Source organism: Blautia sp. MSJ-19 (assembly GCF_018918125.1).
Classification (GTDB): Bacteria; Bacillota; Clostridia; order Lachnospirales; family Lachnospiraceae; genus Blautia_A.
On record NZ_JAHLQA010000008.1, the window covers coordinates 1 to 40,956 of the forward strand.

Annotated in this window: 38 protein-coding genes and 1 rRNA gene; 36 read left to right on the top strand and 3 right to left on the bottom strand. The window is 40.9% G+C overall.

Annotated features, from left to right (window positions below):
* The 6 genes from KQI91_RS05160 to KQI91_RS05185 form a co-directional block, all read left to right on the top strand.
* Positions 1–165: ribosomal RNA gene (locus KQI91_RS05160) — 23S ribosomal RNA — on the top strand; the annotation flags it as partial.
* A 320-nt stretch (positions 166–485) separates the two neighbouring features.
* Positions 486–2,156: an IS1096 element passenger TnpR family protein gene (locus KQI91_RS05165; RefSeq protein WP_253288368.1), complete on the top strand. Its 1,671-nt coding sequence runs from the start codon at positions 486–488 to the stop codon at positions 2,154–2,156.
* 64 nt (positions 2,157–2,220) lie between these two features.
* Entirely contained in the window at positions 2,221–2,949 is a 729-nt protein-coding gene (locus KQI91_RS05170) for a histidine phosphatase family protein (RefSeq protein WP_216391801.1), read from the top strand.
* Between the two features lie 217 nt (positions 2,950–3,166).
* The gene (locus tag KQI91_RS05175; RefSeq protein ID WP_216391802.1) at positions 3,167–3,691 is read left to right on the top strand and encodes a C-GCAxxG-C-C family protein; all 525 of its coding nucleotides are present in this window, start codon (positions 3,167–3,169) and stop codon (positions 3,689–3,691) included.
* 46 nt (positions 3,692–3,737) lie between these two features.
* Positions 3,738–4,658 (top strand): TDT family transporter, encoded by a 921-nt coding sequence (locus KQI91_RS05180; RefSeq protein WP_216391803.1) that lies wholly within the window; start codon positions 3,738–3,740, stop codon positions 4,656–4,658.
* A gap of 308 nt (positions 4,659–4,966) precedes the next feature.
* Positions 4,967–6,319 (top strand): ATP-binding protein, encoded by a 1,353-nt coding sequence (locus KQI91_RS05185; RefSeq protein ID WP_216391804.1) that lies wholly within the window; start codon positions 4,967–4,969, stop codon positions 6,317–6,319.
* 72 nt (positions 6,320–6,391) lie between these two features.
* Here KQI91_RS05185 and KQI91_RS05190 read toward each other — a convergent pair whose 3' ends face one another.
* Complete coding sequence (locus tag KQI91_RS05190; protein WP_216391805.1) at positions 6,392–7,426, bottom strand: AraC family transcriptional regulator; 1,035 nt, start codon at positions 7,424–7,426, stop codon at positions 6,392–6,394.
* Between the two features lie 142 nt (positions 7,427–7,568).
* On the opposite strand from KQI91_RS05190, the gene KQI91_RS05195 reads away from it, so the two are divergent.
* The 21 genes from KQI91_RS05195 to KQI91_RS05295 all read left to right on the top strand — a co-directional run bounded on the left by KQI91_RS05195 (position 7,569) and on the right by KQI91_RS05295 (position 28,465).
* Positions 7,569–9,452: a beta-glucoside-specific PTS transporter subunit IIABC gene (locus tag KQI91_RS05195; RefSeq protein WP_216391806.1), complete on the top strand. Its 1,884-nt coding sequence runs from the start codon at positions 7,569–7,571 to the stop codon at positions 9,450–9,452.
* A gap of 18 nt (positions 9,453–9,470) precedes the next feature.
* A complete protein-coding gene (locus KQI91_RS05200) occupies positions 9,471–12,059 on the top strand; it encodes a glycosyl hydrolase (protein WP_216391807.1) in 2,589 nt (862 codons plus the stop codon).
* Positions 12,056–13,480 (top strand): 6-phospho-beta-glucosidase, encoded by a 1,425-nt coding sequence (locus tag KQI91_RS05205; protein ID WP_216391808.1) that lies wholly within the window; start codon positions 12,056–12,058, stop codon positions 13,478–13,480. Before KQI91_RS05200 ends, KQI91_RS05205 begins: the two co-directional genes overlap by 4 nt.
* Before the next feature lie 156 nt (positions 13,481–13,636).
* Positions 13,637–13,930, top strand: coding sequence for a nucleotidyltransferase family protein (locus tag KQI91_RS05210; RefSeq protein WP_216391809.1), 294 nt, complete (start codon positions 13,637–13,639; stop codon positions 13,928–13,930).
* Positions 13,931–14,014: 84 nt separating this feature from the next.
* Positions 14,015–14,977, top strand: a complete 963-nt coding sequence (locus KQI91_RS05215) for an alpha/beta hydrolase (protein ID WP_216391835.1) — start codon at positions 14,015–14,017, stop codon at positions 14,975–14,977.
* Positions 14,944–16,755 carry a DUF6320 domain-containing protein gene (locus KQI91_RS05220; protein WP_216391810.1) on the top strand — a complete coding sequence of 604 codons (1,812 nt, stop codon included), beginning with the start codon at positions 14,944–14,946 and terminating at the stop codon, positions 16,753–16,755. Before KQI91_RS05215 ends, KQI91_RS05220 begins: the two co-directional genes overlap by 34 nt.
* A 41-nt stretch (positions 16,756–16,796) precedes the next feature.
* Positions 16,797–16,967 carry a hypothetical protein gene (locus KQI91_RS05225; protein ID WP_015540605.1) on the top strand — a complete coding sequence of 57 codons (171 nt, stop codon included), beginning with the start codon at positions 16,797–16,799 and terminating at the stop codon, positions 16,965–16,967.
* Between the two features lie 16 nt (positions 16,968–16,983).
* Positions 16,984–18,009 (top strand): transglutaminase domain-containing protein, encoded by a 1,026-nt coding sequence (locus KQI91_RS05230; RefSeq protein WP_216391811.1) that lies wholly within the window; start codon positions 16,984–16,986, stop codon positions 18,007–18,009.
* A 51-nt stretch (positions 18,010–18,060) separates the two neighbouring features.
* Complete coding sequence (locus tag KQI91_RS05235; protein WP_216391812.1) at positions 18,061–18,279, top strand: hypothetical protein; 219 nt, start codon at positions 18,061–18,063, stop codon at positions 18,277–18,279.
* A 167-nt stretch (positions 18,280–18,446) separates the two neighbouring features.
* Positions 18,447–19,667 carry a sensor histidine kinase gene (locus tag KQI91_RS05240; RefSeq protein ID WP_216391813.1) on the top strand — a complete coding sequence of 407 codons (1,221 nt, stop codon included), beginning with the start codon at positions 18,447–18,449 and terminating at the stop codon, positions 19,665–19,667.
* Between the two features lie 31 nt (positions 19,668–19,698).
* Entirely contained in the window at positions 19,699–20,412 is a 714-nt protein-coding gene (locus KQI91_RS05245) for a response regulator transcription factor (RefSeq protein WP_216391814.1), read from the top strand.
* Positions 20,413–20,535: 123 nt separating this feature from the next.
* A complete protein-coding gene (locus KQI91_RS05250) occupies positions 20,536–21,417 on the top strand; it encodes a DUF368 domain-containing protein (protein ID WP_216391815.1) in 882 nt (293 codons plus the stop codon).
* The gene (locus KQI91_RS05255; RefSeq protein ID WP_216391816.1) at positions 21,407–22,021 is read left to right on the top strand and encodes a phosphatase PAP2 family protein; all 615 of its coding nucleotides are present in this window, start codon (positions 21,407–21,409) and stop codon (positions 22,019–22,021) included. The genes KQI91_RS05250 and KQI91_RS05255 overlap by 11 nt, the downstream gene beginning before the upstream one ends.
* 51 nt (positions 22,022–22,072) lie before the next feature.
* On the top strand, positions 22,073–23,137 hold the full coding sequence (locus KQI91_RS05260) for a bifunctional glycosyltransferase family 2/GtrA family protein (protein ID WP_216391817.1): 1,065 nt from the start codon (positions 22,073–22,075) through the stop codon (positions 23,135–23,137).
* Positions 23,134–24,165, top strand: a complete 1,032-nt coding sequence (locus tag KQI91_RS05265) for a phosphodiester glycosidase family protein (protein ID WP_216391818.1) — start codon at positions 23,134–23,136, stop codon at positions 24,163–24,165. Before KQI91_RS05260 ends, KQI91_RS05265 begins: the two co-directional genes overlap by 4 nt.
* On the top strand, positions 24,162–24,434 hold the full coding sequence (locus KQI91_RS05270; RefSeq protein ID WP_216391819.1) for a hypothetical protein: 273 nt from the start codon (positions 24,162–24,164) through the stop codon (positions 24,432–24,434). Before KQI91_RS05265 ends, KQI91_RS05270 begins: the two co-directional genes overlap by 4 nt.
* A gap of 55 nt (positions 24,435–24,489) precedes the next feature.
* Positions 24,490–24,765: an acylphosphatase gene (locus KQI91_RS05275; RefSeq protein ID WP_216391820.1), complete on the top strand. Its 276-nt coding sequence runs from the start codon at positions 24,490–24,492 to the stop codon at positions 24,763–24,765.
* A gap of 14 nt (positions 24,766–24,779) precedes the next feature.
* Positions 24,780–25,040 (top strand): hypothetical protein, encoded by a 261-nt coding sequence (locus KQI91_RS05280; protein WP_072522640.1) that lies wholly within the window; start codon positions 24,780–24,782, stop codon positions 25,038–25,040.
* 132 nt (positions 25,041–25,172) lie between these two features.
* The gene (locus KQI91_RS05285) at positions 25,173–26,039 is read left to right on the top strand and encodes an EamA family transporter (RefSeq protein WP_216391821.1); all 867 of its coding nucleotides are present in this window, start codon (positions 25,173–25,175) and stop codon (positions 26,037–26,039) included.
* A 113-nt stretch (positions 26,040–26,152) separates the two neighbouring features.
* Entirely contained in the window at positions 26,153–27,826 is a 1,674-nt protein-coding gene (locus KQI91_RS05290) for an AAA family ATPase (protein WP_216391822.1), read from the top strand.
* 96 nt (positions 27,827–27,922) lie between these two features.
* The gene (locus tag KQI91_RS05295; protein WP_216391823.1) at positions 27,923–28,465 is read left to right on the top strand and encodes a histidine phosphatase family protein; all 543 of its coding nucleotides are present in this window, start codon (positions 27,923–27,925) and stop codon (positions 28,463–28,465) included.
* Between the two features lie 52 nt (positions 28,466–28,517).
* Here KQI91_RS05295 and KQI91_RS05300 read toward each other — a convergent pair whose 3' ends face one another.
* Positions 28,518–29,225, bottom strand: coding sequence for a FadR/GntR family transcriptional regulator (locus KQI91_RS05300; RefSeq protein WP_216391824.1), 708 nt, complete (start codon positions 29,223–29,225; stop codon positions 28,518–28,520).
* A 320-nt stretch (positions 29,226–29,545) separates the two neighbouring features.
* Here KQI91_RS05300 and KQI91_RS05305 point away from each other — a divergent pair, with 320 nt between their 5' ends.
* From KQI91_RS05305 to KQI91_RS05345, 9 genes are all read left to right on the top strand, one after another.
* The gene (locus KQI91_RS05305) at positions 29,546–30,427 is read left to right on the top strand and encodes a dihydrodipicolinate synthase family protein (RefSeq protein ID WP_216391825.1); all 882 of its coding nucleotides are present in this window, start codon (positions 29,546–29,548) and stop codon (positions 30,425–30,427) included.
* A gap of 47 nt (positions 30,428–30,474) precedes the next feature.
* Complete coding sequence (dapA, locus tag KQI91_RS05310) at positions 30,475–31,395, top strand: 4-hydroxy-tetrahydrodipicolinate synthase (RefSeq protein WP_216391826.1); 921 nt, start codon at positions 30,475–30,477, stop codon at positions 31,393–31,395.
* A gap of 54 nt (positions 31,396–31,449) precedes the next feature.
* Positions 31,450–32,439, top strand: a complete 990-nt coding sequence (locus KQI91_RS05315; RefSeq protein WP_216391827.1) for a TRAP transporter substrate-binding protein — start codon at positions 31,450–31,452, stop codon at positions 32,437–32,439.
* Positions 32,440–32,533: 94 nt separating this feature from the next.
* The gene (locus KQI91_RS05320; protein WP_216391828.1) at positions 32,534–33,034 is read left to right on the top strand and encodes a TRAP transporter small permease; all 501 of its coding nucleotides are present in this window, start codon (positions 32,534–32,536) and stop codon (positions 33,032–33,034) included.
* A complete protein-coding gene (locus tag KQI91_RS05325) occupies positions 33,016–34,311 on the top strand; it encodes a TRAP transporter large permease (protein WP_216391829.1) in 1,296 nt (431 codons plus the stop codon). The genes KQI91_RS05320 and KQI91_RS05325 overlap by 19 nt, the downstream gene beginning before the upstream one ends.
* 12 nt (positions 34,312–34,323) lie before the next feature.
* The gene (locus KQI91_RS05330; RefSeq protein ID WP_216391830.1) at positions 34,324–35,676 is read left to right on the top strand and encodes an FAD-dependent oxidoreductase; all 1,353 of its coding nucleotides are present in this window, start codon (positions 34,324–34,326) and stop codon (positions 35,674–35,676) included.
* 162 nt (positions 35,677–35,838) lie between these two features.
* Positions 35,839–36,675: an ATP-dependent sacrificial sulfur transferase LarE gene (gene larE / locus KQI91_RS05335; RefSeq protein WP_216391831.1), complete on the top strand. Its 837-nt coding sequence runs from the start codon at positions 35,839–35,841 to the stop codon at positions 36,673–36,675.
* Positions 36,675–37,430, top strand: a complete 756-nt coding sequence (locus KQI91_RS05340; RefSeq protein WP_216391832.1) for a tRNA threonylcarbamoyladenosine dehydratase — start codon at positions 36,675–36,677, stop codon at positions 37,428–37,430. The genes larE and KQI91_RS05340 overlap by 1 nt, the downstream gene beginning before the upstream one ends.
* A gap of 180 nt (positions 37,431–37,610) precedes the next feature.
* Positions 37,611–38,948, top strand: coding sequence for a hypothetical protein (locus tag KQI91_RS05345; RefSeq protein WP_216391833.1), 1,338 nt, complete (start codon positions 37,611–37,613; stop codon positions 38,946–38,948).
* A gap of 177 nt (positions 38,949–39,125) precedes the next feature.
* Here KQI91_RS05345 and pyk read toward each other — a convergent pair whose 3' ends face one another.
* Complete coding sequence (gene pyk / locus KQI91_RS05350; RefSeq protein WP_216391834.1) at positions 39,126–40,550, bottom strand: pyruvate kinase; 1,425 nt, start codon at positions 40,548–40,550, stop codon at positions 39,126–39,128.
* Between the last annotated feature and the right edge of the window lie 406 nt (positions 40,551–40,956).

Consider the following 40,956-nt stretch of genomic DNA (forward strand, 5'->3'; position numbering starts at 1 on the left):
AAGGGATAAACGCTGAAGGCATCTAAGCGTGAAGCCCCCCTCAAGATGAGATATCCCATCCGAAAGGAGTAAACCCCCTTGAAGACGACGAGGTCGATAGGGCAGGGGTGGAAGTGTGGCAACACATGGAGCTGACTGCTACTAATAGGGTGAGGGCTTGACCAAAAAGCGAGAAAGCGGTCAAGACAGGATGGAAACAGACTGAAATGAGTTCACTCATGTAGGGATGTTTACAGACTGGATTGGACATTTGAGAGCAAATGACACTGAATGACGAAGTCATGAGGTGACCGCGATCGAGCGAACGCGTGGTTAAAGATTCAGTTGATTGTCAACATGTATGTGGTTTTGAAGATACGATAATGAAGCCGGAGCGGACAAAATCTGTTCCGGCTTTTATGTTTTACAGAAATTTGAAGTATTTGAAGTGGACTTGTCCGCTTTGTTATAGATACTATATACACAAGCATATAAAGGGTGAACACATGGAATTTTATCAGTTAAAAATTACAAGAAAAGGAACAAAACCTCCGGTATGGAGACGCTGCCTGGTACCGGCAGATACAGATTTTGCAAAACTTGCTGCAATGTTGGAAGACATTCTGGAATATACAGGTACAGAGAAATATGAGTTTGAATTTTTCCAGAAAAAACTCAGACTTCAGAATCTGGATGCACAGACTACAGAACCTGCAAAAGGCAGCTATGAATATCTGGAAGCAAGAGGAAGAGAAACTTCCGAACTTCTGGATACAGAGGCATGGTTTACTTTCAGAGTAAAGGGAGAGGATCTTCCGGAATATCGTACAGATATCGAAAAGAAAGTAACAGATGATGAAAAAACAGACAGCCCGGTAATTCTCAAGGAAACAAAAGGAGCAGAAGATTCTTTTTGGACTGTAGAGATGCAGACAAAGAATGCAGAACTGGAAAAAAAATACAGTGATATAGGAATTGCCGATGTAGTTGCAAAGAAAATTGCAGAACTGGAAAAAACGATTGCATCAGGTGAGCAGGAAGTTTCCTTCAGCAGGGATCCAAAAGTAAAAGATTATCTGAACTCATATAATAAGGAAGATCTTATTGAAAGTGCGAAGGAACTGGGAATTGATTATGAAGGTCTTGATAAGGAAGCGTTGGCTGCTGGCATTGCTGCCAGAGTTTTGGATCCGGAAGTTATGAAGGCGATTTTCCTTCAGGCAGATGAGTGGGAAATTGAAGCGTTTGATCGTGCAACTGAGAGAAAATGTTTTCCGGCTACCCATAAAGACTGGAAAGAGCTGGAATGGTTCAGTAATAAGGGGTACATTGTAGCGTACAGCGATAATCATGCAGAAGTTCCACGGGAAGTGATTTCTGTTTACGAGCAGATCAATACTCCTGAGTTGCAGGAAAAATGCCGCAAGCTCAGCTGGATGCGTTCCTGCCAGAGCATGATGGGACTGATTTATGCGATTGCACCGCTTAAGATTGTATATCGTATGTATCGCAGACGTGATGGTTTCAGAATAAGCTATGAAGAATTTCTGGATATTCTGCATGAACTTGCTGAAAAAGATGACATGTGCATTATAAAAGAAGATAAACTGATCTGGAAAGCTGTATTGCAGGATAACCTTTATGAAAGAATTGAAGAATTTCAGGGAGACAGAGATTTCTATATTCCAACGGTAGATGAAGTTCTGGATTATGCCAAACATGGATATCCTTCCCAGAATGTTTCCTACAGAAAACTGTCTTCTTTCCTGAGAGATGAGCTTCATCTTGAAGAAGAAAAAATTGAAGAACTTCTTTATATTGTGTACAAAGAGTTTTCTATGGATGGAATGCTTTCTGATATCATGGAGGAATTCAATAAACGAGACATCGTGTTTGATTCCGATCGTCAGATGGAACGTTTTGCACCAATCATGATGGAAGTGAACAACAACACAAGAATGCTTGATTTCCGCGGATATACACCAAATGAAGTCAGTCGTGCAAATGAGCAGGAAGTGGTTCCGGTAGCACCGGCAATGCAGTCTTTTGTTCCGATGGGAAATGTTCCATCTAATAATATAGTAGATATGCAGCCGAAGAAAAAAGTTTACCCGAATGATCCGTGCCCGTGTGGAAGTGGTAAAAAATACAAAAAGTGCTGTGGAAGAAATAAGTAACTTTCAGAGTTTGTAAGTAATTAAGATATAGGTTTTAGATGTATAGAAAGGGCTGGGACAGAAGATGAAATTATTGATCGTGCGACATGGGGATCCGGATTATTCAATAGATTCACTGACTGAAAAAGGCTGGAAAGAAGCGGAATTTCTTTCTGAAAAACTTTCAAAACTTGAAATTAAAGATTTTTATGTTTCGACAATGGGACGCGCAAAAGACACCGCATCCTGTACACTTAAGAAAATGAACCGGACAGCGACGGAATGTGACTGGCTGAGAGAATTTGATATACTGATCAATCGACCGGATGTGACAGACCGTAAGATCTGCGCCTGGGACTGGCTGCCGCAGGACTGGACTATGGACGAGCGTTTTTACCAGTATGATCACTGGTTTGAAAACGAACGGATGCAGGAAGCAGATATGAAATATCATTATGACAGAGTGACCGGAGAATTTGACAAAGTTCTCGCAGAACATGGTTATGTTCGTGAGGGGCATTATTACAGGGCAGAGAAAGCAAATAACGATACTCTCGTTTTCTTCTGTCATTTCGGACTTGGCTGTGTACTTCTCAGCCACCTGCTGAGTATTTCACCGATGGTACTCTGGCATAATATGTGTGCTGCACCAAGTTCTGTAACCACACTGACATCGGAAGAACGCCGTGAAGGAATCGCAAGCTTCCGAATGAATTCTTACGGGGATATTTCCCATTTATATGCTCATAATGAGCCACCTGCTTTTGCAGCAAGGTTCTGTGAATGTTATAACAACGATGAACGTCATGACTAAATAATAAAATTATTCAGAAATGCTGATGGACAAACAAAATCCATCAGCATTTTTTATGAGAGTATACCAATATTTATAAAACTTTTTGCAAGTGATTTATAGAAAAACTAAATAAATTCTGCTTATTTATAGAGCATATGAATTTCAAATAAAACCTCAGAACAAGTATAATAAAATTATTAAGCGGTTCAAAAAAATATTAAGGAGGTTTTATTTTATGAACATTGGAGTAACGGAAGCAAGTCCAAGAGCAATCCAGAGAGCTGCCGAGAAAAAGTTTAAAGGTGGTTATTATTGTTGTGAAGCACTTATGAGTGCGATTCGCGAGGAATTTAAGCTTGATGTTCCGGTAGAAGTAATTGCAATGGCATCTGGTATGGCAGTAGGAGCAGGGAAATCCGGCTGTGCCTGTGGTGCATTTAATGGGGGAATCCTTGCACTGGGAATGTTCTTTGGGAGAACAGAGCAGAATGGTCCGACAGATCCGAAGAGTATTAAATGTATGGAACTGACACATGAACTTCATGACTGGTTCAAAAAAGCCAATGGAAAAAATGCAATCTGCTGTCGTGTTCTGACGAAAGAGTTTAATATGGGACAGGGCGAGCACAAAGAACAGTGTATTTATTTTACTGGTTTGTGTGCATGGAAAGTTGCACAGATCGTCTGTCGTGAGCTGGGAATCAAAAATCTTGATGAAATTGATGAACCAGCTGAAAGACGTAAAATTGCAGACATCTAAGAGAACGACAGCGTTTTCTGGTTGAAGACGGAAAGGACAAAGAGTTATGAAAGATACGATAAAAAAAGTACCTGTACCACTGTGTGGAGTCATGCTTGGACTGGCAGCACTGGGGAATCTGCTTCAGAGTTATTCAGAAGGAATTCGCTACGTATGCGGAATTTTTGCTGCGTTTCTTCTGGTGCTTGTGCTGTTGAAACTGATCATGTTTCCTCAGATGATAAAAGAAGACATGAAAAATCCGATCATGGCAAGCGTTGCAGGCACATTTCCAATGGCACTGATGCTGCTGAGCACTTATGTAAAGCCATTTATCGGAAAAGGAGCATATTACATCTGGCTTTTTGCGATTGCCCTGCATGTGGTATTGATTGTGTATTTTACGGTGAAATTTATCACAAAATTGCAGATGCCGAAGGTTTTTGCAAGTTATTTCATTGTATATGTAGGCATCGTCGTAGCTTCTGTTACTGCACCGGCATATGAAAAAACATTAATCGGAACCGTAGCATTCTGGTTTGGCTTTGTTACACTGGTATTGCTTCTGATTCTGGTAACATATCGCTATGTAACATTCAAAGAAGTGCCGGATCCTGCAAAACCACTGATCTGCATTTATGCAGCACCTACCAGTCTCTGTATTGCCGGCTATATACAGTCTGTTACACCGAAGTCATATGGACTTATCCTTGCAATGCTGGTCGTTGCGACTGTTATTTACATATTTGCACTGGTTAAAGCAGTGGGATATCTGAAAATGCCATTTTATCCAAGTTATGCGGCATTCACCTTCCCTTTTGTGATCAGTGCTATTGCATCAAAACAGACAATGGCATGTGCGGCTAACATGGGAAAACCACTGCCGTTTTTGAAGTATGTGGTTCTGGTCGAAACAGTGATTGCAGTTATTCTGGTAGTATATACATTTGTATGTTATATGGGATTCCTGTTTGGTGGAAAGAAATAAGATATTTTTAAGCGAATTCAGTATAAAAGAAACCTGTCAGTGGTGTGAAAAACACCGCTGGCAGGTTTTTTGACTCCAGGAACAGAACATTTTGCGATTTCGTGAAAAACTATAAGAAAACATTTTGCGATTTCGTGAAAAACTATAAGAAAACATTTTGCATTTTCGTGAAAAATCATAGAAAAACATTTCGCGATTTCGTGAAAAAGCTGGTTATACATTTTGTGATTTCGTGATATAATATTATTAGAGGATGAAATATCAAGGGTTTGAAATCTATGTAAAAATATATTTATGGAGGAGTTTGAATGGTTTTTCGCAGGAAAGCATATGCAAAGCTTTTGCAGTGGAAAGAATTAGCGGCAGGAACGTCAGCAGTTTTACTGGAGGGAGCCCGGCGTATTGGAAAGAGCACGATAGTTGAAGAATTTGCAAAAAATGAATATGATGATTATATGATTTTGGATTTTGCAAGAGAAAACAGGGATGTGCAGAATCTTTTCATAGATGATATGGACGATATGGATAGCTTTTTCCGTAATTTATTTCTCTTAAAGGGACGGGATCTGAAAGGGAAAAATTGTGTCCTGATTTTTGATGAAGTTCAGTTGTTTCCACAGGCAAGACAGGCGATTAAATACCTGGTGGCAGATGGACGGTATGATTACATTGAAACCGGATCATTGATTTCGATACGTAAAAATATTCAGAATATCCTTATTCCATCAGAAGAATACCGGATAAAAATGTATCCAATGGATTTTGAAGAATATCTGTGGGCACTGGGTGATACTGTTACATTTGCTGCAATTAAAAACTCTTATGAAAAGCGAAAGCCACTGGGGGATTCTATTCACAGAAAGATAATGAAAAAGTTTCGGACATATATGGTCATAGGGGGAATGCCGCAGGCTGTCAGTGCGTTTGTTGAGGGAAAAACTTTTGCACAGATTGATTTTATAAAAAGGAATATACTGAGTCTTTATGAAGAGGATTTGGCAAAATATGATCAGGATAATCGGGAAAAAGCATCGGTAGTTTTTCGAACGATTCCAGAACAGTTGGAAAATAAAAATTCGCATTTTAAATTTTCTTTGATTGATAAAAATGCAAGATATCAGAATTATGTAGATGCGGTAAGCTTTGTATCAGAGTCTATGATGGGGAATGAGTGTATTAATGTAACGAAACCGGAAGTGGCACTTGAACTGTTTGCGGACCGTAGTAATTTCAAACTGTATATGGGGGATACAGGGCTTCTGGTAACACAGATTATGAAGAGCAGAGATGAGACTGACGAAGACTTATATAAAGCATTGATTATAGATAATCTCGGTATCAATCAGGGTATGATTATTGAAAATATGGTTGCACAGATGCTTAGGGCATCCGGTCATGAACTGTATTTTCATGAGTACTTATATACTCCGGAAGATTCTGCCAGGGAAAAGAAATATGAAATAGATTTTATGACTGTCAAAAAGAAAAAAATCTGTCCGATTGAAGTGAAATCTTCGGGATACACGTCACACAAATCATTTGACTACCTGACGAAAAAATATCAGATGAAGATGCAGGAGCGTTATATTATTTATACGAAGGATTTGAAATATAAAGATGAAATTATGTATATACCGATTTATATGACGATGCTGATATAAATGAAATTAATAATTCAGAAATGCTGATGGACGAACAAAATCCATCAGCATTTTTTTCTTTGAAAGTAAAAATTATCGTCGTGTTCGGTAGTCATTTGGCGAACAATGATATTTTTCCTGAAATTTTTTATAGAAGAAACTGATATTTTCATATCCTGATTCATTTGCAATGGCAGTGACTGATAAAGTGGTTGTTCGCAGCATTGTGGCGGCGAATTGGAGTTTCTGTTCCTGTATAAGCTGAATATATGTGTAGCCGGTATATTTCTTCAGAAGAATAGAAACATAGTTTGGGCTGATATGAAAAAATTCGGCGACATTTTCCTGCGTACAGGTCCGAAAATTATTCTGAATATAGCGGATCATGGAAACAACAGGCATCAGCCCGGTAGAATCACTGTCCTTGGTCAGATCATTTTCGTAAATATTGATAAGCTCTGCAATGATAAGGTAAAATAAATGAAAGATGATATCGTTTGTGTTTACGGAAGGATCCAGAAACTCACAGAAAAGTTCTGAAAAAAACAGTGGAATCCGTCGGTCATTCTCGGAATGAAATAGCAGGTAATGGTCGTGGCTTGTCTGTTCATTGATCGCGTTGATAAAAAAGCGTGATAATATACTGTCTTTGGACAATTGCGAAAACATATGATCTCTGAGAAAGCTTTTGTGTATCAGGATACTGATCATAATATCGTTTTTGTCGAGAGATTCAATGGAATGCGGGCAGTCAGTATCGATCAGAAGCACCTGATCTTTCTTAAGTATTACCGGTTTTCCGTCAATATGCTGTGGACATTTGCCGGAATATACATAGTTTATCTCAATGTGGGAATGGACATGTTCCGGGACTGGATTAAACCGGGAATTTCTTTTTATGGAAATATCCTGAAAGCCAACAGGGATATCAAAAATATCTGGAGAGACAGGATTTTCACCATGCATGGAACCGAGTAGCAGCTTATCAGGGAACATGCGGTAAACTTTGCGTCCGTGGATAGTTACTTTGGGAAGGGTATCCCATCCGGAGAAGCAGTGACCGGACTGATAACGCTTTTCACTGTCTGATAATTGGGTAAGATAGTGGTGCAGGGAATTGATATTCATGGAATCACTCCTTGAAATGTTGTTGCAGAAACTATATCAGATTGTGTGGATTTGGTCAATGAATGTTGATGAAACCGTTATTTTATATAAAAGAAAAACTGACTATAATTACCTCATCAAATAAAAAAGAGAGGGAAGAAACATGGCAAAAGCAGATTATACACAGTTGGCAGAGCAAGTTGTAGCGGCTGTGGGCGGTAAAGAAAATATCGTCAATGTTACAAACTGTATGACCCGTCTTCGATTCGTTCTGAAAGATGATACGATTCCAGACAAAGAAAAAGTGACCGCTATCAAAGGTGTTCGAGGTGCGATGAACCAGGGAGGGCAATATCAGGTTATTATTGGCACGCATGTAAATGAAGTGATCAAGGATGTAAAAAAAGTGGCTGGAATTTCAGATGGAGGCATTAACAAAGAAGACCTCAAACTCATCAAGAATGACAGCCTCTGGAACCGTTTTTTCAAAACGATTTCCGGATGTATCATGCCAATGCTTGGGCCAATGATTGCCGGTGGTATTATCAAAGGGCTTCTTGTAATTCTCGTTACGTTTGGTATTTTGAGTAATACAGATGGAACATATCTTGTCCTGTATGCCGCAGGTGATGCGATCATGTACTTTATGCCGATCATTGTGGGATTTAGCTGCGGAAAAGTGTTTGACTGTAATCCATATGTAACGGCTGTGATCGGTGCAGCATTTTTGTATCCGAATCTGGTTACAGCAGTGGCAGCTGAAGGTGGAATTTCCTTCCTCAAGATTCCGGTTGCAGTGGCGACATATTCCAATACATTTTTACCAATCGTACTTGCCGGTTTCGTTGCATCAAAGTTGGAAAAACTGGCGAAGAAATTTATTCCGACTATGCTTCAGATGATGCTGGTACCGACATTCGTGCTTGCAATCACAGTGCCGTTAAGCTGGCTGGTGATCGGACCGATTATGAATACTGTTTCCGGTTGGCTTTCTAATATTGTTTTTGGCGTATTTAATGCAAGTCCGATGATTGGTGGTGTGCTGGTTGGTGCGTTCTGGCAGTTAATGGTACTGCTTGGACTTCATGCAGCGTTTATTCCGATTTTGATGAATAACTTTTTTACAATGGGAAGTGATCCGGTAAATGCAGTTATGGGACTTACCGTATGGGCTCTTGCAGGTGTAACTCTTGGCTATGCTCTGAAAAACAAAGATCCTGAGAAAAGAAGTATTGGTTTCGGTAGTCTGGCATCTGCACTTTGTGGCGTGACTGAGCCGGCAATTTATTCTGTAGCCGTACCAAACTTCAAATTATTTGTATGTGCATGGATCGGTGGTGGTATCAGTGGTGGAATTCTTGGCGCGCTTGGCGCAAGAATGTATGCATTTGCAGGTGACGGATTATTCCGTATTCCTGCAATGATCAATCCGGATGGCCTTGACGTAAGTTTTTATGGATTTATCGCATGTGCGGCACTTGCATTTGTGATTTCAGCAGTGCTTTCCTTTATTATGGCAGATGCAGGAGAAAAACCAGTTGCAGCAGAACCAGTTGCACAGCCGAAAAACAGACCAGCAGAAGCAATCACAGCAAAAGAAGCACATACCGTTTGTGCGCCGGTTGCTGGAAAAGTAATTGACAAAACGGACATCCCGGATGAAACGTTTGCTTCTGGAGCAATGGGAGACGGTGCAGGTATTGAACCGGCAGAAGGTGTTGTCACAGCTCCTTTTGACGGAGAAGTAGTTTCTGTCATGGATACCGGACATGCAGTAGGCCTTGTTTCAGAAGATGGAATGGAACTGCTGATCCATGTAGGCGTAGATACCGTTAAGATGAACGGTGAAGGTTTCCATATGCTTGCAAAAGAAGGACAGAAAGTAAAGACCGGAGAAAAACTACTCGAGTTTGATATCGATAAGATCCGCAAGGCAGGATTCAGTCCGGTCACAGCAGTTCTTGTGACAAACAGTGATGATTATAAAGAAGTAAAAATCCTTTCACGTAATGTGAAAGTAAATGACAGATTATTAAAAGTAGATTAAGTATAACGGAGGATTCTGATGAACAATTATCTTTACCCATTTTTCTGGCTTCATGGAGAAGACCACAGCGTACTTGAAGAATATATGGAAAAGATTGCCGGATCAGGTATGAAAGGAGCCTGCCTGGAAGCACGCCCGCATCCTGATTTTGTGGGAGATGGCTGGTGGAGAGATGTTTCTTTTATCATAGAGAAAGCAAAAGAACTGGATATGAAGCTGTGGATTCTGGACGATTCTCATTTTCCGACAGGGTACGCAAATGGAAGAGTGAAAGAAGATTATCCGCAGTATCTGAAACGCTATCTTGATATGCGCCGTTATGATGTGCAGGGTCCGCTGAAACGTGCCAGAATTGATTTTTCACTTCTCAAAGGCAGACCGTGGGACAGGCCGGATCCGGATCAGAAGATTCTCAAAGTTCTTTTTGCACCGAGAGTTACACAGGAAAATGTGGACGGAGATCCGATCGATGCTGAGAGACTGGTGGATATTACTGCGCAAATCAACATGGATACACGCCTTTTGACATTGGATGTGCCAGAGGGAGCCTGGAGCATTTTTGTGGTGTATACAACCAGCAAAGGCGGCGAAGAAGCAACAAAAGATTATCTGAATCCTCTTATTAAAGAAGCAACAGAAGTTCTGATCGAAGAAGTTTATGAACCTCATTATCAGCATTTCAAAGATGAGTTTGGAAAAACAATTCAGGGATTTTTCTCCGATGAGCCGCGTTTTGGAAACATGAAAGGAACAGACGGATATATCGGCAGACCGGACATGGTGCTTCCGTGGAGAGAGGGTCTGGAGAAAGAACTTGGATTTGATGAAAAATATCTTCCGCTGCTCTGGACAGATGCGGAAGGGGTGGAAAAAGACATCAGATTCCAGTATATGGATGTTGTTACAGAGCTGTACAGCAAAAACTTTACAAAGGTCCTGGCTGACTGGTGTCATGCACATGGTGTCTGGTATCTGGGCCATACGATCGAGGACAATGGCGCACATGCACGTCTGGGATATGGAACAGGACACTATTTCCGTGGACAGGCAGATATGGATTTTGCAGGTATCGATGTGATCGGTGGACAGATTGTTCCGGGCATGAATTATCATCATGATGCATTTAATACAGGTGGCAGCAACGGTGAATTTTATCACTATGCACTTGCAAAACTGGCTTCTTCAGCAGCACATCTTGACCCTCGCAAAAAGGGACGTGCGATGTGTGAAGCGTTTGGCGCATATGGATGGAATGAAGGTCTTAAGACGATGAAGTGGATTGCAGATCACCTTCTGGTGCGTGGCATTAATTATCTGGTTCCACATGCTTTTGATCCGAAAAAATTTCCTGATTTTGACTGCCCGCCGCATTTTTATGCGCATGGTCATAACCCGCAGTTCCGTTATTTCAAAGTGTTCAGCGATTATGTAAACCGTGTCGCTGAGATCTTCCGTGACGGTGTTTATCCATCGGAAACAGGGCTGTTTTATCCGGCAGAACTGGAATGGAGCGGGGCATATATGCCTGTGGAAAAACCTGCCCGTGAGCTGACAACGCATCAGATTCCGTTTGATCTTGTGACAAGAGACTGGCTTCTGGAAGCTGGTATCGGGGAAGGATTTTATGAGATCAATGGCTGTCAGATGAGAACTCTGGTGATCCCATATGCAAAAAATCTTCCGGCAGATACAGTTCCTGTACTGGAAAAAATGCTTCAAAATCATGTGAAAGTATACTTCCTGGATAAGCTTCCAGAGGGAATGACAGGCGTGAATAAAGATCAGGAAAAATTTGATTTTGTGCTTGAACATGCGGAAGTAATTTCTTTAAAAGCACTTGGAACTACGTTTATGGACAGCAAAAAAGTGCTGTTCTCCGAGGAGCAGCCTGATCTGGTAGTTGGGGAATATCAGAAAAATGGTCAGAACTATTTTATGATCTTCAATGAAAATATCGGCAGGACGATCACAACAGAAGTGACCGTAACCTGTGGTGGAACAATTGCAAGATATGATGCTTTTTCCGGAAAAACTTATGCCGTGGACATGCTGGGTGATGGAAAGTGCAGGCTCAGTCTTGCACCGTATGAATCCGTGATCCTTATCACAGGTGCGAAAAATGTAGAAGCAGAACCTTTATATAAAGTATCTGAAGATGTACTGGATCTGCCGGAAAAATGGATGGTAAGTTTTGCAGACAGTCTTTCTTATTCAGAGTTTGAGGAGAACGTTCCGGCAGATACACTCTGCTGTGTGCAGGAGATTTCCAGATGGGAAAAGAAGGCAGGAACACTGCGATTTGAGGGAAGTATGAAGCTTCAGGAAGCGGTTTATGCAGAACTTGATCTGGGTGACGTATTTGAGACAGCAGAGGTGTTTGTCAATGGAATTTCGGCAGGAGTACGGCTTTGCAAACCATATCGCTTTGATCTGAAAGATCTTCTTGTACAGGGAGAAAATCAGATAAAAATTGAAGTAACAAATTGTCTTGGAACAGCACTTCGAGAGCCGATCAGCCATTATCTTATGATCGAACCATTTGGAATCGAAGGACCGGTAACTTTGAAAAAATACAGTCAGAATTCAGATTTGGAGGCAGGAAGATGAGTTTTCCAGAGAACTTTTTATGGGGCGGCGCAACGGCCGCAAATCAGTGCGAAGGTGCATATAATGAGGGCGGAAGAGGGCTTGCGAATGTAGATGTGTGCCCGGCAGGAAAAGACCGTTTTCCGGTATGCCTTGGTAAATTAAAAATGCTGGAGCCGGACAGCAAACATTATTATCCGGCAATGGAATCTATTGATATGTATCATCATTTCCGTGAAGATATTGCAATGTTTGGAGAAATGGGATTCAAGACATACAGGATGTCCATCGCATGGACGAGGATTTTTCCAAACGGGGATGAGGAAGAGCCGAATGAGGAAGGCCTTCGTTTCTATGAAGAGATTTTTAAAGAATGCCGTAAATATGGCATTGAACCGCTGGTTACGATTACACATTTTGACTGTCCGATTCATCTCATTAAGAAGTATGGTGGCTGGAAAAACCGTAAACTGATTGATTTTTACAAAAAGCTGGTGACGGTACTTTTCACCAGATATAAGGGACTTGTAAAGTACTGGCTGACTTTTAACGAGATCAATATGATTCTTCACCTTCCATTTATGGGAGCAGGTCTGGTGTTTGAGGAAGGCGAAAATGAAACTCTTTCCAAATATCTGGCAACACATCATGAACTGGTTGCTTCTGCGGAGGCGACAAAGATCGCGCATGAGATTGATCCAGAAAACAAAGTCGGATGTATGCTGGCAGCAGGAATGACTTATCCTTATAGCTGTAACCCGGAGGATGTCTGGAAATCCATGCAGAAAGACCGGGAAAATTATTTCTTCATTGACGTTCAGGCGAGAGGGGAATATCCGGCGTATGCGAAAAAATTTTTTGAGAGAGAAGGAATCGTGCTGGATATGACACCGGAAGATGAGAAGATCCTGAAGGAGAATACCGTAGATTTTGTATCTTTCTCCTACTATTCTTCCAGATGCACAAGTGCAGACGAAAACATTGAAAAAACAGACGGAAATGTTTTTGCCACAGTAAAAAATCCATATCTGAAAGCCAGCGAATGGGGATGGCAGATCGATCCGCTGGGACTTCGCTGTACATTGAATGCACTTTACGACAGATATCAGAAACCGCTTTTTATTGTAGAGAACGGTCTGGGTGCAGTGGATGAACCGGATGAGAATGGCTATGTCGAAGATGATTATCGTATCGCATATCTACGAGAACATATCAAGGCAATGAAAGCCGCGATTGAGGAAGATGGTGTAGATCTTCTCGGTTACACTTCCTGGGGCTGTATCGACCTGGTAAGTGCCTCCACAGGAGAGATGAAGAAACGCTATGGTTTCATCTATGTAGACAAAGACGACCAGGGTAACGGAACACTCAAAAGAACTCCAAAAAAATCCTTTTACTGGTATAAGAAAGTGATCGCCTCCAATGGAGAAGATCTGGACTGAGATCCAATATAAAATACAGAAACCTGTCAGTGGTGCGAAAAACACCGCTGGCAGGTTTTCTTTGACTCCAAAACAGAAAACAAAAATCAAATTGCGAAAGAGTAGAATAGATAATATAATAAATACTATCAAAGAGTGCTGAATGGGGATTGGAAGATGGAGAATACAGGAATTAACCCAAAAGTTATATCAGAAATAAGACATTTTGCGGAAATATATCAGGTAAAAAAAGTACTTTTATTTGGATCGCGTGCACGGGGAGATTTTAGAAGAACCAGTGACATTGATCTGGCGGTAAGTGGTGGAGATTTTAACAGATTTGCTTTGGATGTAGACGAAGAAACAAGTACATTGCTGGAATATGATATTGTAAATCTCGATGCTGAAATGCAGGATGAACTACGAGAATCAATAGAAAAGGAAGGGCGGATATTATATGAAAAAATATGAAAATTTTTGTTCCTCATTAGGAAAGAAAATATCATGTATGAACTATAACAGAAAGAATGGAGAATATATTTGATTTCAAAGACAATGCAGACAATCCTGCACGCATTATCCTATGGAAATATAGAGGTGGAGGCGTCGCGGCGGCTGGCGGATATTAAGAAGCTGGATGCGATGCGTATATTTGTGAAGAAACTGGATACAAAAGTGTATAATGGCGCTTATGAAGTACCTGTACGGCTGTATTTTCCGAGTGAGGAAGCCATGAGCGGGGAGCCTGTGGATGGAGAAAAATATCCGGTTCTGCTCTTCTTTCATGGTGGCGGCTGGGTGACAGAAAGTGTGGAAAATTATGACCGTGTGTGTAGCAGGATGGCGCAGTCTACAGGGCATATCGTAATGTCTGTAGAGTATCGACTTGCACCGGAATACCATTTCCCGGTTCCTCTGGAGGACTGTTATGCGGCGGCGAAAGCACTTTACACAGGGCATCTGATCCTTCCGGCAGATCCGGACAGAATCACGATCATTGGAGACAGTGCCGGCGGAAATCTTGCAGCAGCGGTGTGCCTGAAAGCCAGAAATACCGGTGATTTTACACCGAAGAAACAGATTCTGATCTACCCTGCATTAAATAACTGTTATACAGAAGAATCTCCCTATAAATCCGTGCAGGAAAACGGTGAAGGATACCTCCTCACAGCAGTCAAAATGGAAGATTATCTCAAATTGTATGAGAGCAGTCCGGATGACAGGCAGAACCCGTATTTCGCGCCGATTCTTGAAAAAGACCTTTCCCATATGCCAGATACACTGATTCTGACAGCAGAGTTTGATCCTCTGCGGGACGAAGGAGAAGCATACGGAAAACGGCTGGAAGAAGCGGGTAATTATGTGGAAGTACACAGGATTCCTGAAGCACTTCATGGCTACTTTGCACTGGGGATCCGGTTCCTTCATGTGCAGGAAAGCTTTGAGATCATGAATAAGTTTTTGAAGAAAGAAGCGGATAAAACGTGGAAACAGGATATTCAAAATGGAGAAAATTAGATAACGCGGCACTGGCTTTTCCACTTGTTACAGACAAGAATGATACCAGAGTATTTCGTTTTTACTGCCAGCTCAGAGAAGCGGTTAACAGCAAAATCCTGCAGCAGGCACTGGATCAGACAATGGAAAAATATCCGTTATTCCAGGCTGTTTTAAGAAAAGGATTGTTCTGGTTTTACCTGGAAAGAAGAGATATTCGGGCGGTCGTAAAACAGGAAAAAAGACCACCGTGCAGCAGTCTGTATATTCCAGATAAGAAGAGTCTTCTGTTTCAGGTAAGCTACCACAAAAACCGCATTAATTTTGAGGTTTATCATGCCCTGACTGACGGTACCGGAGCAATGAATTTCTTAAGTGAACTGGTACAGAATTACCTGATCCTGTCACATCCGGAGGCGAATCTGCCGCGTGTTGAACACATAGAAGAGACGACTCCCGGAGCACAGGAAGAGGACAGTTTTTCGCAGTATTATTCTTCTGATATTCCAAAAAACAGAGAGAAAAAACCGACAGCTGTAAAGCTGAAAGGAGAGAAATTACTGCATGCAGATATGCAGATTACAGAGGTCGTGATTCCGGTAAAAGAAACACTGGAAAAAGCACGTTCTTATGGTGTATCCATTACCGTATTTCTCACGGCAATGCTGCTCTGCTCAATACATGAGGAGATTCCGAAGAACCGTCAGAAGAAGCCGATTGCATTGATGATTCCGGTCAATCTGCGGAATTATTTTCCATCACAGTCTATGGGAAATTTCTTCGGATGGATCGAAGTTGGTTATACTTTTTCAGATAAAACAACATTTGAAAATGTTCTTGAAGATGTAAAGAAACAGTTTCAGGACAAGCTGTCCAAAGAAAAGATTGCCATGGACATGAACGGTTATGTCCGTATTGAAAAGAATCCGATCGTGCGTGCAGTCCCACTGGAAATCAAGAAGTACTTCATGATGGCGGGTGCAAATCTTGGAAGCAGAAGTATTACTGTGGTGTATTCCAATATTGGAATATTGAGATTTCCAGAGGAATATAAAGCGTATATTGATCGGTTTGGAATCTTTGCGAGTACGAATTCCCTGCAGCTTTGTTCCTGCTCTTATGAGGATCAGATGGTGCTTGGATTTACGTCAAAGATACCAGATGACAGCATTCAGAAAAACTTTATGCGGATGCTTCGTGAAAAAGAGATTCCATATAAAGAAGAGAAAAATGACTTCCCGGGATGTGGGGAGCAGAAGAAAAAAGAAGAAATTAAGATCTTGCAGACATTTACATTTCTGTGCCTTGCGGTGGCAGTGATTTGCGGTATGATCAATTACCTTATGCTGGAAACACTGAACTGGTTCTGGTTCGCGGCAGCAGGATGTGCCTGTGCATGGCTGGTTGTCAATGTGGCATATTTTAAGAGAAGGAATATCCTGAAAAACCTGACCTGGCAGCTTTTGCTGATAACAGTTCTGTGCATTTTGTGGGATCACTTTACGGACTGGAAAGGCTGGTCAATCGATTTTGTTTTTCCATTCGGAACACTGGCAGTTCTCGGTTCAGTCCCCGTAATTGCAGGAGTCAGCCATCTGGAACCAGAAGAATATCTGTATTATCTGCTCCAGGCGGCTATGATTGGGTGCATTCCGGCGGTCCTGATCTGGACGGGAATCGTACACTACACTTTGCCATCGGTGCTCTGCACGGGTATCAGCTTCCTGACTTTAGCAGGAATGTTTATTTTTCAGAAGAAGGATACACTGCGGGAATTCAGAAAGAAATTAAGAATGTAAAATCAATAACAAAATCAAGATTACGAGAAAGGAAAATTGCGATGTTAGAATGTGATTATGAAGTGAAACAGATTGATGGAGATTATGCACATCTGCAGAGAATCGATCGCCCGGAGGAGGAACTGAAGCTGGTTGCGAGGGCTCTTCTTCCAATGGAAATCTACGAGGGCTGTATCTTACATTACGAAATGATGCAGTATTCCATGAAATAATTCCAGGAGAAGTACAATGGAGCAGTATTATTACAACCATATGAACAAACAGAAGCAGGCTGCTTACCATGGTATCCTTCAGGGTATCAGCAGTCTGGCGGATGAATTTCAGATTCCGGCACTGGAGGGGGAAGATTTATATAATGTTTTCTTTCAGCTCCGGCTGGATCATCCGGAAATTTTCTGGGCAACGGGATACAAATATCGATATTATAAGGATTCACCGAATATCATATTTATCCCGGAATATCTGTTTGATAAAGGCAAAATAAAAGAGCATCAGAAGGCGATGAAATCCAGAGTTGAGAAGCTGGTACGGCCGGCACAGTGCTTTTCTGAGTGGGAAAAAGAGAAATATGTACATGACTTTATCTGTCAGAATGTACATTATGACAAGCTTAAGAAGGCATATTCCCATGAGATCATCGGTCCTCTGGGACAGGGTGTGGGTGTCTGCGAAGGCATTGCCAAGGCAGTGAAAGTGCTTCTGGATGCATTGGGAGTCTGGTGTGTGATTGCAATTTGTGGAAACAATCCGGAAAAAGGAATCAAATACCGTCATACCTGGAACATTGTCCGGATTGGTGGTATATATTATCATTTGGATGCAACCTTTGATAATACACTTGGAAAGAGCGATAAAGCCGAAGATATCCGTTATGATTACTTTAATCTGGATGACAGGCAGATTTTCAAAGATCACGAACCGCTGATCGCAGCGGCACCGCATTGCATGGATCACGAACATTTTTATTATAAAGAAAAGAAACTGTCTTTTACAAAAACGGAAGATGTGTATAAGCGTTCACTTCAGGCAGCCAAAAAAGGAAAAACACTGACATTTCACTGGAGAGGCGGATATCTGACAAGAGAAGTACTGAATGAGCTTCTTGGTCTGATTCGCAGAGCGGGTGAAGAGAAAAATAAGACAGCAGTTGTCAATGTCAACTGGCCACAGGCTGTTCTGCGTCTGTATTATACAGACACACAGATGCAGGAATGCATCACGATGGAGGATGCGAATGAAGGAGAAAAAGAGTAACGTATACACAAAAATCTGATATTTTCTTTGGTAATAAAAGGGGAGACATATATGCTGGAAACATTCAATGTTTTACGTATCGATGAGCCTGATTTCGGATGTGAGGGTCGTCCGGACGGGATGGAAGTGAAGGATAAAGTCCTTCTCAGGAGTAATTATACAGGGGAAGAAATGGTCGTTCGGGAAAAAGATGCCAGGTTATATGAACTGGATATCAATGAAGGTGACCGGGTGTTTATGATTGATGGAGAAATGCGTAAACTTCGCTGATGAAGGAAATGCATATACAGTATTTGTTTAGATTTTGTTTAAGTTTCAGCCGCTTTTTATTCAGCATTATCAGCTATGATAAACATGAATAAAAATATCATCTTGGGATATTTTGTGTAAACAGCAGCAGATATCCTGGCAGATGGATGGAAGGGAGCGGACAGATAATGAAAAAAGAAAATGCGGAAAGTACCGCAAAAAACACAGTAAAAAGGCGTATTTTTCTTTCAAATACACTGATGATCCTTGTCACGCTGGTGTTGTTTCTTGTGATTAATATGGCAATCATCAAAATCTATGCGGAATCAATCGAGCATGAATTTGAGGTCAGTGCAGATCAGCTTCTGGATGATGATGCTCTGGAAGACATGGTAAAAGACTGGACAGTTAAGAAGAATGAATTTATTCTGTTGTTTCTGGCAGACGGTGTGATCTGCATTCTCGCGCTGGTGGGAGTCAGCCAGGTATTTACCAGAAATCTGACAAAGCACATCATGGAGCCGTTGGATGCACTGGATGAAGGGGCCAGAAGAGTGCAGGCAAATGATCTGACGCAGGATATCCTGTATGTGGGTGATGCAGAATTTGAGGAAGTATGTACTACATTTAACAACATGCAGGGACATATTCTGGAAGAACAGGAAAAGAATCGCAGGTATGAACAGGCGAGAACGGATATGATTGCAGGGATCTCACATGATCTGAGGACTCCGCTTACCGCGATTAAAGGCAGTATCAAAGCAATGCTTGACGGTGTTGCTGCGACACCACAGATGCAGCAGAAATTTCTCAATGCTGCTTATCGGCGGACCGGAGAGATGGATGTTCTTCTGAATCAGCTGTTTTATCTGTCCAAGCTGGAGACCGGCAATATGCCGCTGGAAATCCGGGAAATCAATCTGACGGATTTTCTTGCAAAATATGTAACCGGAAAGCAGGAAGTTCTGAATCCGGAAGAAGTGGAACTTCATGCGGTCCTGCAGGAAAGAAAGTATTTCACAATGGTTGATCCGGAGCAGATGCAGAGGATTCTGGATAATCTTGTGGAAAACAGTGTAAAATACAGTGAAAAATCTCCGGTACATGTGGAAATCTCTCTGAAATCTGCAGGTGAGAAACTTCAGCTGAAGGTTTCTGATGATGGAGCAGGTGTAGATAAAGAAAAACTTCCACATATTTTTGAAGAATTTTACCGGGCAGATGAGTCCAGAAACAAAAAAGAAGGCAATGGACTTGGACTTTATATTGTGAAATACCTGATTGAGGCAATGAGTGGCAGGGTCCGTGCATATAATGAACATGGTCTTACAATCGAGATGGAATTACCACTGACTGCACAGGAAAAAATGGAACCGGAAGAGACTCTGAAAGAAAAAGTCGATAAATAAAATCTAAAACCAGAAGAAAGGACCGAACAGAATGGCTGACCAGAACAGAATTCTGATTATAGAAGATGATGAAGATATCAGTATGATAGAAGAAGCATATCTGGCGGCAGCCGGATTTGATACAACAATTGTTTCAGACGGAGCAAAAGTCAATGAGATTCTTGATAAAGAGGAGTTTGATCTGATCCTTCTGGATCTGATGCTGCCAGGTAAGAGCGGGTACACGATCTGTCGGGAGATCCGCGACAGACTCGATATTCCAATTCTTATGGTAACAGCACGTTCAGAGTCTGTGGATAAGATTCGTGGCCTTGGTATGGGAGCAGATGATTATATCCCGAAACCGTTTGATCCGGCAGAGCTGGTTGCGCGTGTGACAGCGAATATTCGCCAGTATGACCGCATGAAGGAGAAATTTCAGAATGCAGAAGTTTTTGATGGACCGGATGAGATTCGTATCGGAGACCTTCGTATTCTGGTCAATAGCTGGAAAGTCTACAAGGGGGAGCAGGAAATTCGCTTTCCGAATAAGGAATTTGAGTTACTGAAATTCCTTGCCATGAATCCGAATATTGTTTTTTCGAAAGAGAAGCTTTTTGAGAAAATATGGGGATTTGATTATGCGGGAGACAGTGCAACGGTTATGGTGCATGTTAATCGTATTCGTGAGAAGATTGAGGATGACAGCAAGAATCCGAAGATTCTCGAGACCGTCTGGGGTGCCGGATATCGTCTCAATAAATGAGTGTTCTGAAGCACATTCTGATTCACAGTTATAAATAATTTAAGATTTGTTTAGGAAATTACCTCCTGTTTGTTTAGTGTAGACAGTTATGATTGTCTCATAAGCAAAGAGGAGGTTTTTGTTATGATAAAAGAAGGAGTAAGCGGTTTTTGCATGGCGTTGGCAGACAGTGTTCCAGGAGTATCCGGAGGAACGATTGCATTTATTATGGGATTTTATGATCAGTTTATCGGATCGATCCACAATCTGGTATTTGGCAATATGAAAGAGAAGAAAGAGGCATTTCGGTATCTGATCAAACTGGGAATCGGCTGGGTCCTGGGAATGGGAATTGCAGCAGTTCTGCTGTCTTCATTATTTGAAAGTCATATTTATGTAGTAAGTTCCGTATTTATCGGGTTTATCGCAGGTTCAATTCCAGTGGTTGTACGAGAAGAATCAAAATCTTTCCGCAAACCGGAAAAGGGTTTTCTGTTTCTTTGTATCGGAATATTTTTGGTAGTGCTGATCACCTGGTTGAATGGTAAAATAGGAATGAGCTCAGTCAACCTTGGAAATATTTCTTTTCCACTGGCGGTAAAGCTTTTTCTCGTGGGTATGATCGCAATTTCAGCGATGTTCCTGCCGGGCATTTCGGGATCTACACTGTTACTGATCTTTGGAATGTATATTCCGGTACTTAATGGTGTGAAAAGTCTGTTATCTATGGATTTTTCCTGTTTCCCGGCACTCGTGATCTTTGGATGCGGAGTTATGACAGGAGCGGTAACTGTAGTAAAAGTCATTCAGGTCTGCCTGGAAAGATTTCGTATCCAGACGATGTATATGATTCTTGGAATGATGATCGGTTCCTTTTATGCGATCATCATGGGACCGACTACCCTGGAAATTGCACAGCCTGCACTGAGCTTTCAGAACTTTAATGTCATTGCAGTGATCATCGGCCTTGGGCTGGTGCTCGGCATGCATATGCTGAAAGAATGGAGTGAGGGTTATGAACATTGAACTAAAGATTCTGGACTGGTTTCAGACACTGCACACACCGGTGCTGGACAAATTTATGGTATTTGTGACAAGCCTTGGAAATGCAGGAATTCTGTGGATTGTGTTGACGGTATTGTTTCTGACAATACCAAAAATGAGAAAAACAGGTGCAGTCATGGCGGCTGCCTTGATCATAGATGCATTGCTCTGCAATGTGGTGTTAAAAAATCTGGTGGCACGAACGAGACCTTATGATGTGAATACAGGAGTACAGCTTCTGGTGTCAAAACTTCATGATTATTCTTTTCCATCAGGACATACGGCAGCTTCTTTTGCTTCTGTGGCTGCATTGTATTTTGCCGGAGAAAAGAAGCTTTGGAAACCGACACTGGTGCTTGCCTGTCTGATCGCAATCTCGAGATTGTATCTGTATGTGCATTATCCGACGGATATTCTTGGTGGAGTGCTTCTTGGTCTTGTTGCCGGATATCTTGGATATAAGCTTGTGAGACTTCTGGAGAATAAAATCTCGGGAAGAAAGAACGGAGGCGAGCAGGATGAGCGTAGGAAATATAATGTTAATAGGACTCCTGTTGATGATTTTTCAGATCCCAGGAATCATTGATAACCATTATAATCAATAATGACAACCCGTAACGGAGGTGAGACTAAGATTATGGCATGGGTGATCATACCGGCATATCAGCCGGAAAAAGATATGATTTCCATTGCAGAACAAATGTGGGAATGCGGATGCAGACTTATCGTTGTGGACGATGGAAGTGGAGAAGGATTTGATGAAATATTTGAAGCAGTCAGTGATATCTGTGTGATATTGAGACATCCGGAAAACAGAGGAAAAGGTGCTGCGATCAAAACAGCACTGGCCTATATAGAAGAAAAAAGAACATACAGAGATGTGATCGGAATCATGGATGCAGATGGTCAGCATTTACCGGAGGATATGATCCGGCTTCTGGAAGTAGCAGGGGATTCTGCAAAGACAATGGTACTTGGTGTCCGAAGTGTAGGACAGAAGATGCCTTTACGTTCCAGACTGGGAAATGAGATTACGAGAAGTGTTTTTCAGCTGGTAAGTGGTGTGAGAGTATCTGACACGCAGACCGGACTTCGGGCATTTGGCACAGAACTGATTCCCCGGCTTCTTGAAATAGAAGGTGACCGGTATGAATATGAAATGAATGTGCTTCTGACGATGGCACGGGAAAAGACGCATATTGAAGAGGTGAGGATTAAAACGATCTACAAAGATGATGACAACTCGACTTCGCACTTTCGCACGGTTCTTGATTCTCTGCGAATTTACAAAGATATCATTAAATTTACATTTTCATCCATGTCGAGTTTTGTGATCGACTATCTGTTGTTTGGTTTGTTTATGCTGATCTTTCCACATACAGTGATGTGGATTCTGGGAGGCAATATCCTCGCACGGATGGTGAGCAGTTATTATAATTACAGCATGAACTGTAAATATGTATTCAGGACAGAGAAGGCAGCACGGACGGCCGTAGATTATTTTCTTCTGGCAGGATTTATTCTGGTGATGAATAATGTAATCCTGGAAAGTTTTGTTCAGGTTCTTCGGATTCCGGTATATCCGGCAAAACTTCTGACAGAGTGTCTGCTGTTTCTGATCAGCTGGACCGTACAGAAACATATGATCTTTAAAAAAGACAGAACACCTGTGTTAGGAGTAAAGAAAGAAGCCGGATTATGAAAAGAAAGTTTATAGTTTTGGGTGCAGATATTCTGGCAGCGGCATTCATACTTCTGGCAGTGTGGATCATTAATTATAAAATACCTCAGAAAGGAACACAGGCAGTACCTCTTCAAAAGATTACGGAGGTACAGAAAAATGTAAATCTGAGCAGTGATACTTCGGGAAGTTCTCTGCAGCGGACAGACGTGGTAATGTCTGAAGAAGACTGGCATCAGAAATTTGCTGATAAATTTACAGACAAAGTTGTGGCAACGGATACTTCCTATACCAGTCCGAATCTTTCTGTGAACCTGACGTTCAACAGCTATGATACAGGGAAACTGGACAAATCCAATGGAGGAAAACATGAGAAATACGGGACTGCTATTTCTTATGTGCTGGCAGATATCTATGTAGGTGATATTACCTGTCTGCAGACGGCATTTGCACAGGATACTTATGGAGTAGGATACGAAGAAAAACTGACGGATATGTCAACAAGGATGAAATCAATTCTGGCAGTAAATGGTGATTCTTACAGCAATAACCGCCATAAGGACAACGGGACGATTATCCGAAATGGAGTGATCTATCGGAGTATGCAGTCAGATGCAGAAACCTGTGTTCTGAACTGGGATGGGACGATGAATATTTATCCACCGAAGCAGATAGATGTACAGCAGCTGATTAAACAGGGCGCTTATCAGAGCTGGATCTTCGGACCGAGTCTTCTTGATGAAAATGGAAAGGCAAAGAAAACTTTTTATACATGGGATTATATAAGACAGTCACATCCGAGAACAGCGATTGGTTATTATGAACCGGGGCACTATTGTCTGCTTCTGGTTGATGGCAGACAACCTTCTTCCCGAGGAATGTTTCCTTCGGAAATGGCACAGCTTTTTGAACAGCTTGGATGTAAAGCTGCTTATAATCTGGACGGGGGACATTGTTCCTTTATGACATACAAAGCTCAGGTAGTGAATCATCCCTACAAACCGGAACACCAGGTTTCAGACGGGATCTTTATAACGGAGGGATTATGATGGTACAGATGAAAACAGTTTTATTTCATATCGCAGTAATCTGTGGATTTGTGTGTGCAGTAGCAAAAATTCTTGACTGGTATAATCCGTATATGGATTTTGGAGGTCATCTTGCGTGGGCAGGTATGACGGGATGTGTTGCTGTTTTTCTGTTTGGAGTACTGAGTATCTCGGGAATCATCCAGAGGGATTTGGAGATGAAGCGAACCTGTCATAGGAACGGGATGCATCATCACCATATGAAAACACATTATCATCAGGTCGTATGAGTTTCTGGTAGATTTTATTCTCTTTTAGGTATAAAATGTGTATGGAGGTAACGACATGCACAAGATCAGAGAATCCATCTGTTTTTATGGACGAGTTCAGGGTGTCGGATTTCGCTATAAACTGAGATATCTGGCTGAGAAATACAGCGTGACCGGCTGGGCGAGGAATGAATATGACGGATCGGTTTCGACAGAACTGCAGGGGCTGGAAGAAGATATTGACAAGATTCTGCAGGCACTTTACAATGACCGTTATATAGAGATTGACGATATCCGAAGACGCAGGATTCCGGCAGATGTGGAAGAACGAGGATTTGGAGTCAGATACTAAAGGAGGACGTACGGGTGGACGAATTATACCAGGCAATTGAGGCAAAAATCAAGGCAGCAGGATATCCGAGAGAGATTTCCGGACAGGCTGTTTATGAAGACATCTGTGACCAGATTGAAGGCAAAGAAAACGGCAGTTATGTATTGCTGTCCAAGTTTGAAGATGATGTGATTTTTGAATATCACATTACGATCATGGATCATGAATTTAATCTCGGAATTCTTACGATGAGACTTCCGGAGGGCATATACGCAGCGAACTTTGATGAAGATTAGGGGTTACTGTTTAACGATGATATTCCGTGAACAGTAAAACGAACTGAGCGGGTGAAAACCTGCTCTTTTTAATAAAATGAGAGAGTTTATCTCTGTAAATCTAAATGTCAAAAATATATAGGGGGGATTCATATGTGGATCTTATTTGCAATAGGGTCTTCTTTTTTTGCAGGAATTACCGCAATTCTTGCAAAATGCGGAATTCAGAAAACAGATTCTGATGTGGCAACGGCGGTCAGGACGATTGTAGTTCTTTTATTTTCCTGGCTGATGGTGCTTGTGACAGGAACATTGTCCGGAATAAAGGACATAAGTGGAAACACACTTTTGTTTCTGATATTGTCGGGTATGGCAACCGGGGCATCCTGGCTCTGCTATTTTCATGCATTGCAGAAAGGGGATATCAATAAGGTTGTACCGATTGATAAATCGAGCACGATTCTGACCATCCTTCTGGCATTGATTTTTTTACATGAGGGATTATCCTGGGCAAAAGCAGGTTGTGTCTGTCTGATCGGAATCGGAACCATGATGATGATTACCAGAAAAGAAGAGACAAAAAATAATGTTCAGAAAGACGGGAGCTGGCTGATCTATGCAGTCTTATCGGCTGTGTTTGCAAGTCTGACGGCAATCCTTGGAAAGATAGGTATTTCCGGAATTGATTCCAATCTGGGAACGGCAATCCGTACTACGGTCGTGCTGGTCATGGCATGGCTGATGGTATTTATGAAAGGAAAGCAGCACGAGGTAAAAGAAATTGAGAAAAAAGAGCTGCTGTTTATCGGTCTTTCCGGAATTGCAACCGGAGCATCCTGGCTCTGCTATTACAGGGCATTGCAGGAAGGGCCGGCGAGTGTAGTCGTTCCGATTGACAAGCTGAGCATTCTTGTCACGATTGCTTTCTCCTGGATCGTATTCCATGAGAAGTTGACACGGAAATCGGCTGTTGGAGTGGTACTGATCACATTGGGTACTGTGATCATGACAATGGTATAACAGGCAGGGAGTAACAAGAACATCTGTGCAGGAAAGGATAATTAAAAAGGGTTTCCGAACTTGTAAAGTCCCGTCCTGACATGATATTATCATAACAGAAGGGAGTGAAAAATATGGCGAATTTGAATATTCCGGTAGGTATTTCCGATTTTGAAAAAATCAGAAAAAATGGATTTTACTATGTTGATAAAAGCAGTTTAATTGCTGAAATACTTAAAGATGAACCAACAGAGGTTACGCTGATCACACGCCCACGACGTTTTGGAAAAACACTTGGAATGAGTATGCTAAGAAGTTTTTTTGATATCAGAAAAGACAGTAAAGAATTATTTGAGGGTCTGGAAATATCAGAAGATGCTTCACTGTGCAGAGAATGGATGAATCAGTGGCCAACGATTTTTTTTACTCTTAAAGATATTGATGGATTGGATTTTGATGAAGCGTATGGACAACTTGCTGCACAGATATCGAATCTGTTTAAAGAATACACATATCTGCTTGATTCAGAAGACGTTGATATAGATGATAAGGAAATTTTTCTTGCTCTCAAAGCAGGAAAAGCAGATAAAATTCAGATAAGCAGATCGTTGAATACGTTGATGCGGATGTTGCAGCAGTATTATAAAAAACCAGTGATTTTACTATTGGATGAATACGATGTACCAATTGCCAAGGCAAGCAGTCATGGGTATTATGCACAGATGCTTAATCTTATTAAGATTATGATGAGCACTGCGTTTAAAGACAATAATTCACTCCGGTTTGCAGTAATTACAGGATGTCTGAAAATTGCCAAGGAAAGTATTTTTACAGGGACAAATAATCTGGTTTCGGACACAATCACGGACTCGCGTCTGAATGAGTGCTTCGGTTTTACACAGAAAGAGGTAGATAAACTTTTAATTGCAGCTGATGCACAGAGACTAGCGGACAAAATAAAAGAATGGTATGACGGATATCAGTTTGGCGATTTTGATGTTTATTGTCCCTGGGATGTTATGAATTATCTGTATGATTTAAAAAGAAATCCAATGGCAAAACCTGCAAGCTATTGGAGAAATACCAGTGACAATGCAATTATTCGGTCGTTTATCGAATATGCAGGAAACAGTATCACAAAGAAGCTGGAAATTCTGCTTTCCGGTGGATATATTTTGCAGCAGATTGATGAGAATCTTACGTATGATTATTTGCATTCTTCAGAGGACAATCTTTGGAGCGTTCTGTATGTGACCGGATATCTGACGAAGATCAGGAATGTGGAGCTGGAAAAATCCTTACCGGAAAATATGCTGGCACTCCAGATTCCGAATGCTGAAATCAGAGAAATTTTTGAAACAACAGTTGTGAAGTGGTTTGATGACAGTGCAAAGACATGGAACAGAAGAGAATTATTTGCAGCAGTATGGGCTGAGAACAGTGAAAACCTTACCGAAGAAATGAATAAACTGCTTCGAAAAACAATCAGTTACCATGATTACAGAGAAGACTTTTATCATGCTTTTCTTGCCGGGATTTTTGCTGGTGCGGGATACATTGTAGAATCAAATAAAGAACATGGAGAAGGCAGAAGTGATGTAGTCGTGTATGATTCAGTCAATAGCCGGGTGGCAGTTTTTGAGGCCAAATATGCTGTTTCAATGGACGAAATGGGACAAAAGTGTGATGAGGCATTACATCAGATTGATGAAAGAATGTATGCAAAAGAATTTGAAGATGAGTATGACCATATCCTGTGTTATGGAATCTCTTTTTTCAAAAAACGGTGTCTCATCAGAATTAAATAAAAGTTTATGACATTATAAAAAAATGGAAGTATCGTTTACAGTTCGGAAATGATAAAATGAAGAAAAGAATAGTGAACAAATGAACAGGAGAAAAATATGGGACATTTTTATTTTGTAAGACACGGTCAGACTGTCTGGAACGTAGCAAATAAAATTTGCGGGGCAACAGATATAGAACTGACAGAGAAGGGACATCAACAGGCCATCGAGACAGGACATGAGATCCTGCGTCAGGGAATCAGGGCAGATGAGATTCTGTATTCTCCGTTGATGCGTGCGGCAGATACCGCGAAACATATTTCTGAGATTACGGGGATTCCAGCACGGGTAGAGCCAAGACTGATTGAACAGAATTTTGGAAAATACGAATCCACGGAGCGTAACGGAGAAGAATTTCAGCTGGCAAAACAGCAGTTTGCCAACAGATATGAAGGTGGAGAATCCATGCTCCATCTGGCACAGAGAATCTACAATTTACTTGATGAGATCAAGGCAGAATCCGATCATAAGACCTATATTCTTGTGGCTCATAACGGAATCTCCAGAGTGATCCAGTCCTACTTCTACGAAATGACGAACGAAGAATATGCCACATTTGGAGTGAAAAACTGCGAAGTCAGAAGATTCGATTTTGAATAATGCAGGAATAGCTGCTACAGCGCTGAAAAGTCAGTGATGTAGCAGCTTTTTCTTATTCTTCCTCAAGAGTTACAATATTTAAAGTCAAATTGGTTTCCATCAATACAATATGTTTTTTCATTTCACGTTCTGCTTTGGCTGAATCTTTTGCAACAATAGCCTTTAATATTTTTTCATGAGGTCCGATAGTATCTTTTACATTCTGTTTGATAGAGAAAGTATTATTTCTGAAATCTTTTAATCCTAAATTAAGTCTCTCCATGACATCAATCATCAGGTTATTTCCACATCTTTTAAGGATTTCTGAGTGGAATTTTTCATCAATGACAGCAAGATTATGAGCATCATTTCTTTTAGCGGCATCGCAAAATTCGTGATGGATAGCGTTAAGACAGGCAATACCCTCGTCATCGATTTTTTCGGCAGTCATTTTGGCAGCAACTGGTTCGATAGCATACCGCATCTCAAAAGCACTTCTAAGATCATTCTCATTAGCAACAAGCCAGTTTATAGCAGGAGAAGGTTTTTCGGATTTCTTTTCTGCGACAAAAGCGCCTTTTCCTGTTTTTAACTCAACGATTCCTTTGGCCTGCAGGAAACGAAATGCCTCTCGGACAGTTCCTCGGCTGACATTCAGATTTGTGCAAAGTTCTTTTTCGGTAGGCAGTTTTGTGCCAGGTTGTAACTGTTCATCTTTGATTAAATCTTTGATTCGTTCTTCTACCTGATGAACAAGAGGTACACGTTTAATTGGTTCCATACGTATGGCCCCCTTCCTTATTGCAATTTTGGGTGAAACGAATTATAAAATATAGTTTTATTTATCATATTTGATAATAAAAAATATGTCAAGCATATTGTAGGACATTATACAATATTTTTTTGAACTATAAAATATAAAAATAGAATTGTGAAAAATGCATAAAAACATATTTGAAAATAGTGATGTTTTGACAGAAATGATATTTTCTATTGACAAAATGAAAAAAAGAGTCTAGTATACGAATTGTAAGACAATCCTACAAACAAACAAACCTACAATCAAACATATAACAATAAGACAAAGAGAGGAGAAGCTGCATGAGTGTAAAATATGAAGGTATAATCCCACCGATAGTTACTCCGTTTACAGAAACGGGTGAAATTGATGAGGAGAAGATCAGAAGAGAAATGGAAATATGCCTTGAGGCAGGAGCTGATGGAATCAGTGTTGGTGGAAGTACCGGAGAAGGTCCAACGCTGCGAGATGAAGAGCTGATCCAACTAATTGGAATTGCCAGAGAATATGTAAAAGAAGGATCAGATAAAACTGTTGTTTGCGGTGTAATGAGAACTTGTACCAGAGATGCGGTGAGAGCCGGTAAAATTGCAAAAGAAGCAGGCGCAGATGCAATCATGGTTACACCTACTGCGTATAATGTTCTGGTTCCAAATGCAGAAGGAATGTTTGATTTTTACAGCACGATTTCTAAAGAAGTTCAGCTTCCGACAATTATATATAATGTAATTCCACAGAATACGATATATCCGGATCTGTTCCATCGTCTGTTGAATGAAACAGAATATATTATGGGAATTAAGCAGAGTGTTGGTGGAATTCAGGCATTGTATGCAGATCTTATGGAAGTTGGAGAAAAAGGTCGTGTATATGCTGCTACAGATGACATGATTTACTCTTGTTTTGATTTGGGAGCGAAAGGTGCGATTTCAGCAATCTTGTCAGTATTCCCTAAAGAATCAGTTGAAATGTGGAAATGTGCTCAGACGGGAGATCATTTACGAGGTCTTGAAATTCAGCAGTCTTTATATAAAAAATGGCAGGTTCTTGGTGGCAATCAGTTTCCGATCAGAATGAAATATGCGTTGAAGTGTCTGGGACGTGATTGTGGATACTGCAGAAGTCCGATCACTTATCTGCCAGAAGAAGAAAAAGAAGCAATTCGAAAAGCATTTACAGAATAAAAATAAAAAAAGGTAAAACGAAATATATTTAAAGGAGGAAAAATTTTATGAACAAATTTGTTGCAAAATATGGAAGGATTCTGGTACCGCTTATTACACCTTACGGAGAAAACGAAGAAGTTGATTATGATCAGTATGAAAAACTGATTGATTATATCATTACAAATAAACTCGGAGATTCCCTGATTGTTACAGGAACTACAGGAGAAGCAAGTCTCTTAACATTTGATGAAAGAGTTAAATTAATGGAAACAGCTGTAAAAGCAGCTGCAGGACGTATGCCGGTGATTGCCGGAACCGGATGTGCAAGTACAAAAGAAACGATTGCACTTACAAAAAAAGCAGAAGAACTTGGAATCGAAACCTGCCTTGTAGTTGTTCCATTTTATAATAAACCGACACAGGAAGGTATTTATTTGCATTATAAGAAACTGGCAGAAAATACCAAAGCGAATATTATGCTTTACAATATTCCGATTTTTGTAGGTGTAAACATGGAACCTGAAACAGTCAGAAGACTTGCGGAAATTCCAAATATCATTGGAATTAAAGATGAAGCAGGAATCAATCCGACGCAGGTTACAGATTTCTTCCTTGCAACAAAAGACGTAGATCCGGATTTTGCAATTTACAATGGTGATGATGTAATGCTTCTTCCGACAATTGTACAGGGAGCTATGGGGCTTGTATCTGGAGGGGCTCAGATTTTTGGACATGAAATTCGTGCAATCTTTGATGCATTTGAGGCAGGTGAGAACGAAAAAGCAAAAGAGACTTTTGAGCCGCTGTATCGTTTCTGCAAGAGTACAGGACAGAATGGACGTATTCTTCCAAACTCAATCATGCGTCCGGCAATTGAAGCTGTATCAGGCATTCGTCTTGGAAATGCAAGATTGCCGTTAGCACCGCCGACAGAGGAAGAAATGAATGTCACATTAGGAATTCTGAAAGATATTGGAAAAATTTGAAAAATAGTTTATAATAAGGAATGTATTCTGTAAATACATGAAAGGAGTATGCAAATGAAGAAAGGATTGGCATTACTTACTACTTTAGGATTGGCAATAACAGGGTGTACAACAAATGTTTTTGCAGCGGATGTTGTGATTAAACTTGCGGATGTGCAGGCTGAAAATGATGTTGAAACACAATTTGAATACAAATTTGCAGAGCTTGTTAATGAAAAGAGTGATGGACGTATTGAGGTTCAGGTATATCCGGCAGGTCAGATGGGAGAAATGACAGATATTCTGACCGCGGTTCAGTCTGGATCAATGCAGATGACTAGAACGAATCCATCCTGGCTTGCAGATGCAGGAGTATCATCAATGAATCTTCTTGCACTTCCTTTCGTATTTGATGATCTGGACAGTGCTAATAAAGTGCTGGAAAGTGATGTAGGGCAGAAGATTCTCGATCAGGTAGAAGAGAGCGGCACCATGGTAAAAGCACTCGGTTATCTTGAGCCGTCAGGACGCTACTTCTTCTTTAAAAACAAAAAAGTAGCAAATCTGAAAGATATTGCAGGATTAAAAATCCGTGTACAGACGAATGATCTTGCGACAAAGATGGTAAGTAGTCTCGGTGCATCTGCAACTCCTATTTCCTATAATGAACTGTACAGTTCTCTGCAGACAGGAATTGTTGATGGAGCAGATAATCCTTTAAAAGGAATTTTAAATATGAGTTTTTATGAAGTTGGGTCTTATGTGTTAGATATGCCTCATCAGTATGAAGCGAGTGTTATCATTATCAATTCTGACTTTTTCAACGGCTTAAGTGAAGAAGATCAGGCAGTAATCAATGAGGCTATGGAGGAAGGCGCAGCGTACTTCAAACAGATTTCTGACGAAGCATTAGAAGGATATCGTTCGCAGCTGGAAGAAAAAGGAATGGAATTTGTTACACCTGATAATCCACAGGAGTGGAAAGATGCAGCGCAGAGCATTTATTCAGATTTTACAGAAGGAAATGAAGACCTTCTTCAGGAAATTATAGATGGTCAGAAATAATCTGTGATAATGCAATCCGGGTGAATCAGAAATATATACTGAATCATCCGGATTGTTTCAATTATTTAGTTCTTGGGGCAATGGAGGTATTCATATGGGGAAAGAACAGGCAGATGAAAAACATGGAATCAAATTTTTCGAAGGAATCTATAAGGTGATTGAATGTGTAAGTGCACTTTGTTTATGTGGGCAGGTAGTTATTATTTCAATCGCAGTAATTGGAAGATATATATTTAGTTATACGCCTACATGGTCAGAAGAAATTGCCAGAGTTCTGATGGTATGGATGTCATTTCTTACGGCCAGCATGGCAATTAAAGATGATACACATGTAAGAATATCTGTATTTGACAAATTTTTTGGAGAAAAAGGACTTAAAATCCGGGACACAGTGTTTTCAATCATAAACATTATTTTCAGTCTGATGCTTTTCTGGGAAGGCTCTAAGCTGGTTATGCAGACTTCAAGAACAAAACTTCCGGGAAGTGGAATCTCATCGGGAGTATTATATGCATCAATATGTGTCGGAGGATTATTTATGGCTGTTATGCTGATTTACAGAATGGGGGCGAGATTATGTCAACGGAAACAGTAGGAACAATCATTCTTCTAGCAAGCTTTTTTATTATGATTTTTGCGGGAAATCATATTATTTTTTCGATAGGAATTTCTACGTTATTAACATTGTTATATCTGAAGGTTCCGCTTATGACAGTTGCTCAGCAGTCTGTAAAAGGATTAAACTCTTTTTCACTGATGGCGGTTCCGTTTTTTATTCTTATGGGAGACATCATGTCGGCAGGAGGTATAACGGACAGACTGGTAAATCTTGCCAATGCATTGGTGGGATGGATGCGAGGCGGCATGGCAATGGTGAATGTACTGGCATCCATGTTCTTTGGAGGAATTTCAGGATCGCCGACAGCAGATGTGGCATCACTGGGACCAATTGAAATTGAGATGATGGACAAATCCGGGTATGACAGAGATTTTTCTACTGGTCTTACAATGAGTAGTGCAATTCAGGGTTTGCTGATTCCGCCGAGTCATAATATGGTTATTTATTGTATGGCAGCAGGTGGAGTTTCTGTTGGACAGATGTTTATGGGGGGGATTGTCCCAGGGGTATTTCTTGGAATCGTTCTGATGGTATTTTCTTATTTTGTAGCCTTAAAGAAAAATTATCCAAAAGGGGAAAAATTTTCACCCAAGGCAGCTGTCAAAGCATTTATTGATGGAATCTGGGGTATTCTCACAATCCTCATTGTAGTGGTGGGGGTAGTAGCAGGTGTATTTACTGCAACAGAATCAGCAGCGATCGCCTGTGTATATTCAATTATTGTTGTGTTATTTATCTATAAATCAGTATCAATTAAGGAACTGTTTGGTGTATTTAAAAAGAGTCTTAAGACGTTGGCAATGGTAATGGCTCTGATCGGAGTTTCATCAGCATTTGGCTGGGTAGTTTCTTATCTGCGTATACCGATGAAACTTACTAATTTTATGATGAGTATTTCATCTAATAAAGTTGTTCTGTTATTACTGATCAATCTTCTTTTGTTGGTTATGGGTGCATTGATGGATATGATCTGTAGTATTTTGATTATTACGCCGATTATTCTTCCAATCGTTGCAGCTGTTGGAGTTACACCGCTTCAACTTGGCGTAATCATGATTTTTAACCTTGGAATCGGTCTGATGACACCACCGTTTGGCGTTTTGCTTTATGTATGTAGTGCAATTAGCGGAAGGAATATTGAACAGCTGGTTAAAGCAAGTATTCCATTTTATATCGTAATGTTTGGAGCATTGCTGGCAATTACTTTTATTCCACAGCTTACGACATTTCTGCCGGGGCTGCTGTTTGGCTGATGGAGGATATATATGATCATAAGACGTATGGAACAACAGGAGAAAAAAACCGTTACATATGATACAGTGGTAGTCGGAGGCGGAATTGCGGGAGTATGCGCCGCAGCTGCAGCTGCAAAAAATGGGAGTAAAACACTGTTGATCGAAAGTTCTACTTTTCTGGGCGGTGTTGTAACGATGGGGCCTCTGGAAGCATTAATGACTCAGTATGATACAGAGAGAAAAGTCATTGGCGGAATGGCAGATGAATTGTTTGAATTCATAAAAGAGCAGGATTATCAGTCTGGAAATGTGAACGATACAACGGGATATTGTAATAAAATTATTCCATATCAGTCGGAAAGCGTTAAATATGCGATGCTGTGTATGCTGAATAAATATCAGGTAGATTTTTTACTTGAAACAACACTTGTAAATGCATATGTTGAAGATCGGGTTCTTGTAGAAATAGAAGTACAGACCAAGCGGGAAAGAATTACTGTAGTTGCAAAAGCTTTTGTGGACTGTTCTGGAAGTGGAATACTGGGCTATTATTCCGGATGTGATATTATGTTTGGCGATGAAAATGGTATCAGTCAGCCGGTTACAGTATTGACCAAATGGGGAAATGTAGATAAACAAAAGTTAAGAGAATATGTGCGTATGCATATGGATGAGTTTACTTCTTTTAATGCTGAACTGGATCTTGAGGCGGAATTTCTGCATTTGTGGGGATTTTCTAGGACGCTGATCGAGGGATACGAAGCGGGAGAGTTAAGTCTGCGAAGAGAAGAAATGCATTTAATGGAATCAACTGTACCGGGAGAGGTGATACTCAATTTTTCCAGATTAGGAATTGATCCATATGATGCTTTTGCGATGAGTAAAGCACAGTTTGATGGATGCAGCCAGGTATATGAACTGTTTCGTTATTTTCAAAAGAAAATTCCTGCATTCAAAGATGCAAAAATACTTCAGAGTGGATATGTCGGGGTACGGGAAAGCGGACGTATTAAGGGAAAAGACGTATTGACCAGGCAAGATATCGTTTCAGAAGAGAAACGGCAGGATATTGTTGCGATGGGAGCATTTCCTATGGACATTCATCAGCAGGGAAGCGGGATGAAATTTGAGCGTGTTTTGAAAGGATATGGAATACCGGCAGGAGCTTTGTATGCAGAACATATAAAAAATCTGTTTATGGGAGGTCGTTGCATCAGTTCAACATTTGAGGCGAATGCGTCCTGCAGGATTTCAGTTACGTGTATTGCGACAGGGCAGGCAGCAGGAGTTTTGGCATCTGAGTATCAGGAAAAATCAGACTACGAAAGCCTGGTTGCAAAAACCAGAAAGGTACTTATTCAGCAAAATGCAATTATTCAGTAAAAATAATAAAGGGGCATGTTTGTGAGGCATGCCCCTCTATTTTTTGGAAGGAAAATGGGAGGTATGTTGCATATATTCCTTCGTTTCAAAGGAATTGTATATTGTACGCTCCATGCCGGTATGCTATAATACACACTAGATTACTAGGTTAAAAAGGAGTGTATGACAGTGAATCTTCATGATAAATATAAAGTATTACAGCAGAATCTGAAAGATATGGGAAGTGTGGCGGTTGCTTTTTCAAGTGGCGTTGATTCCACATTTCTGCTGAAAGCGGCATTGGAAGCGCTTGGAAGTGACAATGTGATTGCGGTCACAGCCAGTTCCTGTTCTTTTCCGGGAAGAGAATTAAAAGAAGCAAAGGAATTTTGTGAGAAAAATGGTGTTCGCCATATCATCTGTAAATCCGAAGAGCTGGATATCGACGGATTCCGGCAGAATCCGAAAAACCGTTGCTATCTGTGCAAGCATGAGCTGTTTGAGAAAATATGGGATATTGCCAGACAGAATGGTATGAACGCAGTTGCAGAAGGATCTAATATGGATGATAACGGAGATTATCGCCCGGGTCTGATCGCGGTCAAAGAACTTGGGGTCAGCAGTCCGCTTCGTCAGGCAGAACTTTATAAAGAAGAGATTCGTGAGTTGTCCAAAGAAATGGGGCTTCCGACATGGGACAAGCAGTCCTTTGCATGTCTTTCATCACGTTTTGTATATGGAGAAACGATCAGTGAGAAAAAGCTGGGCATGGTAGACAAAGCAGAACAGCTTCTTCTGGATATGGGATTCCACCAGGTACGTGTTCGTATTCATGGAAATATTGCCAGAATTGAAGTGCTTCCGGATGAAATCAGCAAGATCGTAGAGGAAGAAAACCGAACCAGAATTGCAAACCAGCTTAAAGAATATGGATTTGATTATGTGACTTTGGATCTTCTGGGCTATCGTACCGGAAGTATGAATGAAACGCTGGATGAAAAAGAAAAGGAGATTAAATAATGCTGAATCAGTTTTCCAGAACACAGCTGCTTTTTGGCAAAGAAGCAATGGAGAAGCTGGCTGGTTCCAGAGTTGCCGTATTTGGAATTGGTGGAGTTGGCGGTTATACGGTAGAGGCACTTGTTCGAAGTGGTGTCGGTGCACTTGAGCTGATCGATGATGACAAAGTGTGTCTGACTAATCTGAACCGCCAGATCATCGCGACAAGAAGCACGGTTGGAAAATACAAAGTAGATGTTATGAAAGATCGAATTCTTGACATTAATCCGAAGGCAGAAGTTAATGTTCATAAATGCTTTTATCTGCCGGAGACAAAAGATGAATTTGATTTTTCGCAGTATGATTATGTGGTAGACGCAGTCGATACAGTGACGGCAAAAATTCAGCTTGTCATGGAAGCCAAAGAAGCCGGCGTTCCGATCATCAGCAGTATGGGGGCTGGAAATAAGCTTGATCCAACCGCATTTCAGGTAGCGGATATCTACAAGACTTCCGTATGCCCTCTGGCAAAAGTTATGCGTCGTGAACTCAAAAAACGTGGAGTTAAGAAACTGAAAGTTGTATATTCGCAGGAAAAACCGACTCGTCCGATTGAAGATATGTCTATAAGCTGTCGGTCTCACTGCATCTGTCCTCCGGGAGCGGCACATAAGTGCACAGAACGTCGTGATATTCCGGGATCTACGGCATTCGTTCCATCGGTTGTCGGGCTGATCATTGCCGGAGAAGTAATTAAAGATCTGGCTGCGAAATAAACGGACCGGAATTTTGAAAATAAAATACTGAATGAATAAAAAGGGCTATTATCTTCGGTATACCGAAAGGAATCGTGGATAATGGCCCGTTTTGGTCTCACTTTATGTCGGTATACCGAAAGAATGTTAAGATGAACTTACTATATAAATCCTGTATTCGACAGAAAGGAGAGTATACATATGAGAAAGAAAAACAAATGGGCGATGTTTCTGGCAGTTGCGATTGCAATGGCTGTAACGGGAAACTCAGCGTTGGCTGTAAAGGCGGATGAGGCTGTATCTGAGAAGGCTCCCAGTGTTAAAGAAGAACAGAATACTGAGAAAGAAAAAAGTGATGATAAGGAAGAACATGTGCCTGCACTGTGCAATGAGGGGAATCATGAACTTATAGAAAATATGATGGTTTTACCGACCTGTACGGAAAAAGGATATTCTGTATACAAATGTAAGGAAGACGGATGTTCTTATGAAGAAAAGAGAGATGAGACGGATGCACTTGGTCATGATCTGAAGGAAATTTCTATGGAAGAAGCGACTGCGGATAAACCGGGCAGTATTACTTACAAATGTCAGCGAGAGGGTTGTGAGTACGAAGAGATTGTGGAAATTCCGATAAAAGATCCGAATGATGAGTCTGCAGATAAGGATAAAACAGATGATTCTGATACAAAAGAAAATGAGAAGACAGACAATGATAAAGCAGAAGATTCAGAAACTGATCCAGACAGGAAACCAGACTCAGAGGACAGTGACAGTTCTGAAGCTAAAAGTGATGTAGATGAAGATCTTCCGGATGAGGATATTGACGAAGAGTATGCAACGTATGCATCTTCTACATCTACAGTCATTACTACAGAGTATGATCCGGAAACAGCAGTCGGTACAATCAGCATTGTAAAAGAAGATGCGGATGGTCCGACAGAGACAGAAGAAGTTACGGGGATGACTGTTCCGGGTGGTACAACAGAAATTAAAAAAGATGATGCAGGAAATATCACAGATCTGGCTGTTTCTACAGAGATTGAAGAGATCAGAAATGGATTTTCACTGACGAGTGAGAATAAGAAACTTCATTCGATTTCGATTATGGATAAAAAAGATCCGAAGAATTGCAGGATTACTCTGAGCGCAAAGAAAATGGCGACTGAGCTTGGAATGCGTCTTCATATGGAAGAGGGAAGAGTGGTCGTAACACTTACAGAAAATGGCAAAACATTGTATATTACAAAGATTTCTGATACAGAAAAAGAACTGATTCTGACAACATCTACAGGCGGAACATGTACGATCAGCAAGACATTTCAGAAACTTTCTGTGAATAAAGATGAAAAGATTTCCGGTAAGGACAATCAGATTATTTTAACTGATGTAAATGGAAATAAGCCATATCTGGAACTTGCATATGCAGAAGAAAAGGCGGAGTCAGATAAGAAGAATCCGGATGAAGAATTATACTGGATTCAGCCGTATGGAGATGAGGATCAGGAACCGATCGTAATCACAATCTATAAGAAATAAAATGGATATATTGTATTCACGAAATGCCGTTTGACTGTAAAAATGTAGCTGAAAAATTGTGAAATTAATCACGAAATATGTAAAAAACAGGTCATTATCACCCGAAATGGGAGATAATGACCTTGTTCATTTTTGTATACAATTTTACAGATTTGATACGGTTGCTGTAAATGTAGCTTAATATTCACCAACAACAGTTGCTTTAAGCAGGTTGGTATTACCGGAACGTCCAAGTGGAACACCGACAGTAAGAACAACAACGTCGCCTTCTTTGACGTAGCCGCCTTCTTCGGCCGCCTCTGTAGCGTGAAGGAGAAGGATCTCCATGCTGTATTCTTCTTTGGTCAGAAGTGGAGTAACACCCCAAACCAGGTTCAGCTGACGCCAGATGCGTTCATCCGGAGTGCATGCGATGATCGGGCATCCTGGACGATATTTGGAAACCATACGTGCAGTATTACCGGAACGTGTAACTGCGATGATGGCTTTGGCGTTCAGGTCGATCGCTGTCATGCAGGTAGCATGAGAAATAGCGGTAGTTACGTTCTCTGCGTGATCCTTGGAAGAAGTACTGAACTGTTTGTTGTAATCAACATCAGCTTCTGTACGGACTGCGATCTTAACCATAGTTTTGAGTGCTTCAATTGGGTATTTGCCGGCAGCAGTTTCACCGGAAAGCATGATTGCACTGGTTCCCTGATAGATCGCGTTGGCAACGTCAGTGGTCTCGGCACGGGTCGGACGTGGGTTTTTGATCATGGAATCAAGCATCTGAGTAGCTGTGATAACCTGCTTACCGGCACTGTATACCTTACCGATGATATCTTTCTGGATAACCGGAACATCCTCAAGCGGGATCTCAACACCCATGTCACCACGGGCAATCATGATACCGTCAGCAGCTTCGATGATGCTGTCGATGTTGTCAACACCCTGCTGGTTCTCAATCTTGGCGATGATCTTGATGTCCTGTCCACCGTTTTTCTCAAGAATGTCACGGATTTCTTTGACATCGGCTGCAGTTCTGGTGAAAGATGCGGCGATAAAATCATAGCCTTCTTTGATACCGAAGAGGATATCGTCATGATCTTTTGGGCTGATAAACGGCATGTTTACTTCTACACCAGGGAGATTGACACCTTTCTTGTTACCAAGAACGCCACCGTTTACTACTTTACAGACAATGTCCTGACCTTTGATTTTCTTGACTTCAAGTCCGATCAGACCATCATCGATCAGAATATTGTTGCCTGGTTTGACATCCTTGTATAATTCTTTATAGGTGACAGAAACGATTTTCTCGTTTCCTACGATTTCTTCTGCGGTTAAGGTAAATTCCTGACCTTCCTTCAGTGTGACCTTTTCATTTTCGAATTCGCGGATACGAATTTCAGGGCCTTTTGTATCGAGAAGCGCAGCTACCGGTTTACCAAGACGTGTACGAATTTCTTTTAATTTATCAATACGACCTTTCTGTTCGTCATGTAAGCCATGAGAGAAGTTAAAACGTGCTACGTTCATGCCTTCTTTGACGAGTTCTTCCAGAACACCGTCCTTATCAGTAGACGGACCAAGGGTACAGATAATCTTTGTTTTGCGCATAAATTTCCTCCTACTTTTTTCCTAAAAAATACACCTTTATTCTAACACATAATTTCTAATGTACAAGTAAAGATTTCGCTAAATAAAACGTTAAATTTATAACATTTTCGCCTTCGAATTATAGAAAAAAGAAGAATCTCAATGCCCGATACGATTGATTTAAGCAGCAGGGAGCATCGATTATAAAAAGATCAAGAAATCCGATGCCAGATTCTATTGATTTAACTGGCAGACGGCATCGATTATGGAGGAAAGGTTTTTTTCGATGTCAGGCACCATTCATTTGGGGTTATGCCCGTATAATGGTGTAAATTGAATATTAAAAATAAATAGAGCCAAATGCTCTCCCTTTAGGTATAATAAGTTCACCACAAACAAAATTACCAAGGAGGATTCACAAATGGCT

Coding starts and splice junctions, on each gene's coding strand:
- KQI91_RS05165 (WP_253288368.1), top strand. CDS start 486: ATGGAATTTTATCAGTTAAAAATTACAAGAAAAGGAACAAAACCTCCG.
- KQI91_RS05170 (WP_216391801.1), top strand. CDS start 2,221: ATGAAATTATTGATCGTGCGACATGGGGATCCGGATTATTCAATAGAT.
- KQI91_RS05175 (WP_216391802.1), top strand. CDS start 3,167: ATGAACATTGGAGTAACGGAAGCAAGTCCAAGAGCAATCCAGAGAGCT.
- KQI91_RS05180 (WP_216391803.1), top strand. CDS start 3,738: ATGAAAGATACGATAAAAAAAGTACCTGTACCACTGTGTGGAGTCATG.
- KQI91_RS05185 (WP_216391804.1), top strand. CDS start 4,967: ATGGTTTTTCGCAGGAAAGCATATGCAAAGCTTTTGCAGTGGAAAGAA.
- KQI91_RS05190 (WP_216391805.1), bottom strand. CDS start 7,426: ATGAATATCAATTCCCTGCACCACTATCTTACCCAATTATCAGACAGT.
- KQI91_RS05195 (WP_216391806.1), top strand. CDS start 7,569: ATGGCAAAAGCAGATTATACACAGTTGGCAGAGCAAGTTGTAGCGGCT.
- KQI91_RS05200 (WP_216391807.1), top strand. CDS start 9,471: ATGAACAATTATCTTTACCCATTTTTCTGGCTTCATGGAGAAGACCAC.
- KQI91_RS05205 (WP_216391808.1), top strand. CDS start 12,056: ATGAGTTTTCCAGAGAACTTTTTATGGGGCGGCGCAACGGCCGCAAAT.
- KQI91_RS05210 (WP_216391809.1), top strand. CDS start 13,637: ATGGAGAATACAGGAATTAACCCAAAAGTTATATCAGAAATAAGACAT.
- KQI91_RS05215 (WP_216391835.1), top strand. CDS start 14,015: ATGCAGACAATCCTGCACGCATTATCCTATGGAAATATAGAGGTGGAG.
- KQI91_RS05225 (WP_015540605.1), top strand. CDS start 16,797: ATGTTAGAATGTGATTATGAAGTGAAACAGATTGATGGAGATTATGCA.
- KQI91_RS05230 (WP_216391811.1), top strand. CDS start 16,984: ATGGAGCAGTATTATTACAACCATATGAACAAACAGAAGCAGGCTGCT.
- KQI91_RS05235 (WP_216391812.1), top strand. CDS start 18,061: ATGCTGGAAACATTCAATGTTTTACGTATCGATGAGCCTGATTTCGGA.
- KQI91_RS05240 (WP_216391813.1), top strand. CDS start 18,447: ATGAAAAAAGAAAATGCGGAAAGTACCGCAAAAAACACAGTAAAAAGG.
- KQI91_RS05245 (WP_216391814.1), top strand. CDS start 19,699: ATGGCTGACCAGAACAGAATTCTGATTATAGAAGATGATGAAGATATC.
- KQI91_RS05250 (WP_216391815.1), top strand. CDS start 20,536: ATGATAAAAGAAGGAGTAAGCGGTTTTTGCATGGCGTTGGCAGACAGT.
- KQI91_RS05255 (WP_216391816.1), top strand. CDS start 21,407: ATGAACATTGAACTAAAGATTCTGGACTGGTTTCAGACACTGCACACA.
- KQI91_RS05260 (WP_216391817.1), top strand. CDS start 22,073: ATGGCATGGGTGATCATACCGGCATATCAGCCGGAAAAAGATATGATT.
- KQI91_RS05265 (WP_216391818.1), top strand. CDS start 23,134: ATGAAAAGAAAGTTTATAGTTTTGGGTGCAGATATTCTGGCAGCGGCA.
- KQI91_RS05270 (WP_216391819.1), top strand. CDS start 24,162: ATGATGGTACAGATGAAAACAGTTTTATTTCATATCGCAGTAATCTGT.
- KQI91_RS05275 (WP_216391820.1), top strand. CDS start 24,490: ATGCACAAGATCAGAGAATCCATCTGTTTTTATGGACGAGTTCAGGGT.
- KQI91_RS05285 (WP_216391821.1), top strand. CDS start 25,173: ATGTGGATCTTATTTGCAATAGGGTCTTCTTTTTTTGCAGGAATTACC.
- KQI91_RS05290 (WP_216391822.1), top strand. CDS start 26,153: ATGGCGAATTTGAATATTCCGGTAGGTATTTCCGATTTTGAAAAAATC.
- KQI91_RS05295 (WP_216391823.1), top strand. CDS start 27,923: ATGGGACATTTTTATTTTGTAAGACACGGTCAGACTGTCTGGAACGTA.
- KQI91_RS05300 (WP_216391824.1), bottom strand. CDS start 29,225: ATGGAACCAATTAAACGTGTACCTCTTGTTCATCAGGTAGAAGAACGA.
- KQI91_RS05305 (WP_216391825.1), top strand. CDS start 29,546: ATGAGTGTAAAATATGAAGGTATAATCCCACCGATAGTTACTCCGTTT.
- dapA (WP_216391826.1), top strand. CDS start 30,475: ATGAACAAATTTGTTGCAAAATATGGAAGGATTCTGGTACCGCTTATT.
- KQI91_RS05315 (WP_216391827.1), top strand. CDS start 31,450: ATGAAGAAAGGATTGGCATTACTTACTACTTTAGGATTGGCAATAACA.
- KQI91_RS05320 (WP_216391828.1), top strand. CDS start 32,534: ATGGGGAAAGAACAGGCAGATGAAAAACATGGAATCAAATTTTTCGAA.
- KQI91_RS05325 (WP_216391829.1), top strand. CDS start 33,016: ATGTCAACGGAAACAGTAGGAACAATCATTCTTCTAGCAAGCTTTTTT.
- KQI91_RS05330 (WP_216391830.1), top strand. CDS start 34,324: ATGATCATAAGACGTATGGAACAACAGGAGAAAAAAACCGTTACATAT.
- larE (WP_216391831.1), top strand. CDS start 35,839: ATGACAGTGAATCTTCATGATAAATATAAAGTATTACAGCAGAATCTG.
- KQI91_RS05340 (WP_216391832.1), top strand. CDS start 36,675: ATGCTGAATCAGTTTTCCAGAACACAGCTGCTTTTTGGCAAAGAAGCA.
- KQI91_RS05345 (WP_216391833.1), top strand. CDS start 37,611: ATGAGAAAGAAAAACAAATGGGCGATGTTTCTGGCAGTTGCGATTGCA.
- pyk (WP_216391834.1), bottom strand. CDS start 40,550: ATGCGCAAAACAAAGATTATCTGTACCCTTGGTCCGTCTACTGATAAG.